At 41.6% G+C, this 43961-nt stretch carries 35 protein-coding genes (1 of these 35 only partly in view); 4 read left to right on the top strand and 31 right to left on the bottom strand.

Annotated features, from left to right (window positions below; translation table 11 throughout):
• From DWX65_RS15535 to DWX65_RS11470, 10 genes are all read right to left on the bottom strand, one after another.
• Positions 1-31: the beginning of a hypothetical protein gene (locus DWX65_RS15535; protein ID WP_256385713.1), read on the bottom strand. Its footprint begins 104 nt before the window's first position; only the first 31 of its 135 coding nucleotides appear in the window; its start codon is at positions 29-31; the stop codon falls past the left edge of the window.
• Positions 32-96: 65 nt separating this feature from the next.
• A complete protein-coding gene (locus DWX65_RS11425) occupies positions 97-513 on the bottom strand; it encodes a prepilin peptidase (RefSeq protein WP_022242876.1) in 417 nt (138 codons plus the stop codon).
• A gap of 110 nt (positions 514-623) precedes the next feature.
• A complete protein-coding gene (locus DWX65_RS11430) occupies positions 624-1370 on the bottom strand; it encodes a TadE family protein (protein WP_118088016.1) in 747 nt (248 codons plus the stop codon).
• A 158-nt stretch (positions 1371-1528) separates the two neighbouring features.
• Positions 1529-3004: a DUF5702 domain-containing protein gene (locus tag DWX65_RS11435; protein WP_147339164.1), complete on the bottom strand. Its 1476-nt coding sequence runs from the start codon at positions 3002-3004 to the stop codon at positions 1529-1531.
• A 3-nt stretch (positions 3005-3007) separates the two neighbouring features.
• Positions 3008-3232, bottom strand: coding sequence for a Flp1 family type IVb pilin (locus DWX65_RS11440; protein ID WP_022242873.1), 225 nt, complete (start codon positions 3230-3232; stop codon positions 3008-3010).
• Positions 3233-3328: 96 nt separating this feature from the next.
• Positions 3329-4552 carry a type II secretion system F family protein gene (locus tag DWX65_RS11445; protein WP_118173470.1) on the bottom strand — a complete coding sequence of 408 codons (1224 nt, stop codon included), beginning with the start codon at positions 4550-4552 and terminating at the stop codon, positions 3329-3331.
• A 729-nt stretch (positions 4553-5281) separates the two neighbouring features.
• A complete protein-coding gene (locus tag DWX65_RS11455; protein WP_118173471.1) occupies positions 5282-6496 on the bottom strand; it encodes a CpaF family protein in 1215 nt (404 codons plus the stop codon).
• A 90-nt stretch (positions 6497-6586) separates the two neighbouring features.
• A complete protein-coding gene (locus DWX65_RS11460) occupies positions 6587-7588 on the bottom strand; it encodes a hypothetical protein (RefSeq protein WP_118173472.1) in 1002 nt (333 codons plus the stop codon).
• Positions 7588-8133, bottom strand: a complete 546-nt coding sequence (locus tag DWX65_RS11465; protein ID WP_158564736.1) for an A24 family peptidase — start codon at positions 8131-8133, stop codon at positions 7588-7590. Before DWX65_RS11465 ends, DWX65_RS11460 begins: the two co-directional genes overlap by 1 nt.
• Before the next feature lie 55 nt (positions 8134-8188).
• On the bottom strand, positions 8189-8461 hold the full coding sequence (locus DWX65_RS11470) for a pro-sigmaK processing inhibitor BofA family protein (RefSeq protein WP_118173489.1): 273 nt from the start codon (positions 8459-8461) through the stop codon (positions 8189-8191).
• 142 nt (positions 8462-8603) lie between these two features.
• Between DWX65_RS11470 and DWX65_RS11475 the strand changes: the two genes are divergently transcribed.
• Entirely contained in the window at positions 8604-8870 is a 267-nt protein-coding gene (locus tag DWX65_RS11475; RefSeq protein ID WP_242997862.1) for a YaaL family protein, read from the top strand.
• Here DWX65_RS11475 and DWX65_RS11480 read toward each other — a convergent pair.
• From DWX65_RS11480 to DWX65_RS11495, 4 genes are all read right to left on the bottom strand, one after another.
• Positions 8834-9310 (bottom strand): flagellar export chaperone FliS, encoded by a 477-nt coding sequence (locus DWX65_RS11480; RefSeq protein ID WP_118173474.1) that lies wholly within the window; start codon positions 9308-9310, stop codon positions 8834-8836. The genes DWX65_RS11475 and DWX65_RS11480 overlap by 37 nt on opposite strands.
• A 15-nt stretch (positions 9311-9325) precedes the next feature.
• Positions 9326-10714 (bottom strand): flagellin N-terminal helical domain-containing protein, encoded by a 1389-nt coding sequence (locus DWX65_RS11485; protein WP_118173475.1) that lies wholly within the window; start codon positions 10712-10714, stop codon positions 9326-9328.
• Between the two features lie 81 nt (positions 10715-10795).
• Positions 10796-13897, bottom strand: coding sequence for a DUF6240 domain-containing protein (locus DWX65_RS11490; RefSeq protein WP_118173476.1), 3102 nt, complete (start codon positions 13895-13897; stop codon positions 10796-10798).
• 299 nt (positions 13898-14196) lie between these two features.
• Positions 14197-14520: a helix-turn-helix domain-containing protein gene (locus DWX65_RS11495; protein ID WP_158564737.1), complete on the bottom strand. Its 324-nt coding sequence runs from the start codon at positions 14518-14520 to the stop codon at positions 14197-14199.
• Positions 14521-14695: 175 nt separating this feature from the next.
• Between DWX65_RS11495 and DWX65_RS11500 the strand changes: the two genes are divergently transcribed.
• Together DWX65_RS11500 and DWX65_RS11505 are read left to right on the top strand one after the other, a co-directional pair.
• Positions 14696-17812 (top strand): metallophosphoesterase, encoded by a 3117-nt coding sequence (locus DWX65_RS11500; protein WP_117947296.1) that lies wholly within the window; start codon positions 14696-14698, stop codon positions 17810-17812.
• A gap of 22 nt (positions 17813-17834) precedes the next feature.
• On the top strand, positions 17835-18077 hold the full coding sequence (locus DWX65_RS11505) for a hypothetical protein (protein ID WP_117947295.1): 243 nt from the start codon (positions 17835-17837) through the stop codon (positions 18075-18077).
• A gap of 95 nt (positions 18078-18172) precedes the next feature.
• Here DWX65_RS11505 and DWX65_RS11510 read toward each other — a convergent pair whose 3' ends face one another.
• The 11 genes from DWX65_RS11510 to DWX65_RS11560 form a co-directional block, all read right to left on the bottom strand.
• Positions 18173-18856, bottom strand: coding sequence for a hypothetical protein (locus DWX65_RS11510; RefSeq protein ID WP_117947294.1), 684 nt, complete (start codon positions 18854-18856; stop codon positions 18173-18175).
• Between the two features lie 129 nt (positions 18857-18985).
• Positions 18986-19486 (bottom strand): PTS sugar transporter subunit IIA, encoded by a 501-nt coding sequence (locus DWX65_RS11515; RefSeq protein WP_118173478.1) that lies wholly within the window; start codon positions 19484-19486, stop codon positions 18986-18988.
• A gap of 88 nt (positions 19487-19574) precedes the next feature.
• Positions 19575-20432 carry a MurR/RpiR family transcriptional regulator gene (locus DWX65_RS11520; RefSeq protein WP_147326046.1) on the bottom strand — a complete coding sequence of 286 codons (858 nt, stop codon included), beginning with the start codon at positions 20430-20432 and terminating at the stop codon, positions 19575-19577.
• Between the two features lie 135 nt (positions 20433-20567).
• The gene (locus tag DWX65_RS11525) at positions 20568-21947 is read right to left on the bottom strand and encodes a PTS transporter subunit EIIC (protein ID WP_118088007.1); all 1380 of its coding nucleotides are present in this window, start codon (positions 21945-21947) and stop codon (positions 20568-20570) included.
• A 38-nt stretch (positions 21948-21985) separates the two neighbouring features.
• A complete protein-coding gene (locus DWX65_RS11530; RefSeq protein WP_199534948.1) occupies positions 21986-23875 on the bottom strand; it encodes an oxidoreductase in 1890 nt (629 codons plus the stop codon).
• A 246-nt stretch (positions 23876-24121) separates the two neighbouring features.
• A complete protein-coding gene (gene glgB / locus DWX65_RS11535; protein WP_117947292.1) occupies positions 24122-26029 on the bottom strand; it encodes a 1,4-alpha-glucan branching protein GlgB in 1908 nt (635 codons plus the stop codon).
• A gap of 27 nt (positions 26030-26056) precedes the next feature.
• Entirely contained in the window at positions 26057-28501 is a 2445-nt protein-coding gene (locus DWX65_RS11540; RefSeq protein ID WP_117947291.1) for a tetratricopeptide repeat protein, read from the bottom strand.
• 344 nt (positions 28502-28845) lie between these two features.
• The gene (locus DWX65_RS11545) at positions 28846-30180 is read right to left on the bottom strand and encodes an AI-2E family transporter (protein WP_242997863.1); all 1335 of its coding nucleotides are present in this window, start codon (positions 30178-30180) and stop codon (positions 28846-28848) included.
• Between the two features lie 26 nt (positions 30181-30206).
• Entirely contained in the window at positions 30207-32492 is a 2286-nt protein-coding gene (locus tag DWX65_RS11550) for a hydratase (protein WP_022242856.1), read from the bottom strand.
• A gap of 176 nt (positions 32493-32668) precedes the next feature.
• Positions 32669-35053: a HAMP domain-containing sensor histidine kinase gene (locus DWX65_RS11555; protein ID WP_117947289.1), complete on the bottom strand. Its 2385-nt coding sequence runs from the start codon at positions 35051-35053 to the stop codon at positions 32669-32671.
• 15 nt (positions 35054-35068) lie between these two features.
• Complete coding sequence (locus tag DWX65_RS11560; RefSeq protein WP_022242854.1) at positions 35069-35758, bottom strand: response regulator transcription factor; 690 nt, start codon at positions 35756-35758, stop codon at positions 35069-35071.
• Positions 35759-35992: 234 nt separating this feature from the next.
• Here DWX65_RS11560 and DWX65_RS11565 point away from each other — a divergent pair, with 234 nt between their 5' ends.
• A complete protein-coding gene (locus DWX65_RS11565; protein ID WP_022242853.1) occupies positions 35993-36583 on the top strand; it encodes a hypothetical protein in 591 nt (196 codons plus the stop codon).
• A 30-nt stretch (positions 36584-36613) separates the two neighbouring features.
• On the opposite strand, the gene DWX65_RS11570 is transcribed toward DWX65_RS11565, so the two are convergent.
• The 6 genes from DWX65_RS11570 to DWX65_RS15245 all read right to left on the bottom strand — a co-directional run.
• A complete protein-coding gene (locus DWX65_RS11570) occupies positions 36614-37345 on the bottom strand; it encodes a hypothetical protein (protein ID WP_117698888.1) in 732 nt (243 codons plus the stop codon).
• A 21-nt stretch (positions 37346-37366) separates the two neighbouring features.
• On the bottom strand, positions 37367-38305 hold the full coding sequence (purM, locus tag DWX65_RS11575) for a phosphoribosylformylglycinamidine cyclo-ligase (RefSeq protein ID WP_117947288.1): 939 nt from the start codon (positions 38303-38305) through the stop codon (positions 37367-37369).
• A gap of 61 nt (positions 38306-38366) precedes the next feature.
• Positions 38367-40316, bottom strand: a complete 1950-nt coding sequence (locus tag DWX65_RS11580) for a bifunctional metallophosphatase/5'-nucleotidase (protein WP_118173479.1) — start codon at positions 40314-40316, stop codon at positions 38367-38369.
• Between the two features lie 539 nt (positions 40317-40855).
• Positions 40856-41965, bottom strand: coding sequence for a DUF362 domain-containing protein (locus tag DWX65_RS11585; RefSeq protein ID WP_118173480.1), 1110 nt, complete (start codon positions 41963-41965; stop codon positions 40856-40858).
• A gap of 266 nt (positions 41966-42231) precedes the next feature.
• On the bottom strand, positions 42232-43644 hold the full coding sequence (locus tag DWX65_RS11595) for an aspartate ammonia-lyase (protein WP_118173481.1): 1413 nt from the start codon (positions 43642-43644) through the stop codon (positions 42232-42234).
• Between the two features lie 105 nt (positions 43645-43749).
• Positions 43750-43961, bottom strand: a 212-nt coding sequence (locus tag DWX65_RS15245) for a hypothetical protein (RefSeq protein ID WP_207661134.1), incomplete at its 5' end; no start/stop codon positions are given.

Below are 43961 nucleotides of genomic sequence, written 5' to 3' on the forward strand. Positions count from 1 at the left end.
CAATCAGGGTACAGAATAGTGCCAATATCATTGGCACTATAACTGCTGCCTCTATGGTATAAGAAGCCGGCAGATAACATTTCTTTTTCCATTGTCTTATAAAATCAACAGAATGAGATATGCTGCCAACAGAAACGGAATAAAAGGAATGGTGTCTTTTCGTCTTTTTCTGTGCATGAACAGCAATACCAGTGCATACAGAGAGGACAGGAAAAGTCCTGTCAGAAGCAGACGCATGGTATTGATTCCTCCAATGTAAATTCCCGCTACACAAAGTACCAGTCCATCGCCAATTCCAATAATTCCACCAGACACCAGTGACAGAATAATAACTGCTGCCCCGACGGCAATCCCTCCTAACATGCTGTATAATGACTGGTTTCTCTGCCAGAGATGCAGTAAAATCCCACCAATGCCAAAACACAATACTCTTACGCTTTGTATTTCTTTTTTTCGGATATCTTCGATGGAACATATCCCCAACATTCCAAGTACAGAACATATCGTCACCATCCCCTTATCTCCTTATTATTCGTTATTTGCTAGCTACTACTTACTGCTTATAACCTGCTATCTGCCGTTTCTTTATCTGATACGTTTCTTTATCTGATACATTTATTTCCTCAGGAAGCTTTTCTCTTTTCACATTTTCCACAGGGTGAATGATTTCCCGCTTCTTCCAGCAAAATACGGTATACGGTACGCTTTAACCCACTGCAGGAAAGACTATTGTGCACTGCCTCTCCATATTCTGTTACAAATACTGTTTTGGTATCTTTCTTTCCTATGCGGCATTTTTCGCAATCTTTATATTTCGCCCCGGAGTCATTCCGTAATCCGGATACCGTCTCTTCCGGCACTGCCAGAATGCTCAAATCCAAATAGGTACAGTCCGAAAACCAGTGATAGGATTTCCCTGTCTCTGTAATATAGACATAAGTTCCATCTTCATTTCCACTGCCTGTATAACCAATCCATTTATGCACTTTTGCCCGCTGATCCATGTCATAAGAAAATAGTCCCAATAACTGCAATGGATTTTCAATCCGATAAGATACACATAAATCAATATCATTTCCCATTAATTCAGAACGCCAAAAAGAGAACCCCTTTTCTTCCCCTTCCACATAAATTACCGGTGCCTTCAGTTCTTCTAATTTTCTTTGAAACAGGATTTTTGCTTCTGCAATTGGCACAACAGATTCCAGCCCGCTTTCATGTGTCATATGTGCATGAATGGCACTTTTTCTGGCGGCATATTGCAAGGCATATTCCACATCCTGCTGTAATTCCAATACCCGGAAAAGAAAGATTACCGATAGTATACAGATTACAAACAGTGGCAATGCGATAGCTGCTTCTATTGTCATAGACGCCGTTGTGGAGGCACATAAAGGTGTCTCTTTTCTGTTTGTAGAATTGCTATACAATAGATTTGTATTATCTGGGTTAGAGAGAGTTTTTTTATATTGATTTTTTATTTGAATTCTGAGAAGAGACACCTTTATGCACCCCCTTTCTTCTTTTGTTAATAAACATAGGAAAATGAATTTTTTTCCTGAAAATGATAATCTCCTTTGAAGCCTTCGCCACTTCCAAACCACCCGAAGAACAATGGTTTTGACAGATAACTGCACTGTATTTCCATACTACCAATCATGCAGTCCATCCGAAAATTCTCCCGGTCCGGCAGCAGCCTGACATTCTGCTCCATCAGATTCATTGCCCGATAGGTAAGCTTCTCCTGTCCGGTAAGATATAATAAAATTCTTAAATAATCCCCATAACTTAAACCACTTTCACTGGTCTTACTTTCCTCTTCTTTTGCAAAGGATTCCGACAATGCTCCAACGTCTAATGTCCACTCGGCATTTCCTTTTAAAAAAGGAACCTTGCCACCCTTTAAAAGCGTTTTTACATCTTTTATGCTTTCTGAAAATGCCCATGCCACAAGAATTCCTTCTTCTACCACCTTGACTACCGCCGGATTAGCTGTCCAGCCCGCAGTTACAAGTGCTATGGTATTCGCCAGTGCCGTTTTCTCGGCATCCCCTTTCAAATAAATATAGTTTGCCACCTCACGAATCGCCAGCATGCGTTCTGCAACGCCAGCAAGGTTTGCCACATCAGAATCTTTCCCTGCAATGAGATATTCCATCTCATATTGCAACACTTCCGACTCACTCTGATTTCGGTAATCACTAAACTGCTTCAGTAAATATTCCCGGAAGAAAAGTCCCGTTGTCATATCCTCCTGCTGTGCCTGCCCATTTCCTGTAAAACAGGTTCTCTTTGCAATATCATCGGATAAATCAATGGTCTGTATCGATACCGCTGATACATCTTCTACCACCAGTGACAGGATACTTTTATTCTTAAGTTCTTTTACATAATCCAGTGGATTCTCATTCTTCTGATTTGCGGCATTCCGTTTTGTGTTTCTTTCCAGCCCACTCTGTGTATCGGTCTCCTGAATAGCAGCTTCGAACTTCTTCTCGATGTCTTTATTGTCTTCCGTCAGTCCCTTTGCTTCTGTTGCCTTTTCATATAATTTTTCAATGGCAGCAATTCCCATGGTACGCTTTACATAATCTGCTGCCTGCCTTCGAAATTCAGCTCCCGCATCATCGGTTGCCATCGTATAATTCGTAATATAGCAGTTCTCTAACTGCATCTCATAAAGATTGGTATATGACATTTTTAAGAATCCCGGCTTCGCCCTAAGGTTCTCTTCTCCAAGTTCCTGCAATGACTGTTCCAGACTGCTAAGTTCCGGCTCTCCTTTCCTGCCTGCCTCCAGAAAATAGAGATGATACTGCTCAAAAAGTGCGGTATCATACTCTGCCATTTTGGATTCCAGCAAAAGCTCCGTTTCCATTTTGCTCTGCGCCTCTAATCCATAGAGGCGTGCAGATTCCAGCAGAGTAAATACCAGACTTAAAATCATCGTCAATGCAAGGCTTAAAAACAATGTAATACTCCCTTTTTCCCTTGCTCTTTCCATTTTCTACAAAGAACCGGTCCGCTGGGTAATTGTCGAAAAGATACTGTTTAAAAGAACCGTCAGTTTTGATTTAAAAATAACAATCAGTCCAATCAGAACCACCAGAATCAGAACCACTTCCACAACACCTACTCCATCTTCCTCTTTTAAAAACCGGGTCAGACTTCCTTTTATTCTTTTTACAACGTTCATTGGATTTGTCCGTTTTACATTTACTACACCTTTCATGTTCTTTCCTCCTTTATTTACCTATTGTTTTAGTTACCTGTTATCTGCTTACAGCCGAAGCCTGCCACCGACAGCTTCTTACAACTGCCTGGTAACTTATATGTGCATGGTCATACATGCAGGCACAACAAGAATGACCATAATCACCACCATCATCATTAGCATGGGAAACAATAATTTTGTTCCTGCTTCCTCTCCCAGTCGCTGCGCCATAGTCTTTCGCTGGGAAAATGCATCCTCTGATTCTTTTGCAAGAATTCTGCCGATTCCTACCGTTCCCTTCTTGAGATTCTGTGTCAGAATAGATGCAAACCTGCGATAGGATGCCAGCCCGCATCGTTCTCCAAACCGCTCATATGCCAGGCTTTCCCCCATTCCATCCTCTAACTCTCTTCTGGTAAGCAGCATTTCCTCGTAACCGGCACGTTTTGGTAGTCTTTGCTTCTTCCGTTTACTCTCATATGTATCTGTCAGCTTCTTCCACGCCTGACGCAATGACATACCGGCTTCTAATAATAATCCCAATCGACTAACCATTTCCGGATAATCTTTTACCAATTCCTCTTCCCAACGTTTTTTTGCATCCTGTTGTTCCTTTTTCTCACTCCATAGAATCACTACTGCTGCAAATATCCCCAGAAAAAGGAAAATAACCAACGTCTCCTCAGTTTCTTCTTCCCAGCGAAGTGCTACACCATCCATATTCTGTGGCAGCTCCACTTCTTTTTCTTCTGCATTTTGATTGTAAAGATATTGTTCTATCTTTTTCCCCAGATTGGTTTCATTCTGGTTTTCTGAAGGATAAAGACAGATAGGAAAGGAATACTCTGCCTGATTTTTTCCATTCGATAAAATTGCGGTAGCATTCACCACCTGTCCCGGCAAAAGATTTTCTTCCTCTATATTTCCCTGTAAATGAATCCAAATATCCGGTTCCAGCTTCCATTCCACAGAAATGAGACCATTTTTAACACGTTCGCATAAAACCACCTGTCCACTGACATGGTCTGCCTGCTGCCCGTTTCGAAATACTTCTTCTGCTTCTTTTTCTGCCTCCGGCAATATCTCTTTCCATTCCGCTGCTGTTAAAGTACGTTCCTGCAGATTTAATACAATCTGCCCTTTTTCCCCACTATCTTCTTCTATATAATTTAAAGATTCCTGATAGTCTCCTTCCCCCGGTTCATTTCTTATTAAACAGTTCTCCTTAAAATGAGATTCCTGCTTTTGCATCCACTCCGCTGCAATTCCCAATAAAACTGCTGCCAGAAGTACCAGAGTTGCCAGCTTTTTCTTTTGCTTCTTCATTTGCTTTAACATATACTTTCTCCAATACGTCTTACGATTTTCTCTGACCAAAGATATGCCAGTCCATAGAGAATAAGACACCCTGTCATAATCAGCACCCCCGCCACATTCCCATACAATGCTTCCAAAAAGCTTCCCGATGTCACATTGACAAATGCCAGTATAAATAAGGGAATTACATTCATTACCTTCTGTTCCATCTTCCTTGCTGTCAATGCTGTCTCTATGGTTTCCTGCAATTCCATCCGGTCTGCCATCTGCCGAACTGTATTTCCCATAATTGCAGTAAAATCCCCGCCGCTCCGCTTGGCATAAGAAAAAATTCCCGCAAACTGCTCTACATCCTCTATCCGGCTCCGCTCTGCAAAATCCTCTAACAGCTGCTCCAATGGCACATTACAGTCCATCTGGTGTATCATCTGGCGCATTTCCACCGCCATATCACTTTCCATGCCATACTGCTGTATCACATCTTTTTTTGCTTCCCGCCACGCATTTTCAATGGAATAGCCTGCCCGCATTGCTCCTGCTGCCGATAGCAGTGCATCCTTAAACTGAATCTTTAAATCATTCTGGCGCTGTATCTTAGCAGAATTCCTTTTGTTTCGAAGAAATACTGGACATAAACCGAAGCCTGTAAGAATTGCCAGAGTGGACTGATAAAATAGCCAGCCTATCAGAATATCCAGCAGCAGAAATTCTCCAACATATAATAAAAACTGTCTTTTCTTAAAATGATATTTACGATAATCCGGCAGCCTGTAATTTCTCTTGATAGAGAAGTTCTCCCTTCTTCTCCCAGATTCCGCCGATGCTTCCCTGTTCTTTTTTCTCCCGGAACTGGAAGAGTTCGTGTAAACATACCTTGCCATTTTCCACCCCCTTCAATTCCACAACCTGCAGCAATTTTCTGCTGCCATCCCTGATTCTGCCAAGTTGTATGATAATATCAATGGCTGATGCTATCTGACTCTGGATTGCTGCCAGAGGCATATCCATTCCCATCAGCACCATCGTCTCAAGGCGGCTTACCATATCCATTGCCGAATTGGCATGTCCGGTACTCAGGCTGCCGGAGTGTCCGGTATTCATTGCCTGCAGGACATCCAGTGCTTCTGCCCCACGGCATTCCCCGACGATAATCCGGTTTGGGCGCATACGAAGTGCACTTTTTATCAAATCCCGGATGGTAATCTCCTCTGCTCCCGGAAGCTTGATATCCCGGCTCTCTAGACGAACCAGATTGGGTAGCCCAAGCAGCTGCAGCTCCGCTGAGTCCTCAATGGTAACCACACGTTCTTCCTTTGGAATAAATTCCGACAAAGCATTTAGAAATGTAGTCTTACCGCTTCCTGTTCCTCCTGATACAAAAATGTTATAGCCGGCACACACCAGATGCTTTAAAAAATCTGCCACTTCCCTTGAAATAGAACCCCATTCTATCAGTGTCTGCATCCGGACAGGCTCTTTGGGAAAACGACGGATGGACAACGCTGTTCCGTCTATGGCAATGGGCTTTAAGACAATATTTACTCTGGATCCATCCGGCAGTCTGGTATCTACAATAGGATGTAATTCATTTACCATGCGGTTACTGCCTCCTGCAATCTGCTGTATGACATCCTGAAGCTTTTCTTCTGATGTAAAGTGTTTATCCCACTGATAAAGCCTCCCTGCCTTTTCATAAAAGATTCCTTTGGTCCCATTTACCATAATTTCTGTAATGTCAGCATCCTCAATAAGCTCCTGCAAAATATCCAGCCTCCGCAGGGAATGAAAGATTTCCCGAATCAGATTCTGCCGCATGGAAATACTCATAGGCATTCTATGGCTGTCTTCTTCCAAAGTCTTTTGCACCAGTTCTAAGATTTCTTCATCTTCCATGGTTCTTGAAATGTCCATCCGTTCCATTACCTGATGCTTCAAGCGTTCCTTTAAATTCTCCTTTGTCTCCATCTGAATGCCTTTCCCCCATACATCTTCTTATGCATTTCCTTATGTACTTTCTTATTCACTTTCTTATCCATTTCCTTATCTACTTCTTTCCTAAGTCATTCCTTTTCCATTGCCTTCTTCTCTTTCTATTTCCTGCGCTATCCACTCTTTGAAATAGCCTGCTGCTGCAACCGGATTACCGGAATTTTCATATCTTTCACCGGGCTGCAATCGTTCCGGAATCTTTACTATCTGAATCTTTCCTTTTACTTCCTGTGACATAAGCTGTTGTTCTACAGTATCCATTCCATATTCCTGCTTTAAAAATGCATACACCCTGTCACACTCTTCGATAATTCTTCCCGTATCAGCAAGCTCCGGCTGTATCTCTAATATCACATAATCAAAGGACAATTCCTGCCAGATAATTTCTAAAAGCCTGTGATAATCCTGTGCTTTTACTTCACCCAATAAAACTGCCTGTTCTACCGGAACCATAATGCCAAGTTCACCCACAGTAGTAATTCCGCTCATCACACTGGCACCCCCATTGGTACTTCCAAGCCGGAGGGATAGCAGAACATCGGATAAATTATGGCTTTCTTCCATTTCCGGCAGCTTCATGCCGCAATATCCTCTGGTATTAATGTATAAAACCTTTCCCTTCTCTGCCAAAACCTGTGCTACAGCCAGTCCTGCCAATAAAGACAGCCCGTCATACCAGGGTGACAGCAGTCCTATGGTACGACCCTTCCTGCTTCCCCGCAGACAGATTTCCGTTGGACGCTCCGCCAGTAATGCATACATTTCCTGCAGGATGACATTGGCAGACTGGTACTTATAAATATGCGGCAATGCTGCCTCTCTTGCTCCCAGCCGTTCTTCTGCCAGACATACCATTTCTTTCTTTAAAGGAAGGGTTTCTGCTTCTTTCAGCAGCCCTGAATTAACCAGCCAGATATCTCTTTTTTCTCCATTTAAATCTGCCTCTACACTATTCCAGTCCGTATATACCTCTGCCTTTGCCACATTTCCTGTCTCCAGAAGATATTCTGCCAGTTTATTTCCATAGGCACTGTCCGCATCGCAGATTGCAATTGATATCTGATTCATTACACCACCCCCAATGTCAGTAAATAGCCGCCCAGTACCGCCGGTGCCAGATGCATGCAGGAATCATCCATACCGGTCTGCTCCCGATAAGGCACCCACTGTTTTTTCACCAGACTGCTCTGAATATAAGTTCTAAAATGCAGTATGCGTCGTAATAATGCTCCCTGCCTTATCAGCCGGAACAATCCGTATACTGCTACCAAACATAAGGAAAAAATAATTGTGTGAAGTACAATAGAATAATCTGTCATGCAGGAGAGTGCCATAAAAAGCTTAATGTCTCCGGCTCCCATTGCATGCATCAAGAATAATAAATAGAATAGAATCACGGGAATTAACATCATTACTGTTACCAGTATAATTCCCTTTTCTCCTTCTCCCCGGATATGTGCTGCATATCCTGTCATCACCCCCATGCCCGTCAGCCAGTTCGGTATTTTTGACTTCCATAAGTCAAAGCAAACTGCCAGTCCAAGCATAATTATCACTAGTATTGTTATAATTCCTTCCCCCTTCGCTGTAATCGCATTATACGATGTCCCCATGACCTTGTACATGTCGAATTGGGAAAGTTTTTTCTTTCGTCACATTTCACAAATATTATATCAGACGATATGCCATAATTCCATAAAGCAGGGTAAATCCTCCTGCTCCCAGCAGTCCCACCGTTGTAAGGCTCCATGGATTCAGTCCCACCATAACGTCTATGCCATTCTTCGAAAGCAGCTGGTTGCAAAAGACAATTGCCACCGCTCCTGCTGCCATCCGGACAACAAAATTTAAGACAAGGTCTGCCCTCTGTTTTAAGATTCCGATAAACAAAACCAGCAGACAAATGCCTATAATCACCATAATTCCTGTTTCTTTGCTCATTACACTGCTTAAAATCCTTTTCAAGTATCCATTTCCTTACCATTAACATATTTTTCTGCAAAAAAAAATATTCCTTTTTTTGTATAGATTGGATTTTTCTGATTATACTTAGTAAAAAGAGGATTTATTTTCCATAAAGAAAGTGGGGATCGTATTGTTTGGAATTGTAAAAAACACACCTGCGCCGGATGCCGGCTACCGCTTACTTTTAGATGATTTAAACCGGACAAAGAATGACTTGGACTTCGCATATGCGAATTTTCAGAATGTTGTAGAACCGGATCTGATTGATGCCTATATTTATGAAGTAAATGCCATGCAGCTGAAATATAAATTTCTGCTACGCCGCTTAAAACAAAAAACAGAGGATTCTTACGCGAAGAATCCTCTGGAAGTATCTGACTCCTGAAAATTTTCATTTAATTGTTCTTTTCCATACGTCATACCCGCATATACCTGCTGGGTATTGTGCATTAAGGGTTCTGAGGTATCCTGCTTTGCGACCTCGCAGAAGGCCTGATACAAACCGCTCAGAACTCTTTTTGCATGGGCAATGCCGTCACCGCTCTGCTGATACATACTGCGCATCAGCTCTCTTCTGCAATAGGAATAAAGCGGATAGAGCTGTGGGGAAAGTTCATATTGAAAATTCAATGCCGCCTGAAGTTCTCCAATCACTGCATCAGCTTTCCGGACGGCTTCTTTGTATACATCAAAATCTTTTTCCTTCAGATTTTTTTCTGCTTCATCAAGATAAGAAAAGCAGATATCATATAAAACCACTACCAGTTCACTGCGGTTACTCTGGGTAATCCTTCTGGTAAAGTCCTGCTTTGTTCTACTATCCATGACAGTCTCCTTTGATTACTGAAGTAACTGTAATACCTGCTGTGGAATGTCATTTGCCTGGGACAATACGGAAATTGCTGCCTGGGACAATACATTCTGCTGTGTATAATTGGTCATTTCCTCTGCCATATCTACATCTGAAATACGGGAAAGTGCAGATGTCATATCCTCGCTGGTCTCATCAAGACTTCCTACAGTAGAATCCAGACGGTTCTCACAGGCTCCAATGGCAGAACGTACGGAAGATACTCTTGCCAGTGCATTATCTAATGCAACGATTGCCCGGTCTGCTCCGGTTACAGTTGTTACATCTAAATCATCCAGATATAAGGTCTCGGTATCAATCTCCGGAATATCTACTTTAATGGTCTGGTTTTCATTGGCTCCTACCTGAAGATCCATGGTTCCAATGTCGGTCACTTCTAATTTAGCAGTACTTCCTGCGGCAAGTCCGCTCTTGGTAAGAAAAGACATTTCAAATCCATCACGGTCTGTAATAGTTACTTTATTGCCATCGACTGCGGCAGTTGCAGTGGTTGAAAATCCGCTTCCTGCAGCATGAATATCTACCTCAGCATTGGTTCCGTAAGATACTGCCGGTGTCATGGAATTAAATCCAAGCTGTGCTGCCAACGCAGCATCGCTGATTGTGATTTCTACTTTGCCTGTCTCGCCATATGCAGTGGATTCAAAGGAAAGCTTACCGCCATCTGCTTTTACGGTAGTCTCGCCTAACTCACCGGCTGTTCTGATTTTCTCAAAGACCTGCTCATAGGTATCGGTTGCTTCTATTTCTACGGATGAACTGTTAATTTTCATTTTACCGGACGCTCCGATTGTTGCTGTCATATCATTAAATGCAACGGTATCTGCATCCTTCTTTGCAGTCTCAGCTGCCTGATTGATGGTTACGGTATAATCTGCTGCGGTTACATTACTGGATACTGCCATTCTTGTAGCGTTAGTTCCATATACTCTTCGCTGGATGCTGCCATCCAGTAAGGATTTGGTATTGAACTCGGTATCCTTGCTGACACGGTTAATTTCTTTCTTTAATTCTTCTACTTCCTGCTGAATTGCTTTCTTATCATCCGGTGTATTGGAATCACTGGCTGCCTGTACAGAAAGCTCACGCATTCTCTGTATCAGGGAAGTCACTTCATTTAAGGCTCCATCGGTTGTCTGTAATACGGAAATACCATCAGACGCATTCCGGGATGCCTGGTCAAGTCCTTCAATCTGTAAATTTAATTTATTGGAAATTGCCATACCTGCCGGATTATCTTTGGAATGATTAATCTTTAATCCGGAGGACAGACGCTCCATTGCCTCGGTTACTTTATTTTCTGTACGCAATAACTGTTTATTTGTAATTACCGCTGACATGTTATGGTTTACTTTCATTTATCTTAATTCCTTTCTTCCATTCATGCCCGCATCCTTGCGGTCTATCGACGTTCCATGTCTTATGTATTCTATATCGGACTACCTTTCTAAGGACTTAACCGCTTTTAGGAAACTTTCTGCCATTCCATAAAGTGTCTTTGTCTGAATTTCCGTATCCGAAGGATTTTTTTCTTCCGTCTTGTCTGTATTTTCAGAAGAAACTTCTGTGCTGTGATGGATTCCATCCTTCTTTATTTCCCCGGTCATATAGCTGATGCTGACTTCCTGTCCTGGCTCCTGTGCAAAAAGATTTTCCCACTCTTTCGCATGGCTTTCAAATAATGCAGTGGTCTCTTTGGATTCTGCTGCAATATAACCGGAAATCTTTTCCTTGCCGGCACGAAGCTGTGCTGCCACTCTTCCTAAGCGGTCTGTCTCAAAGACGATGTCTACTAGACCTTTCTTTTCTTCGCCACGGACAATCTTAAGAGACACATTGCAGGTCTCGCCCTGTACCAGCACCGGAACTGCATATTCTTCTTTTTTTGCCGCCGCACTTCCCAAAGCAATCTGGGTATGCATCATTTTCAGTTCCTGCAAATCAAGGCTTGTAAGATTATCCTCCGACATCATCATGGTCTTCATGACATTCTCAGCGGTATCTGCCAGCTTCCGCTGAGCCTCTGCCATTTCCTTCGGTGTCTTAACTGCCTCTGCAAAATCAGAAAATATTTTTTCTTTGATATTTTCCAGTTCCTCTGTCAGATTTTCACTCCTGTCTGCCATCTTAAACAGACGGTTAAATACCTGATTCCGGTTGTTCATATAATCTGCTGCCGCAAGCACCCGGTTAACGGTTGCCGGCATATCAAGCTGTTCTAACCACTCATAGACTTCCTGTGGTGCCGCCGCTGCCTGGGACAGTTCCTGTACCTGTTCCCTCCGGTAAGCTGCCTCTGTTTCTTCTTTCTGCTCCACTTCTTTCATGGCATCTGCCAGCTCTTCCGGTGTCATGGAAAGCCATTTTTCATCTTCCATAAATGGTGCAATCTTCTCCGGTACCAGCCCATCTTTCACATCGGAAAGCTTATTCTTCTGGTACGCTCCCTCAATCTGTTCCGTAATGGAAATGCCGGCTCCTTCTTTGGTCTGTACGCCTCCAAAATCATCATCTACCTGATAATCCATGGCACCATGCTTTGCGGAACGAACCTGGGTCAGAAGTCCACGCAATGTAATATCTCCGCCCTGCTGCAGCAAGGCTCCGATTGCTGCGCCGTCTGTCTTTTCTACCTGACGGATCAGCCGGTATACACCAATATAAGCACTTCGTTCTTCTTCGCTGATTTCCTTATTCTGCTCTAATTTATAAAGGTATTTACTGAATTTTTCCTCTTCGGTAATGCCCTGTTCTTCCTGAATCTGCTCAGATACGGTATTTATCTCTTCAAAGCTCATATCCAGTGGATTCATGCCTTCTTTTATCATGGTACGAACAACTGCCGGTTTTAAATGGTCAAATGCCCGCTGCACTTCTTCATCCGCAGCTTTCATTTCCGCAATATTTTCCGGTGTCAGCTCCATCTGGTTATAAGCTAAGATTCTGACGGCACGCTGATTTCCATAGCTTGTCTCCAGGTCTAAATCCTTTAAAATATCATCCACATTGCGGAATGCCTTGGAAATGGAATCTCCCATGTCCTGACGAGGTGCGGTCATCATAGTCTCATATCGTTCTCCTGCCTTTTCAAAGGTATCCTTTAAGGCAGCTCCATCTTCATAGAGACTCTGCAATGTTGTTTCATCTACCGGATGGATTCCAAGAGCATATGCCGGCATCGCTTTTAATGCTTCAGATGTGTCCATGACATTCCGGAACAATGCCACATCCGCTTCCTTTGGTACAATGCCATCCCCGGAAAGGAGTCTGCTGTAATATTCATTTTCCTGTGTTTTCAGTTCTTCCACCAGCTGGGACAATTCCATGGTATCAATGGAAATTCCTTTTTTCAGTAAAGAAAGGTTCGCTTCACTGGTCATTTTCAGTCTGGTTTCCTCTAACTGTCTTCTTGCAGTCAGAAGATCTAAGCCGCTTTTCGTATAAGCTGCTTTATCCGTTGCCGCTGAAACTTTTGTGTCCTTGTTCTTTATCTCATCCGCAGCTTTTTTCAGATTCTCAATAGTAAGCGGTTCTCCGGAATTTACCACATAGGCAAGTTCCTCATCCGTTACATTGGTAATGACGTCCAATGCATCCTGTGCCTGATCCTTGAAATCATTTCCGGAAAGTACGACATCCTGCGGACGGATTCCATCGAAAATTGCCTCTGCCGATACTGCTACAATTTCTTCCTCACCAAGGGGAAGCTGTAACTGCTGCAATGTGGATAACTTCTCTAAATTCTCTGCAGTCAGTGGAATACCATTTTCAATGAGCCATCTGCCATCTGCCATATTCTGCTCATTGACATCCATACCGCTTTCGGATATTACGGCTTCTATCTGCTGCTTTAACGCATCATAATCAAGGTCTGTCATCTGCTGCATTCCGGCATAGGTTGCACTCCCGGAAAATTCTGCTTTATATAAATTTGCAGTGGTAACCGGCAGCTCATTATCCAGCATATATTTCATGCTTCCTTCATCCGGTGTATGAAGTTCTTCCATCATATTGGCAGTCTCTGTAATATCTTTTACATTATTCTCCGTCACCGGGATATTTACGGTATTCAGGGCTGATTCTATATGCTGTGCCATTGCAGTGCTTCCTGCCATCGCTTCAATCTGGGCATCACTGAGTCCATCCCCGAAATAGCTGATGTCCTCTCCTGATTTTGCCAGACGCATCTTCATCTTATCGGTCTCGGTTACTACCGTTGGAATCTCGGTATCTGTCAGGGAAAATCCATCCTCTTCCATTGCTTTTACATCTTTTCCCGTAGTATGGTCTGATGCAAAAAGCATCTCATTTTTCATCTGGGTTGCGTCCAGATTGGATGCCTGCTCCTTAATCTTCTCTAAGGCATTTCCCTCTTTTTCCGGCTTGCCATAAGTCGGCTGCTCTAACAGACGATCTGCCTTTCTGTCTTTTTCTATTCTTACAATGGATGCATCTTTCTTTGTATCTGCCACATTTTCCTGTCTGGCAGCTCCTATCATTACAACATTTGCATCTGTTTTCTGATTCTGTTCTATCCGCATGAAGTTCCTCCATTTTCACGGTCTTATCAAATGTCCTGCTATTTTATTATGTCGGCTGATTGAGCGAAAAACTTAAGTAGGCAGTGAAAAACCAAATGTCATTAAGTTAAGACCACTTACAGGTCTTGACAGCTAAAATGATATTGCTATCAACTAAATCTCTATTTAGTTAAGACAGTCTAAAAATTAAAAATACCTATCACAAGAGAAATTCTTCGGTAGGTATTTTATTTTGCCTAAATATAGGCATGACAATAAAAAAGACCGTCACTTTTTCTTAAATGTGAACGGTCATCTTTTTATTTAGACATCAGTTCTATCATATCCATAATGCATTTCTGTTGTTCTATGTCCATATGATTTATCATTTCCTGTAATTCAGGTATTAAGTTAAGCTCACTATATCCTAAAATATCGTTTGGAGTAATTCCAATCTTCTCACAATAGCCAAGCAGCATACGGATGCTTGCTTTTGACACACCACGCTCCACAGCCGAAATGTGATTTTTAGTAAGCCCTGTTGCTTCACATAATTCTGACTGTAAAACCCCATGGCTTTCTCTTGCATTTTGTAATAATCTGCCTATCTTTACATTTTCCTCATCTATGATTCGATTTGCCATGACAACCACCTTTTCATTCATAGTAAATCCATTATAAATGCTGTCGTTACAAGGTTCAACACAAGTCGACAAAAATAATGGCAATTCATTATTTTCATGTCGAAAAGTAACGACAATAACGATATAATATATGTAGGCAGTAAATCAGTTATTTACGCATTTTGAAATTAGATATATGGTATATATATATTATACAGGTATTGAATATATAAGGAAAGAGGTGTGTTACTTGAAAGCTGTATCGAAATCTGCAAAGGTAAGTCCTGATGCAAAGCGTATTATTAAGGAATTGAAAAGCGGAGAATTGGAAGTGAGAAATGTTCCAGAAGAATTTGCTTTAGATTCTAATGTTGTAAAAGCAGAACGAAAATTGGGACTGAGAAAAAGTGGTCATCGAGGTTTTGATGTAATCACACAAACATTTTTTGTAGAAGAAGATTGGTTTCATAAAGATTTGTCAGGTAATCTTGTTTCAAGATTGCATAAGATGACATTTGATTCTTTTGAGGAATATTATGGATTTTTGGATGGTGATATATACGAAGATGCTTGCTATTATCAGTATGCATTTGAAGATGAATTTTCCAAAAATCTTAATCTTGATATAGACCGATTGAAAAAAGTGAAAAGTTTTGTGACAGAAACTGTAGATGATTATTCGTGTGAACGGTCACAGGATGAAATTGAATTATATGAGCATTGTGAAAAAACAAATAAGAAATGTGTAAAACAGTGGTTGGATAAATTCATTGCTTGTGATACATATGAACAATTCAGAAAGGTGTGCAGTAATTATGAAAAATCAACGGTCTCACAATATAAACGTGTAGAATTTTTCTTTTTCCAGTATGCTTTTGATGCTCAGTGTCACAAAAAGCATTTGGATGTGCTTATGGAATATTTGTCAAAAGACTATTATTTCGGTGGTAATGCTGTACAGGGATTATGCTTGATTCATACACCAGAAGTCATTCTTGATAAATATGATTTTTCACAAGCATCTGTTGCAACCAATAGGAAGCGAAAAAAAGAAGTAAAAGATTTTGTGGAAGACTTGAAAAATCAGGATATTGAGATGACTGTAGTAGGTTATTTTGATAAAGTGACACATTTTTATTGTGAAGAAACAAAAGTGTATCGCTATTATAACAATCAAGGAAGAAAGACTTTGAATCGCTGGGGTAGTGTATATGTATGTCGAGCTTTTGAGACATTTGATGAATTTATCAAGTATAGAAATGGTAATTTGAAAAATTGTGACTTATCAGGAGCCATTGATTTGGATGTTGATTTTTCAAAATATATGACAGATGATACGACAAAATTACCGATTAGAGAAGATGAAAATCTGAGTTGCAAGGTGTTGAAAGTATATAAGAATGGTAAATTTGCAGTATGTCAATTTTGGAGTAATGAAGATAAAGAAATTGTAAAACAGCAGGTACATAGATTTTCATATTTCTTTGATTTCGTGGCATTTTTGAAAGGGGATTTATCTGGTGCAGATTTATTATTCTGTACTGGCATGAAAAATCTTTCCAACATAGACGGAATCAATTTGAATGACGTGAAAATGACCAGTGAAGTATGCGAACAATTTAATGTTCAATATAAATCGTATGATTATGATAAAAAACTCATTGGTGAGTTTCCAGTAGTTGAAAAGAATGAAGAAGAAACAGCATTGATATTACAATCGTCAAGGGAAATTGTTTCATCTGATAGCAGTATGCTTTTCGGAAGTTTTGGAAATATGTTTTTATGGGATTCTAATAGAATTAGCTATATTTCTGATTTACATTTAATGCATAGAATTAAAAATGCAGGATGTAAATCAAAAGAAGATGTCATTTTTACAATACACAAAATCATTGATGACATTTTAGCTGAAAGTACGAGTTTGACACTTATCGGTGGAGATGTGTCATCAGAATTTTCAATATTTGAACTGTTTGTGAAAATGCTTAGAAAGTTAGCAGGCTCAGGAAGACGGGATTTTGTATTTGTTCTTGGTAATCATGAACTTTGGGATTTTCCAGGATTGTCCGTGGATGAGATTGTTGATAAATACAGAACTGTATTAAAGGAAAATGGAATGTATTTATTGCATAATGATTTGTTTTATAGAAATGAATCTGATGACATGGGAATTATTCCATATGATGAATTGATACAGTCAGATAATCAGGCTATTCTTGAAAAATTAAGATGTACAAGATTGGTGATTTTGGGCGGTCTTGGATTCTCAGGTTACAATGAAGAATTCAATGCAAATGACGGTGTGTATCGAGCAACTGTTGATAGAAATACAGAGATTCAAGAGAGTAAAAAGTTTGAACAGCTGTATGATAAATTGACAGATGTATTGGCAAAGAAACATACAATCATCTTTACGCATACACAAAAAAAAGATTGGTGTGTGAATGCAAATTGTCATGATAATTTTGTGTATGTTAGTGGTCATACGCATAGGAATATGTTTTTTGATGATGGTGTAAAAAGAATATATGCTGATAATCAGATTGGTTATAGAAACGAAAGTCCGCATCTGAAAAGTTTTCTGATGGATGGAGAATATGATTATTTTGAGGACTATGAAGATGGCATATATGAAATTACATCTCAGGAATATCAAGATTTTTCTCGTGGAAAGAACATATCAATGGCTTTCAATAGGCAGGTTAATATTCTTTATATGTTGAAAAAGAATGGGTATTACTGTTTTATTCATAAAACAAAGACAGGTTCGCTGTCGATGTTGAATGGTGGAGCATTGAAAAAATTAAATGCAAAAGATGTGAATTATTATTATGATAATATGGATTCAATGATTGCATCTATTGAAACACCTTTGAAAAAATATACAGCTTATCAGGAAAGCATTGCCGATGAAATTAGCAAAATTGGTGGAAGTGGAAGGATTCATGGCTGTATCATTGACATTGATTATTATAATCATGTATATGTGAATCCAGTAGATATGACAGTACGAAGTTATTGGGCATCTGATATTATTAACAAGCTTGTATATCCAAATGTACCGGCATTGTTGAAAAATGAATGCCCGGAATTATATGCTAACTATTTAAAGCTAATTGAAGGTGAAAAATCAAATCCTTTAGCGGTGAAACAGACAAAGAATGAAGTATCATTGTTGCCACAAGAATATTTGGAAACAGACATTTACAAAGCATCTCGTGAGATAAAAAAGATGCAGAAATTGAATTCAAATGTGCTGACAACATGGTATGATATTATTCCAGAGAGGAATGAATTGCCATATAAAAATTAGTATCTAATAAGGAGTGACGATTATGGCAAATAAAGCATACAAGAACCTGAACTGTAAGATTGATAAGTCGGTATCAGATAAGCTGGAGAAATTCATTGCTGATACCAAACTTTCAAAGACGGCTACAGTAGAGAAAGCATTGGAAGAATATATCAACAAGTACTATAAAACTGGTAAAAGATTTAATAAAAAAAGACAGCCACTTTTCCGTTTTAATTTGAAAGGGAGCTGTCTTTTAATTTGTGCTGTCAAATTCTTAACTTAATGACATTGGAGAAAACCAGATAGCCATTTCTTATGAAAGAACTATCTGGTTTTATATATTTTTTTATTACTATTTTTCTATAAATTACTTTTGATTTACAACTCTTCTGGCCTTGTCACTTCATGGTCAGACCAGTTAGCAAGTGTGCCTGCTCCGGACATGTCTGCGCTGTCATTGTAATTTTCTACTGTGATGGTATAGGAACTGGTTCCTTTTACATATACGGTTCCGTCCTCACCCCGAATGGTGACGGTATTTCCATCTTCATCTACAATTGTTCCTGCATTGGAAAGGGTGGTCAATGTACTGTCACCGGTTACAATCCAGGTGCTTCCTTTTTCAATGAAAAGAGTACAATAACCGTCGCCGCCATTTCCGGCATAGGTCCCATCATCTATAATTGCGCCGGTTAAGGTACTATTATCCATCATATAGAAATCAAGCTGGCTGATGCTGTCCCAGATGATATCGCCTTCCATTTCCTGGCTGCTGGCAGTAAAGAGACAGTCCGCTCCGTTTGCACCGCTTTCTCCCCAGCCACGCTGGTTATTATTTCCGGTACATCTTAAGAAGAAATCATTGTCCAATGCATAAGTGATATCCACATCGGAAAGTGTAATGGTAGATTCTGTATTGGTAGTATAGAACATACCGCCATTTTTTGCGGTAAGGCTGCCGCCCTGCATTTCAAAAGTGCTGTTACCTACTTCAGAATCACCGGACATGCTCTGGTATAAAATCACATTCCAGGTGCAGTCATTCTGATCATCATCACTCATACTTCCTTTCTGTGTGCTCTTCTTTGTTTCTGTACACAGTATAGGAAACGAACTTTAGTTATACCTTAGTTTTCCTAAGGAAATTTGTGAAGTTTCTGTGTCTTTTATTTTTTTATGGAAGTTCCAATCTTAAAATTCTACGATTACAGTCTCGCTCTGTACTGCATCCATTCCGGTATGAAGCTTCATATCCGGGTACTCATCTCCGTTGGTAAATACCAGAATGCAGGTTTTCTCATATCCCTGGACTTTGATTTTCTCCGGGTCAAATTCTAAGAGCTTGTCTCCCGCTTTTACTTTCTGTCCCTGTTTTACAAAGTAGCGGAAACCATCGCCCTGCATATTTACGGTATCGATTCCTTCATGAATCAGGACTTCTGCTCCGTTTGATAAGGTTAATCCAACCGCATGTCTGGAATCATCCATTAATAAGGATACTGTTGCGGCACATGGAGCGGTAACAATATTTCCTTCCGGCTCAATTGCCAGTCCATCACCTAACGCCTTTGAGGAAAATACCTCATCCTTTACTTCTTCAATCGGAATTACTTTTCCCGACAGATATGCTTTCAGAACCGGTGTCTGGTTCTCTTCTGCAGAATTTTCTTTATTTTTAAAAATGGAAAACATCTCTATTTCCCGCCTTTCTTTTCTTTTTTCACTTCTATGCTGCCAAGCCTGGTTGGTTTACATAACTATAGACAACATCCTTGTCTTTCTACTGCTCTTTGCTTTCTTTTATGAAATACGCCTTTTCCTTTGTCTCCTTTTCATTGCTTTCATAATCAAGCTGATACAAAAATGAAAACATGCAATCCAATATAAAATGGAATGCGCTATATACCGCAAACGTATCTATTTTCTCTTCATAAGAGCCCTGCTCCTGGATGTCCACCAGAATGACTTCCTGACACATTTTCGCCACGGAGCTGTCCGGAGTTGCCGTAATTCCTACGCAGTATCGTTTATTCTTTTTCAAAAGCTTTAAGCTTTCTACCACATCCCGGTTTTCGCCGGACTGGGAAATTGCAAGATTGATGGTGTGCTCCGTTGCTGTCAGCGCATAGCCCGGCAGGAAACAGGAACTCATCGTCAAGTTTACTATTTTACCAAAACGCAGCATTTTCTGTTGAAATTCCAGTGCTACGGTAGCAGATGTACCCACACTGAAAACATTAATCATATCAGCTCTGCTCATCCGCTGTACAATGCGGTGCAGCTGGTTATAATCAAATCCAGACACTGTTTTTCTTATAGTCTCCTTATTTAATTTTGCAAGTTTCCTTGCTATCTGTTCAAAAGAGTCATTCCCTGAAAAAGGATAGTTTGCATCTACTACGCCCTGATTTGCAAATGCTTCATATTCTGAATAAAACAGAATCTGAAATTTTTTATATCCATCCAGTCCCAGCTTTCTACAAAATCTTGTAATAGTAGACGGCGACGAAAAAGTCGCACGTGCCAAGGACTGAATGGACATATTCTTTACATCAAACCCATTTTTCATCAAATAAGCCGCAATACTTTTTTCAACATCTGTAAAGTCTGCCTGCTTCATCAGTTTTTCTATAATCATAGCATTTCCCTTTCTTCCGGCAGCCTTTGCCAAATAATTTTACATTTATTTTAGCAGAGAATCCACCGGAAAAAAAGGGAAGATATTGTAAATTACCAGGAATATGCTTTGCGGGTTCCCCGCATCAATTATATTCTAGTCATATTCTTTTACTTTACCGCTCTTAAGCAGGAATGCTGTAATTCCGAATCCCAAAACAATGGATACGATAATTCCTACGCAGTACATCGGGAAGTTGACACATCCAAACCAGCCACTGAAAGCAAGCAGTCCTGAAAAGGAGAAGTTTGTTGCTGCAACACCGCCGATTCCAAGAACTAATCCTGCTGCTGCACCGGAAACAATCATTGTTCCAAGCAACCATTTGCTTCTTAAAATGATACCGTAAAGTCCAGGCTCTGTAATACCGCAAAGTGCATTGGTAAATGCTGCTGAACCTGCAGTTGTCTTGTCTCCTGCATTTTTTGCAAATACTGCCACTGCAAGGCAGATTCCAAGTGCTGCGTAGTTACCCATTCCACCTGCTGCCAGCGCCGGCTCAAAGCCCTGCTCTGCCATAATTCCAAGGAGAATCGGAGTAACTGCCCAGTGCATACCAAGAAGGATTACCAAGGAGAATAATCCACCAAATACAATGCCTACAAGAATCTTGCTTGCGCTTACTACACCGTATACGGCATTAATTCCGTTTGCAACAAGTCCGCCCAGCGGTCCAAATACAAGAATGCTAAGTGGAACAAATACAATCAAACATAAGAATGGAACAAGGATAAACTGCACTACCTGTGGCAAAATCTTTTTCAGCCATTTTTCAAAATAACTCATGCAGAATATTGCCAGTAAAATCGGGATAAAGGAACCGCTGAAATTATATGCGGTAAAGTTAATTCCCAATAAGGAAGCTTTCTCACCGGTTACCAGAAGGTCTGCTACGCCAGGATACATAATGGATGCACCCAGTGTTACGGCTACATAAGGATTACATTTAAAATGCTTTCCTGCTGTAAATGCCAACAGAATCGGGAAGAAATAAATCAGCGAATAAAAAATAGAATAAAAGGTCTGGTAAGTAAGACCTGTGCTGTCTACTACGCCAAAGTTTGCCAGTAATCCAATTAATCCGGATGCGATACCACCGGTTGCCAGAATCGGAATATACGGTGCATATACATCGGACATCATTTTTGTAAATCTGTCTAAAAGTCCGACTTTCTTCTTCCCTTCATCCACAGCTTCTGCTGGATTTTCTGCTTTTAATTTGGATTTCAGTGCCGGAACTTCTGCAAGCTGTGCATAAACATCACCTACATTTGGTCCGATTAATACCTGATAATATCCGGAGCCGATTAAGGTTCCCAGTACACCTTTTACTTTCTTTAAGGAAGCCTGATCAAATTTTGCTCCATCCTTTAATGTAAAACGGAGTCTTGTTGCACAGTGAATACAACTTTCAATATTATCTGTGCCACCCACGCCGGCGATAACCGCCTGAATTAATTCTGAGTAGTCTTTCATTCGTATTACCCCTTTCTTTTGTGTAATTCACATTTTTCTTATATATTTAATCCTGCTGCAAACCCTTCAAAATTTGCATTCATAATGTTCGATGGACTGATACAGTCCCCAATTGCTATGGTATCTTTACAAATTCCGTAAAATGCTTCTACAAGCTTTTTCTGTGCCGAAAGTCCGGTAGAAAGAATCAGGTTGTCATAGGAAATACTCTTCTCTTCTCCCTTTTCATCCTTATAAACAACAACATCTTCTTCGATTCTGCTGCAACCGCATTTTAACAGGCTGTGAAGATTCTCATACTGCAAAAACTTTTGACGTAATGCTTCCCGGTATAAAGAGTTGGCATTTGCTGCCAGTGTATCGGTCAGTTCCAGAATGGAAACATTCTTTCCCTGCTCGGCAAGTTCCAATCCTATCTCGCATCCAATACTTCCTCCACCGAGGATTACTATCTCCTGTCCTAGCTGTTCCGGATATGCAATTGCTTTTGTTGCAAGCTGTACCTTGGAACCGTCAATTCCCGGAATCGGAAGAATCCTCTCTACGGCACCAAGGGCAACTATCAATGAATCCGGCTGAAGCTCTTTTATAGACTCCGGTGTTGCTTCTGTGTTCAGACGAACCTCTATCTTTCTTTTTGCCATCTGAGTCCGATAGTAATTTAACAGCCGCTTAATTTCTTCCTTGTGTGCTTCCTTTTCAATGAAACGAAGCATGCCGCCCAGTTCACTTTCCTTTTCCAGTAATGTAACCTGATGTCCCCGGTCATATGCTGTCATAGCAGCTTTCATGCCTGCCGGTCCTCCGCCAACGATTACCACATGCTTTTTCTCTTTTACTTCCGGCAAATCCAGTCCCGATGGAACAAATTCCTCATTGTGATATCTTGGATTTACGGAGCAGCCTACATTCCAGTGGTCTGTGGAAATGTGATAACAGTTGGAGCATCTGAGACACGGAACAATGTCTTCCGGATGCCCCTCCAATGCTTTCTTCGGCCAGTATGGATCAGCCAGAAGTGTTCTTCCAAATGCCACCATATCCACATAACCCTTTGCAATAATTTCATCTGCCATTTCCGGCGTCATAACGGCGCTGACCACAGAAACCGGAATCTTAAGCTCCTGTTTTGCAATTTTTGCCCATTTGAGATTCGGCATTTCTTCTTCCAGATTGGTTGTGATGCAATGCACATTTGCTTCAAACACTTTATCAATTCCAGATGAAATCTGAACGGTATCCACATACTGCTCTGCCTGCTTCAGGAAGTACATCACATCCTCAAAGCTTATGGAATCTTCAATCCATTCATAGGCACTGACACGCATATCAATCGGATAATCTTTTCCAACTGCTTTCCGGACGGTTTCTAATATCCGAAGTGGAAAACGGCTGCGGTTTTCGATGCTTCCGCCGTAGGAATCTGTCCGGTGATTGTAATGTGGGGAAAGGAACTGTGCCGGAAGCCAGCCATGTCCGAAGTGAAGAAAAATGGAATCGAAACCAATTTTTCTTGCACTTGCTGCGGTCTCGGCATACCACTGCAACGTTTCTTCCATCAACGCTTCATCCATTTCCTTTACTTCCACTCCATCCGGGCGGATAAATCCAGACGGTCCTTTCGCATAATCCACCGTTCTTGCATCCTGTCCTGCGTGAAAGATTTCGATAGAAGCTTTCGCTCCGCCTTTGTGAATCTTCAACACTTTCTTTCTGGTGGCTTCTCTTTCATACTTGGCAAATGGATACGGTTCTTCCGGACTTGCAAAACTGGAACGTCCCGGTTCTACTATTGCATGTCCCGCAATTACAAGTGCTGCACCGCCCAATGCTTTTTCTTCAAAATCATCACCTGTCGGTGTTGCCACAATTCTATTTTTTAATATCATTCCATTAATAGAAATTGGCTGAAATAAATGATTATACACGTTCTTCTCCTTTCTGCTGTATTTTATTTACCTTCATCTTAAGGCACTTAAACCGCAGAAACAAGCCACTGAAAACAACTGGAAAATATTTTTCACAATCTCTATTTTTCATCATTTATTTATGAAATTTATTATCTTTTTATAATTTAGGGCTTCACTTTTTGTTTTTTTTGTTTTTTAAGTCAAAAAAGCACGTTAACCAACCTGGCTAACGTGCTGCTTTGTTTTCTTATTATTCTTTGCTTCCTACATTACCCGGAATACTGCGACGCCAAACGGTGGCAGCGGATAGGAAATGGAATATTCTCTTCCATCACATTCCGACTTCACCGCCTTATAGCTTGCCGGTCTGCTCTTATCTGCTTCTGTTCCGCCGAAACGCTCTTCATTGCTGTTCAGCAGAAGGTGATAGGTGCCTTTCTTCGGTACACCCACACGGTAATCATCTCTGGCTACCGGAGTCATGTTACAGACAAAGAGAAGTGAGTTCTTGCCATTCTTGCTCTTGCGGACAAAGCTGTAGATGCTTCTGTCTGCATCATCTGCATTAATCCACTCGAAACCGTTCCAGTCGCTATCCTGCTCATACATTGCCGGATATTTGCGGTAAATATGGAGCAGTTCACGGAAGTATTCATTCATCTGTCTGTGACGTGGTTCTTCCATAAGATACCAGTCTAATTCCCGTTCTTCACTCCATTCACGAAGCTGTCCGAAATCCTGTCCCATAAAGAGAAGCTTCTTACCCGGATGTCCCATCATAAAGGAGTATGCGCTCTTTAAATTGCGGAACTTGTCTTCCTCATCACCTGGCATCTTCTCCCACATGGATTTCTTCAGATGCACAACCTCATCATGAGACAGCACCAGTATGTATTTTTCAGAGCTGTTATAGCTCATGGCGAAAGTCATCTTGTGATGATTATTTTTACGGAAATACGGGTCTAAAGACATATAATCCAGGAAATCATGCATCCATCCCATATTCCATTTGTATGTGAAATTCAATCCACCCTTGTCTGCCGGTCCGGTTACCATCGGCCAGGCGGTAGATTCCTCTGCAATCATGACAGTACCGTGATTTCTTCCGGTGATTAAGGTATTGATATGGCGGAAGAATTCGATGGCTTCTAAGTTCTTGTTCTCACCATATTTATTGGCAATCCACTGTCCGTCTTTCTTGCCATAGTCAAGATATAACATGGATGCCACCGCATCTACACGGAGTCCGTCAATGTGATAATGTTCAATCCACATTAAGGCACTTCCGATTAAGAAGTTCTTTACTTCGGATTTGCCATAATCAAAAATCTTAGTACCCCACTCCGGATGTTCACCCATCCGTGGGTCAGAATATTCATATAACGGGCAGCCGTCAAAATCAGCCAGTCCGTGGGCATCCTTCGGGAAATGTGCCGGTACCCAGTCTAAGATAACGCCAATGCCATGCTTATGCAGGTAGTTTACCAGATAAACAAAATCCTCCGGCGTTCCATACCGTGAAGTTGGTGCATAGTAGCCGGTTACCTGATAGCCCCAGGAACCATCGTATGGATATTCGGAAATTCCCATTAATTCTACATGGGAATATCCCATGCCTTTAACATATTTTGTCAGTGCTTCTGCCATTTCACGGTAGGAATAGAATCCCTCATCTTCTCTTCCCGGATGGCGCATCCAGGAACCCAGATGTACCTCGTAAATTGCCATCGGCTCTGCATAGACATCTTCTGTCTGTTTCCGTTTGTCCATCCACTTATCATCTGTCCATTTGAAATGCTCAATATCAGCAATACGGGAAGCTGTTCCCGGGCGTACCTCTGCATAATTGGCGTATGGATCGGCTTTATACAATTTCCGTCCATCTGGTGTGATAATCAGATATTTGTATAGGTCTCCTAATTTTGCCTTTGGAATAAATGTTTCATAAATTCCAATTCCTGACGGCTCTAACCGCCGCATCGGATTTGCTGTCTCATCCCAGTCATTAAAAGTTCCAATGACATAGACTTCTGCAGCATGTGGTGCCCAGACATCGAAAAGAATCCCCTTTTTCTTCCTTATCTCTGCCGGATGAGCTCCCAGTTTCTTATAAATGTCATAGTGTGTTGCCTGGCCAAATAAATACATATCCAGTTCTGTGAAGTTCCCCATTTATACTACACCTCATTTCTTTCTTTCCTATTCTTCGAAATCCTTTTCATGAAGGATGACATAATCATCATCTTTGTATTTCTTTGAGAAAAATACCTTCTTAATGCTGAATTTCTCGGAATTGGCAATTGCTTCGTCCACGATTTCTTTCACCTCGGTCAGTGTGGTCGCTCTGTCTAAGCGTTGAATGTTACTAATTCTGTTGTATAGAGCAAGAACTGCCATCTCATCTATTTCATAGGTCAGTTCGTGGGCATACGATTTTGCAAAGGATACCAGCTCATCACTGGTAAATATCGGAAGTGTAATCTTCTCGGTAAATCTTTTTGCAAAAGATTCATCCCGTCCCATTGCTTTGGTGATACCCTCTCTGGTATCTTCCGCGATTACAAGGATTCCGGTGTCATCCGCTTCTAATGCCAGTGATAATTTCACAGCTGTCTCCCGGCTGATTCCTCCGATTTTTTCTATAATAAGACATCCACCGGCAACTTTCTTTAAAAGCTCCGGGATATTTTTCTGATTTAATGAAACGGCATCTATCTTTCCGACACGCTTGCCCGGCTTTCCGATTTCATTCTGGATTGCCTTCACCAGTGCGGTGGCAAGTACGGTCTTACCGCTTCCTCTTGCTCCCTGAATCAGGATGTTGCCACCTTTAATTCCCTTTTCTAAATGTTCAATGGATCCTTCCATTGCCTGACAAATCTGCGGCTCCATTCCGGATACCGGAACAAAATAAGTAAAGATAGCTTTCTGTTCCTTGGAAAGATGGGTAATCGGTTTTCTCTCTCCGATGTTATCCTCATCTAAATCCGGCTCTGCAATCTCCGGAAGTTTCTCCTCCGGCTTTGCATCCTCTGTCTCAGCTTCCGGTTCTAACTGTATATTCGGTAAGACTTCTTCTGCAGCATCGGATACTTCCTCTGCTTCTGTTGCTGCCACTTCTTCTGCTATATCGTCCGGCAGTGCAATCTCTGGGAGTTCTTCTTCCGGAGAAAGTTCTGTCATTTCTTCTGTGCCAGCCGGTTCTTCTTCATCGGCAACTGCAATACCTTCTCCTTCCGGAATCTCCATCGCATCTGCTGCATCTACAGCCAGCTCTCCGTTTTGTCCCGGTACACCGGCAGCTAGGAATTCATCGATTTTCGCATTTGCCTGGCTGATAGAATCAATCTGCTGCTGCAAAATATCATTCATATTGGCAACAAGCTGTCCGGCTTCTTCCTCCGGCAGCTTGCCTAAGTATTCTTTTTCTAATAATTCTTTGGAGGTAAGTCCTGCATCCAGCTGCGGAATTACATCTGCAAGACGTTCCATGATATCTCCGGCTTCTGCTAATGCCTTTGCCTTGGCAGATTCTAACTTCTGCTGCTCCGCTTCCTGTAATGCTTTCTCTGCGGCACGCTTGGTCTTCTCCCACTCCTCTAAAATATCCTGTATGCTCATCTGTCCGGTAATCTGTGCTTCTAATGCACTCTTCTCCGGGACTACCATACGCATCTGACCATCATAATCTTCGCCTAACATCTCCTGGAAATTAATTTTCAGGGAGCCATCGATTTCTTCATCGGTTGGGATATCCGCAAAACGCTCTTTCTGTGCTTCTTCATCCTGTGGGAGCTGTAAATAAGGAATCTCTTCTACAATTTTCTTGATGCCCTGCATGGTATCTGCCACTTCTTCCTTCTCTGTGGCATTCATAATCTGCTGCATGCTGCGGGCTAATTCTTCCTGCAGGTTTACCGTATTAAACTTCTCTGCATTGGTGGTTACCGGTTTAATCTGTACTGGCTCCTTGATAATCTCACCGGATTCCAGATAATCCTCCGGCCGCACTTCCACGATTCCGTCCTTACGCTGTTTAAACTGGCGGTACTTGTCCTCCTGTGCCCGGTTTAATGGCTGATAAAGCATCTTTAATTCCAGTGCTTTCTCTACATATGGACCATCGCCAAACCAGAGAATCAGTTCATCACAGGCATTGATACATTCTTCGCTGCGTCCCGCCTGATGATATAAATATGCCAATTCAAATGCCCATTTCTCGGTATATTCCTGTTCCTTTAATTCTTCGAGAATCTGAATTAAAACATCCAGTCCTGCACCCTTTGCTTTATTCATCTCATAACGGAGAATATATTTCAAATTATCATGGGGTGCAATCTCTACAAACTCATCATAATATTCCTGTGCTTCATCAAATTCCTTGGTTTTAATGGCAATCTCTGCCAGCTTATAGATAATCATTCGTCCGATAGGAGAACGGTCATATGCCATCAGAAGGATCTCTTTTGCTTCATCATAACGACCAATCTGTGCATAAATATCTCCGGCTTTCATCAGTGCGTTGACATTACGGACCTTTCGCCAGTTGATACTGTCAGCAATTTCAGCAGCTTCTGTATACTGCTTCTTCGCCATCAGATTTTTTATTTCATCTAGTTTTAATTTGTATTCATATTTATCCAAAATATGTCACCTCAATATCTATTTCAAGTAAACTTAAATTCATCTTTTTTCGTCAGGGTATACTGACCCCAATTATTGTTTTAAGTGTACCATAAGGGGTGCCTTCTGTCAAAAATAATCGAACCGGCACGACGGACTTTTTCATGTTTAAAAAAGAATGTGCCTTGCACATTCTCGCGCCTGCGGCGGTCGCTTGCGACATCTACCTTATACGCCGCAGTGCTCAGCCTTGCGGAGCGTTTTTTACTTTACAGGAAAGCAATTTCCTATAAAGTAAAAAATCCGAAGAATCATAACATTTTATCTGCTATGATTCTCCGGATTATTTATTTCCTTACCAGAATTTACTTTTTCTCTTTTTTCTTTAAGGATGGAATATGAAGTTCCTTTTTCTCAGAGGCTTCCTCTACCGGCCCCTCCAGATGTACGATTTCATTGGTCTTTTCATCGACTTTTTCCAGGCGGATATACTCATCCGTATCCTCCGGCAGTTTTCGTTTCCGCAGACAATAATCCACGGTCTTATCGATAATATAATAGATGACCGCAAAGGTCGGAACGCCCAGTATCATTCCGCCGATTCCAAAGAGTCCGCCGCCTACCATGATGGCAAATACCACCCAGAAGGAATTCAGTCCGGTGGAATCTCCTAAAATCTTCGGTCCGATAATATTTCCATCTACCTGCTGCAAAATAAATATAAATATCAGGAAATAGATTCCCTTAATCGGATCTGCCAGTGCGATGATAATAACGCTCGGTATTGCTCCGATAAAAGGGCCAAAAAACGGAATAATGTTGGTCAATCCCACGAATACGGAAACCAGCAGGGTATATGGCATCTTCATAATCAGAAGACAGATATAACATAATACGCCGATAATGGCGGAATCCAATAATTTACCGGAAATAAATCCACCGAATATTTCATTGCTCTTCCGGAATGTGTCAATAATTACATTGCCCCGCACCGGTTTGAAAATGGCATATACAATCTTTTTGGACTGACCGATAAATTTCTCCTTCGTCATCAGCACATAAACGGATACGATAAGTCCGATGATTGCATTCATCAGCACCTTAACCATATTGATTACACCACTGGTAATGGATGTAATGTAGGTCTGGATGTTTGGCAGGAAAGACTCCTTTACCCAGTTTTCAAGGTACGTTACCATATCCATCATGTTCGTTTCTAAGGACTGTATGATTTCATTATCTGAATTTGTCAGTCCATTGAACCAGTCAATAAATGAATCCACCTGCTTTGGCAGGGAATTTACCATTCCAGAAATACTGCTGATTAACTGCGGAATCATCATGGCAAACAGCAGGATTACAATTAATACAAAGACAACTACCGCTCCACCGGTTGCAATACTCCTTGCAATCTTCCTGCACTTCTTCTCTTTCTGCACTCTTGGTTCTAAGAAATGCAGCAAATGCTTTTCAAAGAATTTCATAATTGGATTAATGAGGTATGCAATCACAAGTCCGAAGGTAATCGGCTGTAATACCCTCATTATAGTGTCCCAGCCCTTTGAGACACCATTGTACCGGTATATCATAAAGAAAAACATTGTGCAGCAGCAGAACAGTACAAATACCAGCACTGCAAGGCTGATGTACCAGCGCATCCCATGTTCTGTTTTCCCGCTCTTTTTCTTATCTTCTTCCATTCCGTTCTCCTTCTTTTTCCGGAATTTTATTTCCGGTTATAGTTAATGAGGCATCCTTTACGGATAATCTCTCTCTCCTCGTCAGTAAGGTCACCCAAGGTTAATGAGAACTCGGTTAACTGTCCGTCTTTTACGGCATACGCTTTTACTTCCGGAGCTTTCTCTTCTACTGCTTTGCGGATTTCCGGTACAAAGAGATAGTCTCCGTTGGCAAATGGCAGTTCTCCTTCTTTGATGATAAATGGAAGCATACCCCAGTTAATCAGGTTGGAACGATAACGCTTGGTTGCATATTCGTTGGCAATGTTTGCCCAGCCGCCTAATACTTTCTGGCAGGATGCTGCCTGCTCACGGGCAGAACCGTCGCCTGGTTTTACTGCAAAAATGGTACTTCCGATTCCGGTATTCTCTTCATTGATATCCGGGAACTGTGTACGGATTGCATCTACAGCTGCCTTTAATTCCGGCAGCACTGCGTATGGCTCTTCGCCTGCTTCTCTTGCCGCTTCTGCCTTCTGTACTTCTTTCGCACGTCCAACGTATGCAGGGTCTTTTCTGGAAAGTGTGAACTCTGCCAGTCCCAGCGGGTTAGAACGGTAAGAAGATGTCTCTCCGGAAGGAATCAGCTCATCGGTTGTAGTTACCGGATCATGAATCTCGGATACTACCTTTAAGATGAGGTTATCGGTTAATGCTACCATCTTTGGCCAGTCTTTGATGTTTGGTCCCATCTGGATTTCTACAGATGGATCTGCTACACCATGGCTGTCAAAGACACGGTTCTCATATATGGTCTTATCAAAGAAATATTTCGGCTTGCTGAAGTTTACATCCACATCAGTTGCTGCGGTTAAATATCCCTTGTTTGCTGCGGTTGCTGCAATAGAACGGGCATCCATCAATGCTACGGATGCAATCTGGCCGTTCTGTACCTTGGAACCTTCACGATTCGGGAAGTTTCTGGTAGAGTGACGGATGGAGAATGCATTGTTAGCAGGTGTATCTCCTGCGCCGAAACATGGTCCGCAGAATGCAGTCTTAACGATTGCTCCTGTCTCCATTAATTTCGCTACAGCTCCGTTTTTCACCAGTTCCATGTAAATCGGGGTACTTGCCGGATATACGCTTAGGGTAAATTCATCCGGTCCGATGCTGCTTCCCGCTAAGATGTCTGCTGCATCACAGATATTTTCAAATCCACCACCGGCACAGCCTGCGATGATTCCCTGGTCTACATATAGTTTTCCATTGCGGACTTTATCCTTAAGATTTAAGTCTACTGCTCCATTGAAGCTTACCTGTGCTTTCTTCTCGCAGTCATCCAAGATGTCCATAAGGTTTGCATTCAGTTCTTCAATGGTATAGGTATTGCTTGGGTGGAATGGCATTGCAATCATTGGACGGATGGTGCTTAAGTCAATTTCAATCATGCCATCATAGTAAGCAACCTGTCCCGGATTTAATTCTTTGTATTCTTCTACTCTTCCGTGAATGTCATAGAATTCTTTCACTTTCTCATCAGTTGCCCAGATAGAGGAAAGACAGGTAGTCTCTGTGGTCATTACGTCTACGCCGATACGGTAATCTACGCTTAAGTTTGCAACACCAGGTCCTACGAATTCCATTACTTTATTCTTTACATAGCCATTGGCAAATACTTCACCGATGATTGCCAGTGCGATATCCTGCGGCCCAACGCCTTTTACCGGTTCTCCGGTTAAATATACGGCTACAACGCCCGGCATATTGATATCATAAGTCTGCTCTAAAAGCTGTTTTACAAGCTCCGGTCCACCTTCGCCCATTGCCATGGTTCCCAGTGCTCCGTAACGGGTATGGGAATCAGAACCAAGAATCATTTTTCCGCCGCCTGCAAGCATTTCACGGGCAAACTGGTGAATAACTGCCTGATGAGGTGGTACATAGATTCCGCCGTATTTCTTTGCACAGGTCAGTCCAAACATGTGGTCATCTTCGTTGATGGTTCCACCTACTGCACAAAGGCTGTTATGACAGTTGGTCAGTACATAAGGAATTGGAAACTTTTCCAGTCCGGATGCTCTGGCTGTCTGGATAATTCCAACATATGTAATGTCATGGGAAGTCAGCTTATCAAATTTGATTTTCAGCTTCTCCATGCTGCCAGATGTGTTGTGGTCCTTTAAAATACCGTATGCAATGGTATTTTTTGCTGCTTCTTCTTTGCTTACCGCAGTGCCTGTCATGGATGCAATAGCTGCGGATGCTTCGCTATTGTCTTCTACTACGGTACATCCGTTTACGAGATATGCCCCTGTCTCATGTAACTTCATGAATGTTTCCTCCTGTTTTCTGAACTGATTACTATTTTATACCTCTTCCTATATAGGAAGAAATCGGCGGGGAAAAAGCCACCGCCGATACTCTTTTTCTAATTCGTTATTATAAAGAAACGTCTGTTAAAAATCAACCCTTTTCAAGGATTCCCCACGGTTTGCAAGGTTCCTTATTATGCCAGTGGAAAGGTAATGGTAACAGAGAATAAATCACCGTCCAGAGTTACTTCAAAGGTTCCGCCCATAATCGTGGTAAGATTCTGGGCAATGGAAAGTCCCAGTCCGCTTCCTTCCGTGGTTCTGGATTCGTCTCCTCTTGCAAAACGCTCCGTCAGCTCTGCCGCACTTCCATGCAGTGGCTGCTCGGAAATATTTTTAATAGAGAAGATTACCTTCTGCTCTGATGTCTCCATGGTCACATAGACTCTGGTGTGTGCCATGGCATATTTTGCCACGTTGTTATAAAGATTCTCTACCACGCGCCAGATTCGTCTGCCGTCCGCCATAATGACAACGGATTCCTTCGGCAGCTTTGTAATCGTAGTCAAGTCCTTCGTTTCAAACTTCTCATTAAATTCACCTGCAGTCTGGTAAATCAGTTCCACAAAATTAATTCTTGTCATCTGAAGTGTTATATTTCCAGAGCTGATTCGCGATGCCTCTACCAGATCTTCTGTAAGCTGCCTTAACCGCTGGGATTTTTCTTCCAGTACATTCAGATAATTCTGCATCCGCTCACTTTCCGGCTTCTCCATTTTCATGAGGTTTACATAATTCAAAATAGAAGTCAGCGGTGTCTTGATATCATGGGATACATTGGTGATTAAGTCTGCCTTCATACGCTCGTTTTTGGTATTCTCTTCCACCACAAGATGCAGGCTGTCTCCAATGCTGTTTACTGCCTCTGCCAGCTTTTTGCTGTCGCTGTGAAGATTCTCTAACGGAATCTTATAGGATAAATCTCCTTCCGTAATCTGTCTGATTCCCTTCATGATTTCCTGCTTCTGTACTACATCCCGGAGATAGATTACACCGATAACAATAATCTGAAGTGCCAGAAGAATTCCACCTAACAAATGTCTTCTTGTAAAGAACTGATACGCCAAAAACAAAAATAACAACGCATTAAATACAAAGGTAACAATGACACGCACCGATGCTTTCCATGTTCCAAGTACTCGCAAAGTGCTGACATATACCCAGTTGGTAAAGCTGTATTCCCAGAACACGCCGGCTTTCATACGCCTTATAACACTGGTATAGAAAATCTGGAACACGCCGTCATAGATAAAGGAAATCACTCCTACTACCACAAGCATTCCCGGAATATCCCACTCATAGGATGCCGCAGAAAAGCTTAAAACCAATATCAGCACAGAAAATACAATAAATATCAAAAAGAAAAATTCCGTCTTAATATGGTCAATCCAGTTTAAATGAATCTTATCATCCTTATGATTACGTCCTGCTGCAAGAGTCAGATAAACCAGTGTTACAATCCAGCCCAAAAGACTTACCACAATGGTTACAATCGAAATCATGCCCCAGGGATGCAGCGTCATAAATTCCGATTTTGCTATTGTAAATCCATCTTCATTTGGGAATGTGGTATCTACTGCCACCAGAAAGACTGCATTATTTCCTATGCCGGACATGGTTCCATCAATGTATTTGTAATAATAATCTTCCATTCCCTTTACATTGCTGCGGAATTTCAAATCTTTATCATTACAGTAGAGATAGCTTCCCTTTTCTTTTCCGTAATCCAAAAGGTTATGTGCTTTGTCTCCGAATACATAAGAGGTAATATCTTCTTCCGTATCCTCTAACATATTTGTGTAGATAACCTGCTCATTTTCAATAAAGACATAAGATAAATTCGTCTCAGAATCATCAAATTCATTCAGTGCTTTCCGGTAGGCAGTTTCTTCCTGGCCGATACGATCCAAGGTCTTTGCCAGTGCCTGATACAGCTCCTGGCCTTCCTCTTCCGTAAGCCTGCCCTCCTGTATGCCCTGGGCAATGGAAATACCGCTCTGTGGCAGGTATTTTTCCTCGATTTTATCGGCATACTGCACATATCCTTCCTTCGACCATGCCACCAGGTCACTTAAGGTATAATTTTCAAACTGTGCCTTGTCATTTTCCCCGTCATATTCTTCTGTGCCGGAGATACTGCTGTCATCATACATCCAGTATGCTGAAGCACCATTCCTCACCAGTGTCATGGTATAGCTTTCTTCTGTATCGTTACGGATAATGCCGCTTCTTGCGTATTTGATAACATTGACCGGTTTCTCTGAATCGTATTCCCCGTTGGTCTCAAAATTTTTCCGGGTCATTAAGAAATTAGTCAGTTCCGTTACCTTCTGCTCATAGACATAGCTGTAGTAACTGGAATCCACATAGCTCTGATTCGTCAGATTATCCATGTCTATCATGTGCTTTCCGTTTAATGCCGCTACCATAAAGACGGACATCAGCAGCAGGACAGAAAACAGTAACTGCAGGAGAATAATGGTATTTTTCCATACATTTCCATAGTGTCTGTTCTTCATATTTGCTTTCCTTCGTTAATTCTTCTCAACTTTATATCCAACGCCCCATACTACTTTTAAGTATCTTGGCTCCTTCGGATTAATTTCAATCTTTTCACGGATATGACGGATATGAACAGCAACGGTGTTATCTGCACCAATTGCATCTTCATTCCAGATATTTTCATAAATTTGTTCAATAGAAAATACTTTACCCTGATTCTTTACCAGAAGCAGAAGAATATTATATTCAATCGGAGTAAGCTTCACTAATTCACCATCCACGGTGACTTCTTTCAAATCATCATTAATCATAAGACCGCCAACCTGATATACTGTCTCATTGCTTTCGCTGACATTGCCAAGCTGGGTATAACGGCGAAGCTGTGATTTTACTCTTGCTACCAGTTCCAGCGGGTTAAATGGCTTGGTCACATAATCATCAGCACCGATGTTAAGTCCTAAGATTTTATCAGAATCCTCGGATTTTGCTGATAAAATAATAATTGGAATGCTGCTTTCCTCCCGAATCTTTAAAGTTGCCCGGATACCATCCAGTTTCGGCATCATGACATCAATAATCAAAAGATGCACCTCATTTTTCTTAAGCATATCCAGTGCCTGTTCTCCATCATATGCTTTCAAGACATGATAGCCTTCCTGTTGCAAGTAAATCTCGATTGCTTCTACAATTTCTTTATCATCATCACATACCAGTATATTCATTTCGTCCTCCTGTCCTCATGCTCTATCTTTACTGATTTTTGAATACTTCATACTGCGAACACATAAACTACCTCATAATTATCTATAGCGTATCAGATTTTTCTTAATAGGAAAAGCGTACTTTTCTTAAAAAACATTTAAAATTGTGTTATACTATATTAAATTCGTATCTTTCATAGCATTTTGTTGTGAAAATATCTGTTTTATGATTGATTATTTTTGAAAGGATTGTTTATGAAGAAGCATTATACCTTTATTCCTTTAAAGGAAAAAGATTTATCCTCCTTCCGGAAAGCATTAATCAGCAGCCTGTGGTTCCGCCCCTGTGCCTGCCTGCTTGCCCTGATTGTCATTGGCATTATCGGTTACCGGAAGCTTGCGGTGCTCACCAGTGAGATGTATTTTCTCATTCTCTATGGAATTGCTGCCGGTTTCATTCTCTACCGCATGATACGAGAACTTGCCAATCTGCATCAGGTCAGCACCCTGCGTAAATCCAGCCTGCTTCCTTTTATTCATACTGCCAAAGAAGACGATACCTTCTATTCGGAGGAATTATCCGGCGGGTTTATTATCCAGACCGAGCCAATTAATCTGGTAGAGTTATCTACCAGCAAAGAAGTACTCGCTGAACTTGCCGCCAACTGCGAAACTCAGAATCCACTCTTTGCTTATCTGGAATCCTGCATCAACAGCGGTGATGAAAAATTAATAAACAAAGGCGTCATCTATATTGAGATTATTAAAAAACAATTGGAAAAAGGAAATGTGGATATTCTTGCCACATATGACAAATTAAAAAATTGCAGGGAGGAACTTCTCTAAAGTCCTTCCTGCAATTTGGTTTACGTAGTTCTATTTCTTTTTGTTATCTTTTTCTTTTGCTTTCCACTTGAAGTACTCTGCATCCAGATCCACCGTAACTTCCGGAATCTCTTTCTTTCCTTCGGCCGCATCTTCCTCCGGTTCTTCATCCTCTAAAGGAATTCCGGCTTTCTTAAAGTATTCCGGATTAATCCGGATTTCCGGCTTGATTGCCTGATATGAGGATTTCTTTTCTTCCCTCGGCTCTTTCTTCTCTTTTTCACGTTCCTTTTCCAGTTCGTGGTTACGTTCTTCGATTAATTTCAGATACTTTTCGGTATCTACCATATCCTGAAGCTGGCTCTTAAGCTCTGACTGGTTCTCCCGGATAACCACCTTCTGGGTCTTCATATCATCCTGGGCCTTCTTCAGAATATCCTGAAGGGCATCTGTTGTATCCTGCATAATATGCTGTACCCGCTGAAGGGCATCATCGGTATACAACACAGCGGCTGCATAGACATCTTCAGCATTCCGGCTTGCTTTAAAAATCATGGCATCGCCTTTTTTGCGTGCCTCCCGTTCTGCCTTGTCCCTGCTCTGCTGCGTCACTTCATATTCATCCATCATCTCGTAAATACAGGCATTCAGATGATTGAGATATTCAAACATTTTCTTCTTCTCAACAATAATCTTCTCACCGGTATTGTCATAAAGTTCACTTCTGGATATTAATACATGTATATCCCGTAATACCCTCTCCAGTTTGTCCTGTGTACTCATGATATTCTCCCTTCACCTTGGCTATATATATCGTACAATGTCCGAGCCTGTCTCTGCAAGACCTAATTCCACCGGTTCTTCTCCCGCTGCTTCTAACAGTTCTACCACCCGGTCTGTATCTTCTTCTGCCACCAGTATCAGCATTCCAATTCCCATATTAAAAATATTTCTCATCTGCTCTTTGCTGATATTACCATCTTTATGCAGCATATCGTAAAGTGGTGGAATATCTTCTTCCCGCTGCTTTATCACTGCACCGGCAGCATTATGCATCAGAGTATGTACTGCCTTATCAATACCTCCATGAGCCACCTGTACGCAGGATTTGATTTCTATCTCACTCTGAAGCAATGCTTCCATGGCATCCCGGTACATACGGGTCGGTGCCAGAAGCAGATCTCCTAACGTAGAACCCAATGATTCATAATAGATTTCCATAGAAGTCTTCGTCAGATATAATTTTCTCCTGGCTGCCACATAGCCGTTATTATGAAGTCCATTGGATGGAAGTCCAATAATAACATCTCCAGCTTTCACCGGTGCTATTCCTATTTTCTTCTTTTTCTCTACAACTCCGGCAATAAAGCCAACCAGATCATACTGGTCATAGGAGAAAATATCGGAAAGCTCCTTAATTTCACTTCCGGCATAAGTCACATTTCCCTGCCGGCAGCCATTTTCCATACCCTCTTCCATGTCCCGGATATATTCAAACTTGGGACGGGCACAGGAAATATTGTCATAAAAAAGAAGCGGTTTTGCTCCCATGGCATACATATCATTGATACAGACAGCTGCACAATCATAACCTACCGTGTTAAATCTCGACATTTCCGAAGCCAGCAGCAATTTTCCACTTACCGCATTAGTTCTTGATACCAGAATCGGCTCATCATATTTTAAGAACTCTCCCAAAGGTATTTCATTTGTCAATTCTTTTAAGTCAAACTTATCTCGCACTCTCTAACTACTCCAAACTTTTTTCATCTGTTCTATAGCATACCACACTTCCACTCATGTGTTAACTTTTTTTCAATTTTCTTCTGCGGATGCGGCGTATGACCTTGACAATCAATACAATTATGAAAATCAGAACAAGGAGTACCACAAGAACAACTCCCACAATCATTGCTGCATATTTATTCGGATTTTTCAGTCTTGCGCCAAGGCTCTTATCATCATCTACCACCTTGCGGTCATGAAGTCCGTTATAATATTCCGGCATCTCTGCAATACCATTTTCTCCTTCTTCAAAGGATTCCATATAGCGGGCAATGGATACCCATGCCTTTAATTCCTGGTCACCATCATAAATAATGCAGTCTTCAAAATCTTCTACTTTACTTCCATCTGCATTCTTTGGCACAATGGAAAGCAGTCCATATGACATATCCGTTACTGCACTAAGCATCTGGCCGCTGTAAAGGTCAGCTACGACGCAGTATAATTTGTCATCTTCAATTTCTTCTCTCTTATCATCCTTCGTCAGATATACATCTGTTACCCGGTTTAGTATCAGACGGTTCGGATTATAGGTCATATTCAGTCCGGAGCAGTAAAGTCTTGCTGTTGTCATATAATCGGAAATGGAAGCATCAATCTCTGCTACCGTTTTTAATTCTTTTCCGGTCAGGTATACCTTAATCAGCGGGTAACCCGGCACGCCATCTGCCCCGATTCCAAGGGAAAAGGAGTTAAAGACATCTGTTACCGTAACATCCCCCGGCACATAGGTATCACGGACAGTTCCGCTTGGAACGACTGCCACATCAATTTCTTCGCCGTCATAATCCTTCGTATGGGTTGCCCCATAAATATAAGCATCCGCCATGAGATCCCCCAGATTGTGCTCCGTATGTTCCTCATACAAATCATCTACAGATGCAAATTCATATTCATTCTCACATAATACTTCCGATGCAGTATATCCAAACTGTTTTAAATATACTTCATCAATATTGGCTTCGAAAGTATCTATCTTCTCCTGGGCTGCTTCATCTGCCTCTATATCCGGCCGGATTGGAATAAGCTTATAATCTTCTACCTCCCAGCGTCCTTCCTTATTCTGTGCTAAATGCATGGTTCCAACATTGATTCCATACTCTCCGGCAGAAACAATTGCAGTATTTCCCTGTATAATCGGCTCTTCCAATGTGGTATGGGTATGTCCGCTGATGATAACATCCAGCTCCGGCACTGCCTTTGCAAGAAGTTCATCCTCGGATTTCTTTGGGTCTTCACTGGTTCCACTGTGGGAGAGGCAGACTATCATATCCACATCTTCTTTTTCCTTTATGGTTGCCACAGTCTCCTTCACCGCCTCGATTGGGTCTTTAAACTCAAGAGCACAGGTTGGTGCACAGGAAAGGGAATCCTTGCCGAATACTCCAAGTAATGCGATTTTTACACCGCCCTTCTCGATGACTTCATAATCCTTTACACCATAATGATCAAAGGCATCTTTTAAAAGCTGTCTCTCATCATTCATCTCTGACCAGTCAACATTACAGACCAGCAGGGACGGCACTACATCACCACTGGCTGCCGCTGTATCAAGCATCTGCGCTAAGCCTTTGCTTCGATAATCAAATTCATGGTTTCCAAAGGTCGTTGCATCATAGCCAAGATAGCCTAACATCCGAAGCTCAGATGCCTCTTCTTCATAAACTGTCTGGAACAGTGTTCCCATGGAAAAATCACCACCGTCTACCACCAGCGTATCCGGATTTTCTTCCTTCTTCTCATCAATGACTGTTTTGATTCGTGCGAATCCGCCTGCTTCCACATTTTCTCCATCTACTACCGTACGGAAGCTGTTCAAATGGGAATGGGTATCATGGGTAAATACGATATCCACCGACTTCGGCTTTTCTTCTGCTGCGGATGCTGTTGTTACCTGCAGACTGCATACCCCCATGCATGCTGCCAGTAATAGTGCTTGTAGCTTTGCTCTTATTTTTTGTCCCCTCATATTGTTCTCCTTTTTTTCTATTTTAGATGCGAAAGAAATTTTTAGGGTATTGTAATTTTGTTTTCTGGATTTATCCATTAGATTTTCTTTTAAGCAGAATACGCCTGCTTCTTTCAGACATTTTTGCTTTCTGCCGTTTTGTCTTTCCGGTTGCTTTGACCGGATACTTCCGACTGTCCGTCTGCTACGGATACCAACATTATGTCTGCAAGGGACTCTAAGAATTTCGATATACAATCTATATTTTGCGGCAACCGGCGCAAATTCACATCCATGTTCAGTTGCGCCTCGCTGGCACGTCCCTGCGCCAGCGTTGCCGGTTGCTGTCGAAATTCTAAGAGTCCCTAACAGACTGCATAAATGGTATCCGTATGCAGACGAACCGCCGGAAGTATACTATCAAACATTGGAAAGACAGGACGCTATAAGAAAAATAAAAATGTCTGAATTAGAAGCAGCTGTGTTCTGCTTTTGGAAATCGTTGGATAAATCCAGAAAACGAAAACAATACATAAAATCTCTTCCGTATCGAAATTCGTTTAAATACGGACTAACTCGTAGTTACGGGTTCCAAGTCCGATTTTTTCTGCATGCTCTACACAGGATTCCCAGTTGGTATCCGGATGCACCATATGAAAATGGTCTTTCTCATGAACATGCTGCATCTGTTCTTCCAATACACTGCCGTGTACTATCGGCTGCTTATTGCAGGCATCTGCGCAAGCCATGTCCAGTGCTACCGGATCGAAGGATGCAAACATTCCTACATCCGGGATGATAGGAATATCATTTTCTGGATGGCAGTCGCAGTTCGGTGACACATCACATACCAGCGAAATATGGAAACACGGGCGGTTCTGGCAGACTGCCTTGGAATACTCTGCAATCCGGTAATTCAAAAGATTGGATGCATCCCAGTTGGTTGGATTGACTGCGTCTTTTGGGCATACGCCGATACATCTGCCACAGCCCACACATTTATTTTCATCAATACCTGCCTTGCCATCTGTGATATGTGGTGCATCATGGGCACAGATTCTTACACAGGCTCCACAGCCTACACACAGGCTCTGGTCTACCGCCGGTTTGCCGGAGCAATGCATTTCCATTTTTCCGGCACGGGAACCACAGCCCATTCCAATATTTTTTAAAGCACCGCCAAATCCGGCCCCCTCATGTCCTTTAAAATGTGTCAGGGAAATAAATACATCTGCATCCATCACGGCTCTTCCGATTTTGGCTTCCTTCACATATTCCCCGTCTACCGGAACCAGTGCTTCGTCTGTTCCTTTCAGCCCATCTGCGATAATCACATGGCATCCGGTGGAAAATGGTGTAAATCCGTTTTCATATGCTGTATCCATATGATCCAGTGCATTCTTTCTGCTTCCTACATAAAGGGTATTGCAATCCGTAAGAAATGCTTTTCCTCCACATTCTTTTACAAGATCCACCACTACTTTGGCATAATTCGGACGCAGAAATGCAAGATTTCCTAACTCTCCGAAATGAATCTTAATTGCTGCATATTTATCTTCAAAATCAATATTTTTCATTCCAGCTGTAATACAAAGGCGACGCAGCTTCTGCAACAAATTTTCTGAGCCGCTGGTTTTAAAACTGGTATAGTATACTTTGGACGCTTCCATACGTTTTCCTCCTACTTGTTTTTACTTACTATTTACACACTTTTTATACTTCATATCATAATATAATCCGCCGCTTTTTTCAATAAAACGCAGACTGTTTTGTATCTTTGTGCGTTCCTAAAATTATTTCAGCACTCATCAAATCTGCATGCAGGTTTGAATTTTCTTCTATATATTCCACCAGAAAAAAAGCAGCATCCGGTTTCGTGGAATAAGACTTTCGCTTTTCCCCGATCGTGACGCTGCTTCTGTTATTTTTATATTGGCTACATTGCTTTTCTCTGTTCAAAATGTACTTCTGTCATCATTTCCGGATTCAGTACATGCTCTAAATCCGTTTCACTCATCAGCTTCCGTTCCAGAACGATTTCTCTTACACTCTTGTTCTCCCGGAGTGCTGTCTTTGCGATGTCGGCAGATTCCTTATATCCAAGATACGGGCAAAGTGCTGTGGAAATGCCAACACTCTTATCTACCAGACTGCGGCAGTGTGCCTCATTGGCTGTGATTCCATGTATACAATTCTTTGTCAGTGTCTCAACCGCTTCTTTTAAAGTGTCAATGGAATCAAAAAGGCTGTAAAATACCACCGGCTCAAAAGCATTCAGTTCCATCTGTCCTGCCTCTGCCGCCATGGTAATTGCTGTGTCATTTCCAATGACATGGAACGCTACCTGGCTTACCACTTCCGGAATAACCGGATTTACTTTGCCCGGCATAATAGAAGAACCATTCTGTCTTGCCGGAAGGTTAATTTCACCAAACCCGGTTCTTGGTCCAGAGGATAACAGTCTTAAATCATTACACATTTTTGAAAGGTCTACGGCGCATGCTTTCAGTGCACCGGATACCATCACGAATCCATCCAGATTCTCTGTAGCATCAAATAAATCCTCTGCCTGCTTCAGTGGATAACCGGTTATCTTTGCCAGTGTCGGCACCACGTTAGATAAATATGCCGGAGAAACATTGATGGCAGTTCCAATTGCGGTTCCCCCCAGATTTACAGTAAACATTTCACATCTTACTTCTTTCAGCCGCTCACAATCACGTTTTACCATGGTTGCATAGGCATGAAAGGTCTGTCCGAGGCGCATCGGCACTGCATCCTGAAGCTGCGTTCTTCCCATTTTTAAGATTCCATCAAATTCTGCTGCTTTAATCCGAAGCTCCCTCTCCAGTCCATCCAGTTCTGCCAGCAACGGTTTTAACAGTTCCAGCACCGTAAGTTTTCCGGCTGTTGGAATCACATCATTGGTGGACTGGGACATATTCACATGGTCATTCGGGTGAATCCGGCTATAATCACCTTTTCTTCCTCCCATCCATTCATTGGCACGGTTTGCCAGCACCTCGTTCATGTTCATATTGGCACTGGTTCCGGCGCCACCCTGAATAGCATCTACAATAAATTCATCGGCAAAACATCCACGAATCACTTCATCACAGGCTCTTATAATTGCTTCTGCCTTATCTGCCGGAAGAGCCAACGCATTCCGATTACTCTGTGCCGCTGCCTTCTTTACTTTTGCAAGGTTGCGGATAAATGCAGGATGCAGACTCTGTCCTGTAATCGGAAAATTCTGTTTTGCCCGCAAAGCCTGTACGCCATAATAAGCCTCCTTTGGCACTTCCATTGTTCCAATTGAATCGGATTCCATACGCATTTCTTCTGTCATGATGTTTCCCTCTCTCTTTCTTATTTTTTTAACCCTACTTAGTAACGCAAATAGCGTCAAGACAGTCTTATCCTGTCCTGACGCCATTGTCACAAGGGTTTGTTTTCAATTTTTATTTTTTGTTTTTTGGTTCTGTCCAAGACTAGCACTCTTTGACCAGAAGGTAAATAGTTTTAAGTCAAAACATGCTTTATATTTGTTTTTAGTGTAGTTTTGATTAATTATTTTAATATTGTTTGTTGTTTTCTTTATTTTCTTAAGTGTCTGTCTTTTCAAGCTGAATTGGAATCCGAGCTTCCAGTTTGCAAGTTTAAGTT

It is taken from the genome of Roseburia sp. AF20-18LB, from assembly GCF_003461185.1.
GTDB classification, from domain to species: domain Bacteria; phylum Bacillota; class Clostridia; order Lachnospirales; family Lachnospiraceae; genus Roseburia_C; species Roseburia_C amylophila.

Excerpts from the sequence above, each read along its gene's own strand:
- DWX65_RS11570 (WP_117698888.1), bottom strand. The coding sequence starts at position 37,345 with ATGAGTACACAGGACAAACTGGAGAGGGTATTACGGGATATACATGTA.
- DWX65_RS11425 (WP_022242876.1), bottom strand. The coding sequence starts at position 513 with ATGGTGACGATATGTTCTGTACTTGGAATGTTGGGGATATGTTCCATC.
- DWX65_RS11505 (WP_117947295.1), top strand. The coding sequence starts at position 17,835 with ATGGCAAATAAAGCATACAAGAACCTGAACTGTAAGATTGATAAGTCG.
- DWX65_RS11545 (WP_242997863.1), bottom strand. The coding sequence starts at position 30,180 with ATGGAAGAAGATAAGAAAAAGAGCGGGAAAACAGAACATGGGATGCGC.
- DWX65_RS11490 (WP_118173476.1), bottom strand. The coding sequence starts at position 13,897 with ATGCGGATAGAACAGAATCAGAAAACAGATGCAAATGTTGTAATGATA.
- DWX65_RS11495 (WP_158564737.1), bottom strand. The coding sequence starts at position 14,520 with ATGGCAAATCGAATCATAGATGAGGAAAATGTAAAGATAGGCAGATTA.
- DWX65_RS11430 (WP_118088016.1), bottom strand. The coding sequence starts at position 1,370 with ATGACAATAGAAGCAGCTATCGCATTGCCACTGTTTGTAATCTGTATA.
- DWX65_RS11560 (WP_022242854.1), bottom strand. The coding sequence starts at position 35,758 with ATGAATATACTGGTATGTGATGATGATAAAGAAATTGTAGAAGCAATC.
- DWX65_RS11565 (WP_022242853.1), top strand. The coding sequence starts at position 35,993 with ATGAAGAAGCATTATACCTTTATTCCTTTAAAGGAAAAAGATTTATCC.
- DWX65_RS11440 (WP_022242873.1), bottom strand. The coding sequence starts at position 3,232 with ATGAAAGGTGTAGTAAATGTAAAACGGACAAATCCAATGAACGTTGTA.
- DWX65_RS11585 (WP_118173480.1), bottom strand. The coding sequence starts at position 41,965 with ATGGAAGCGTCCAAAGTATACTATACCAGTTTTAAAACCAGCGGCTCA.
- DWX65_RS11550 (WP_022242856.1), bottom strand. The coding sequence starts at position 32,492 with ATGAAGTTACATGAGACAGGGGCATATCTCGTAAACGGATGTACCGTA.
- DWX65_RS11460 (WP_118173472.1), bottom strand. The coding sequence starts at position 7,588 with ATGAATCAGATATCAATTGCAATCTGCGATGCGGACAGTGCCTATGGA.
- DWX65_RS11580 (WP_118173479.1), bottom strand. The coding sequence starts at position 40,316 with ATGAGGGGACAAAAAATAAGAGCAAAGCTACAAGCACTATTACTGGCA.
- DWX65_RS11555 (WP_117947289.1), bottom strand. The coding sequence starts at position 35,053 with ATGAAGAACAGACACTATGGAAATGTATGGAAAAATACCATTATTCTC.
- DWX65_RS11465 (WP_158564736.1), bottom strand. The coding sequence starts at position 8,133 with ATGGGGACATCGTATAATGCGATTACAGCGAAGGGGGAAGGAATTATA.
- DWX65_RS11595 (WP_118173481.1), bottom strand. The coding sequence starts at position 43,644 with ATGACAGAAGAAATGCGTATGGAATCCGATTCAATTGGAACAATGGAA.
- DWX65_RS11455 (WP_118173471.1), bottom strand. The coding sequence starts at position 6,496 with ATGGAGACAAAGGAGAATTTAAAGGAACGCTTGAAGCATCAGGTAATG.
- DWX65_RS11515 (WP_118173478.1), bottom strand. The coding sequence starts at position 19,486 with ATGTTTTCCATTTTTAAAAATAAAGAAAATTCTGCAGAAGAGAACCAG.
- DWX65_RS11480 (WP_118173474.1), bottom strand. The coding sequence starts at position 9,310 with ATGGATAGTAGAACAAAGCAGGACTTTACCAGAAGGATTACCCAGAGT.
- DWX65_RS11500 (WP_117947296.1), top strand. The coding sequence starts at position 14,696 with ATGGTATATATATATTATACAGGTATTGAATATATAAGGAAAGAGGTG.
- DWX65_RS11525 (WP_118088007.1), bottom strand. The coding sequence starts at position 21,947 with ATGAAAGACTACTCAGAATTAATTCAGGCGGTTATCGCCGGCGTGGGT.
- DWX65_RS11445 (WP_118173470.1), bottom strand. The coding sequence starts at position 4,552 with ATGTTAAAGCAAATGAAGAAGCAAAAGAAAAAGCTGGCAACTCTGGTA.
- DWX65_RS11510 (WP_117947294.1), bottom strand. The coding sequence starts at position 18,856 with ATGAGTGATGATGATCAGAATGACTGCACCTGGAATGTGATTTTATAC.
- DWX65_RS11435 (WP_147339164.1), bottom strand. The coding sequence starts at position 3,004 with ATGGAAAGAGCAAGGGAAAAAGGGAGTATTACATTGTTTTTAAGCCTT.
- DWX65_RS11520 (WP_147326046.1), bottom strand. The coding sequence starts at position 20,432 with ATGATTATAGAAAAACTGATGAAGCAGGCAGACTTTACAGATGTTGAA.
- DWX65_RS11485 (WP_118173475.1), bottom strand. The coding sequence starts at position 10,714 with ATGAAAGTAAACCATAACATGTCAGCGGTAATTACAAATAAACAGTTA.
- glgB (WP_117947292.1), bottom strand. The coding sequence starts at position 26,029 with ATGGGGAACTTCACAGAACTGGATATGTATTTATTTGGCCAGGCAACA.
- DWX65_RS11470 (WP_118173489.1), bottom strand. The coding sequence starts at position 8,461 with ATGAGCAAAGAAACAGGAATTATGGTGATTATAGGCATTTGTCTGCTG.